Annotated in this window: 48 protein-coding genes and 1 riboswitch; of the genes, 23 read left to right on the top strand and 25 right to left on the bottom strand. The window is 39.9% G+C overall.

What is annotated here, in order from left to right:
- Window positions 1-69 precede the first annotated feature (69 nt).
- Together cpxA and cpxR are read right to left on the bottom strand one after the other, a co-directional pair.
- Entirely contained in the window at window positions 70-1461 is a 1392-nt protein-coding gene (gene cpxA, locus ACNART_RS14565; RefSeq protein ID WP_198620338.1) for an envelope stress sensor histidine kinase CpxA, read from the bottom strand.
- A gap of 12 nt (window positions 1462-1473) precedes the next feature.
- On the bottom strand, window positions 1474-2172 hold the full coding sequence (gene cpxR, locus ACNART_RS14560; protein ID WP_023583423.1) for an envelope stress response regulator transcription factor CpxR: 699 nt from the start codon (window positions 2170-2172) through the stop codon (window positions 1474-1476).
- A 198-nt stretch (window positions 2173-2370) separates the two neighbouring features.
- Here cpxR and cpxP point away from each other — a divergent pair, with 198 nt between their 5' ends.
- Window positions 2371-2934, top strand: coding sequence for a cell-envelope stress modulator CpxP (gene cpxP, locus ACNART_RS14555; protein ID WP_109373406.1), 564 nt, complete (start codon window positions 2371-2373; stop codon window positions 2932-2934).
- Between the two features lie 128 nt (window positions 2935-3062).
- Window positions 3063-3518: an IS200/IS605 family transposase gene (gene tnpA / locus ACNART_RS14550; protein WP_198620339.1), complete on the top strand. Its 456-nt coding sequence runs from the start codon at window positions 3063-3065 to the stop codon at window positions 3516-3518.
- 99 nt (window positions 3519-3617) lie between these two features.
- Here tnpA and ACNART_RS14545 read toward each other — a convergent pair whose 3' ends face one another.
- Window positions 3618-4781 (bottom strand): glycosyltransferase, encoded by a 1164-nt coding sequence (locus ACNART_RS14545; RefSeq protein WP_368927746.1) that lies wholly within the window; start codon window positions 4779-4781, stop codon window positions 3618-3620.
- A 126-nt stretch (window positions 4782-4907) separates the two neighbouring features.
- Window positions 4908-5663 carry a 3-oxoacyl-ACP reductase FabG gene (gene fabG / locus ACNART_RS14540; protein WP_006534171.1) on the bottom strand — a complete coding sequence of 252 codons (756 nt, stop codon included), beginning with the start codon at window positions 5661-5663 and terminating at the stop codon, window positions 4908-4910.
- Window positions 5664-6194: 531 nt separating this feature from the next.
- Here fabG and pfkA point away from each other — a divergent pair.
- Window positions 6195-7172, top strand: coding sequence for a 6-phosphofructokinase (pfkA, locus tag ACNART_RS14535; RefSeq protein ID WP_075673000.1), 978 nt, complete (start codon window positions 6195-6197; stop codon window positions 7170-7172).
- Between the two features lie 257 nt (window positions 7173-7429).
- Window positions 7430-8431 carry a sulfate ABC transporter substrate-binding protein gene (locus ACNART_RS14530; protein WP_198620342.1) on the top strand — a complete coding sequence of 334 codons (1002 nt, stop codon included), beginning with the start codon at window positions 7430-7432 and terminating at the stop codon, window positions 8429-8431.
- Window positions 8432-8532: 101 nt separating this feature from the next.
- On the opposite strand, the gene tpiA is transcribed toward ACNART_RS14530, so the two are convergent.
- A complete protein-coding gene (tpiA, locus tag ACNART_RS14525) occupies window positions 8533-9303 on the bottom strand; it encodes a triose-phosphate isomerase (RefSeq protein WP_069366847.1) in 771 nt (256 codons plus the stop codon).
- 106 nt (window positions 9304-9409) lie between these two features.
- The gene (locus ACNART_RS14520) at window positions 9410-10045 is read right to left on the bottom strand and encodes a DUF1454 family protein (RefSeq protein WP_198620343.1); all 636 of its coding nucleotides are present in this window, start codon (window positions 10043-10045) and stop codon (window positions 9410-9412) included.
- 97 nt (window positions 10046-10142) lie between these two features.
- Between ACNART_RS14520 and ACNART_RS14515 the strand changes: the two genes are divergently transcribed.
- Window positions 10143-10574: a DUF805 domain-containing protein gene (locus tag ACNART_RS14515; RefSeq protein ID WP_198620344.1), complete on the top strand. Its 432-nt coding sequence runs from the start codon at window positions 10143-10145 to the stop codon at window positions 10572-10574.
- A gap of 73 nt (window positions 10575-10647) precedes the next feature.
- Here the strand turns inward: ACNART_RS14515 and fpr are convergent, their stop codons facing one another.
- A complete protein-coding gene (fpr, locus tag ACNART_RS14510; RefSeq protein WP_198620345.1) occupies window positions 10648-11394 on the bottom strand; it encodes a ferredoxin--NADP(+) reductase in 747 nt (248 codons plus the stop codon).
- A gap of 337 nt (window positions 11395-11731) precedes the next feature.
- Between fpr and emrD the strand changes: the two genes are divergently transcribed.
- Window positions 11732-12916, top strand: a complete 1185-nt coding sequence (gene emrD / locus ACNART_RS14505) for a multidrug efflux MFS transporter EmrD (RefSeq protein ID WP_198620346.1) — start codon at window positions 11732-11734, stop codon at window positions 12914-12916.
- A 116-nt stretch (window positions 12917-13032) separates the two neighbouring features.
- Here the strand turns inward: emrD and glpK are convergent, their stop codons facing one another.
- Window positions 13033-14565 (bottom strand): glycerol kinase GlpK, encoded by a 1533-nt coding sequence (gene glpK, locus ACNART_RS14500; RefSeq protein ID WP_151436595.1) that lies wholly within the window; start codon window positions 14563-14565, stop codon window positions 13033-13035.
- Between the two features lie 42 nt (window positions 14566-14607).
- Complete coding sequence (locus ACNART_RS14495; protein ID WP_198620347.1) at window positions 14608-15423, bottom strand: MIP/aquaporin family protein; 816 nt, start codon at window positions 15421-15423, stop codon at window positions 14608-14610.
- A gap of 294 nt (window positions 15424-15717) precedes the next feature.
- On the opposite strand from ACNART_RS14495, the gene zapB reads away from it, so the two are divergent.
- Complete coding sequence (zapB, locus tag ACNART_RS14490) at window positions 15718-15960, top strand: septal ring assembly protein ZapB (RefSeq protein WP_109373414.1); 243 nt, start codon at window positions 15718-15720, stop codon at window positions 15958-15960.
- A 93-nt stretch (window positions 15961-16053) separates the two neighbouring features.
- Here the strand turns inward: zapB and rraA are convergent, their stop codons facing one another.
- The 7 genes from rraA to priA form a co-directional block, all read right to left on the bottom strand.
- A complete protein-coding gene (gene rraA / locus ACNART_RS14485) occupies window positions 16054-16557 on the bottom strand; it encodes a ribonuclease E activity regulator RraA (protein ID WP_100157725.1) in 504 nt (167 codons plus the stop codon).
- A 109-nt stretch (window positions 16558-16666) separates the two neighbouring features.
- Window positions 16667-17584: a 1,4-dihydroxy-2-naphthoate polyprenyltransferase gene (locus ACNART_RS14480; RefSeq protein ID WP_109373415.1), complete on the bottom strand. Its 918-nt coding sequence runs from the start codon at window positions 17582-17584 to the stop codon at window positions 16667-16669.
- A 97-nt stretch (window positions 17585-17681) separates the two neighbouring features.
- The gene (gene hslU / locus ACNART_RS14475) at window positions 17682-19016 is read right to left on the bottom strand and encodes an HslU--HslV peptidase ATPase subunit (RefSeq protein ID WP_099073971.1); all 1335 of its coding nucleotides are present in this window, start codon (window positions 19014-19016) and stop codon (window positions 17682-17684) included.
- Between the two features lie 12 nt (window positions 19017-19028).
- A complete protein-coding gene (gene hslV / locus ACNART_RS14470; RefSeq protein ID WP_006534149.1) occupies window positions 19029-19559 on the bottom strand; it encodes an ATP-dependent protease subunit HslV in 531 nt (176 codons plus the stop codon).
- A 112-nt stretch (window positions 19560-19671) separates the two neighbouring features.
- A complete protein-coding gene (locus ACNART_RS14465; RefSeq protein ID WP_198630433.1) occupies window positions 19672-20463 on the bottom strand; it encodes an SPOR domain-containing protein in 792 nt (263 codons plus the stop codon).
- 70 nt (window positions 20464-20533) lie between these two features.
- A complete protein-coding gene (gene cytR / locus ACNART_RS14460) occupies window positions 20534-21565 on the bottom strand; it encodes a DNA-binding transcriptional regulator CytR (protein WP_198632497.1) in 1032 nt (343 codons plus the stop codon).
- Window positions 21566-21870: 305 nt separating this feature from the next.
- Complete coding sequence (gene priA, locus ACNART_RS14455) at window positions 21871-24072, bottom strand: primosomal protein N' (protein WP_198632498.1); 2202 nt, start codon at window positions 24070-24072, stop codon at window positions 21871-21873.
- A gap of 203 nt (window positions 24073-24275) precedes the next feature.
- Here priA and rpmE point away from each other — a divergent pair, with 203 nt between their 5' ends.
- Together rpmE and yjjJ are read left to right on the top strand one after the other, a co-directional pair.
- Complete coding sequence (gene rpmE, locus ACNART_RS14450) at window positions 24276-24488, top strand: 50S ribosomal protein L31 (protein ID WP_006534140.1); 213 nt, start codon at window positions 24276-24278, stop codon at window positions 24486-24488.
- A 212-nt stretch (window positions 24489-24700) separates the two neighbouring features.
- On the top strand, window positions 24701-26005 hold the full coding sequence (yjjJ, locus tag ACNART_RS14445) for a type II toxin-antitoxin system HipA family toxin YjjJ (protein WP_198620365.1): 1305 nt from the start codon (window positions 24701-24703) through the stop codon (window positions 26003-26005).
- Window positions 26006-26205: 200 nt separating this feature from the next.
- Here the strand turns inward: yjjJ and metJ are convergent, their stop codons facing one another.
- Complete coding sequence (gene metJ / locus ACNART_RS14440; protein WP_006534139.1) at window positions 26206-26523, bottom strand: met regulon transcriptional regulator MetJ; 318 nt, start codon at window positions 26521-26523, stop codon at window positions 26206-26208.
- Between the two features lie 283 nt (window positions 26524-26806).
- On the opposite strand from metJ, the gene metB reads away from it, so the two are divergent.
- From metB to ppc, 3 genes are all read left to right on the top strand, one after another.
- Complete coding sequence (metB, locus tag ACNART_RS14435; protein ID WP_198620349.1) at window positions 26807-27967, top strand: cystathionine gamma-synthase; 1161 nt, start codon at window positions 26807-26809, stop codon at window positions 27965-27967.
- Window positions 27968-27976: 9 nt separating this feature from the next.
- Window positions 27977-30415, top strand: a complete 2439-nt coding sequence (locus ACNART_RS14430; RefSeq protein ID WP_198630431.1) for a bifunctional aspartate kinase/homoserine dehydrogenase II — start codon at window positions 27977-27979, stop codon at window positions 30413-30415.
- 926 nt (window positions 30416-31341) lie between these two features.
- Complete coding sequence (gene ppc / locus ACNART_RS14425) at window positions 31342-33978, top strand: phosphoenolpyruvate carboxylase (RefSeq protein WP_198620351.1); 2637 nt, start codon at window positions 31342-31344, stop codon at window positions 33976-33978.
- Window positions 33979-34060: 82 nt separating this feature from the next.
- Here ppc and phrB read toward each other — a convergent pair whose 3' ends face one another.
- Both phrB and proP read right to left on the bottom strand, forming a co-directional pair.
- On the bottom strand, window positions 34061-35488 hold the full coding sequence (phrB, locus tag ACNART_RS14420) for a deoxyribodipyrimidine photo-lyase (RefSeq protein ID WP_368927739.1): 1428 nt from the start codon (window positions 35486-35488) through the stop codon (window positions 34061-34063).
- Window positions 35489-35498: 10 nt separating this feature from the next.
- The gene (proP, locus tag ACNART_RS14415) at window positions 35499-37001 is read right to left on the bottom strand and encodes a glycine betaine/L-proline transporter ProP (protein ID WP_198620353.1); all 1503 of its coding nucleotides are present in this window, start codon (window positions 36999-37001) and stop codon (window positions 35499-35501) included.
- A gap of 709 nt (window positions 37002-37710) precedes the next feature.
- Here proP and ACNART_RS14410 point away from each other — a divergent pair.
- Window positions 37711-38724: a LysR substrate-binding domain-containing protein gene (locus ACNART_RS14410; RefSeq protein ID WP_109373424.1), complete on the top strand. Its 1014-nt coding sequence runs from the start codon at window positions 37711-37713 to the stop codon at window positions 38722-38724.
- 61 nt (window positions 38725-38785) lie between these two features.
- Here the strand turns inward: ACNART_RS14410 and ACNART_RS14405 are convergent, their stop codons facing one another.
- The 3 genes from ACNART_RS14405 to ACNART_RS14395 are packed head-to-tail and all read right to left on the bottom strand — an operon-like array spanning window position 38786 to window position 41231.
- Window positions 38786-39964, bottom strand: coding sequence for a M20 metallopeptidase family protein (locus ACNART_RS14405; RefSeq protein WP_109373425.1), 1179 nt, complete (start codon window positions 39962-39964; stop codon window positions 38786-38788).
- Window positions 39964-40413: a hypothetical protein gene (locus ACNART_RS14400; protein ID WP_109373426.1), complete on the bottom strand. Its 450-nt coding sequence runs from the start codon at window positions 40411-40413 to the stop codon at window positions 39964-39966. The genes ACNART_RS14405 and ACNART_RS14400 overlap by 1 nt, the downstream gene beginning before the upstream one ends.
- Window positions 40410-41231, bottom strand: coding sequence for a DUF3100 domain-containing protein (locus tag ACNART_RS14395; RefSeq protein ID WP_023583450.1), 822 nt, complete (start codon window positions 41229-41231; stop codon window positions 40410-40412). Before ACNART_RS14395 ends, ACNART_RS14400 begins: the two co-directional genes overlap by 4 nt.
- Window positions 41232-41798: 567 nt before the next feature.
- Between ACNART_RS14395 and poxB the strand changes: the two genes are divergently transcribed.
- Window positions 41799-43523: a ubiquinone-dependent pyruvate dehydrogenase gene (poxB, locus tag ACNART_RS14390; RefSeq protein WP_198620354.1), complete on the top strand. Its 1725-nt coding sequence runs from the start codon at window positions 41799-41801 to the stop codon at window positions 43521-43523.
- A 62-nt stretch (window positions 43524-43585) separates the two neighbouring features.
- Here poxB and argE read toward each other — a convergent pair whose 3' ends face one another.
- The gene (argE, locus tag ACNART_RS14385; RefSeq protein ID WP_165121916.1) at window positions 43586-44749 is read right to left on the bottom strand and encodes an acetylornithine deacetylase; all 1164 of its coding nucleotides are present in this window, start codon (window positions 44747-44749) and stop codon (window positions 43586-43588) included.
- Window positions 44750-44849: 100 nt separating this feature from the next.
- On the opposite strand from argE, the gene argC reads away from it, so the two are divergent.
- The 5 genes from argC (at window position 44850) to oxyR (ending at window position 50508) form a co-directional block, all read left to right on the top strand.
- Complete coding sequence (argC, locus tag ACNART_RS14380) at window positions 44850-45854, top strand: N-acetyl-gamma-glutamyl-phosphate reductase (RefSeq protein ID WP_198620356.1); 1005 nt, start codon at window positions 44850-44852, stop codon at window positions 45852-45854.
- A 20-nt stretch (window positions 45855-45874) separates the two neighbouring features.
- Window positions 45875-46648 (top strand): acetylglutamate kinase, encoded by a 774-nt coding sequence (gene argB / locus ACNART_RS14375; RefSeq protein WP_198620357.1) that lies wholly within the window; start codon window positions 45875-45877, stop codon window positions 46646-46648.
- Between the two features lie 75 nt (window positions 46649-46723).
- Window positions 46724-47932 (top strand): argininosuccinate synthase, encoded by a 1209-nt coding sequence (locus ACNART_RS14370; protein ID WP_198620358.1) that lies wholly within the window; start codon window positions 46724-46726, stop codon window positions 47930-47932.
- Between the two features lie 85 nt (window positions 47933-48017).
- Window positions 48018-49400: an argininosuccinate lyase gene (argH, locus tag ACNART_RS14365; protein ID WP_368927734.1), complete on the top strand. Its 1383-nt coding sequence runs from the start codon at window positions 48018-48020 to the stop codon at window positions 49398-49400.
- A gap of 190 nt (window positions 49401-49590) precedes the next feature.
- Window positions 49591-50508, top strand: coding sequence for a DNA-binding transcriptional regulator OxyR (gene oxyR / locus ACNART_RS14360; RefSeq protein WP_368927732.1), 918 nt, complete (start codon window positions 49591-49593; stop codon window positions 50506-50508).
- Here oxyR and sthA read toward each other — a convergent pair.
- Window positions 50500-51897, bottom strand: coding sequence for a Si-specific NAD(P)(+) transhydrogenase (gene sthA / locus ACNART_RS14355; protein ID WP_109373435.1), 1398 nt, complete (start codon window positions 51895-51897; stop codon window positions 50500-50502). The two genes, oxyR and sthA, sit on opposite strands and share 9 nt — an antisense overlap.
- Window positions 51898-52096: 199 nt before the next feature.
- Here sthA and fabR point away from each other — a divergent pair, with 199 nt between their 5' ends.
- Both fabR and ACNART_RS14345 read left to right on the top strand, forming a co-directional pair.
- The gene (fabR, locus tag ACNART_RS14350) at window positions 52097-52783 is read left to right on the top strand and encodes an HTH-type transcriptional repressor FabR (RefSeq protein WP_069366914.1); all 687 of its coding nucleotides are present in this window, start codon (window positions 52097-52099) and stop codon (window positions 52781-52783) included.
- Window positions 52783-53184, top strand: a complete 402-nt coding sequence (locus ACNART_RS14345) for a YijD family membrane protein (RefSeq protein WP_198632504.1) — start codon at window positions 52783-52785, stop codon at window positions 53182-53184. The genes fabR and ACNART_RS14345 overlap by 1 nt, the downstream gene beginning before the upstream one ends.
- A 123-nt stretch (window positions 53185-53307) precedes the next feature.
- On the opposite strand, the gene trmA is transcribed toward ACNART_RS14345, so the two are convergent.
- Window positions 53308-54405 (bottom strand): tRNA (uridine(54)-C5)-methyltransferase TrmA, encoded by a 1098-nt coding sequence (gene trmA / locus ACNART_RS14340; RefSeq protein ID WP_198632503.1) that lies wholly within the window; start codon window positions 54403-54405, stop codon window positions 53308-53310.
- A gap of 112 nt (window positions 54406-54517) precedes the next feature.
- Window positions 54518-54726: riboswitch (cobalamin riboswitch) on the top strand.
- Window positions 54727-54794: 68 nt separating this feature from the next.
- Here trmA and btuB point away from each other — a divergent pair.
- Together btuB and murI are read left to right on the top strand one after the other, a co-directional pair.
- On the top strand, window positions 54795-56651 hold the full coding sequence (gene btuB, locus ACNART_RS14335) for a TonB-dependent vitamin B12 receptor BtuB (RefSeq protein ID WP_109373438.1): 1857 nt from the start codon (window positions 54795-54797) through the stop codon (window positions 56649-56651).
- The gene (murI, locus tag ACNART_RS14330) at window positions 56596-57462 is read left to right on the top strand and encodes a glutamate racemase (protein ID WP_109373439.1); all 867 of its coding nucleotides are present in this window, start codon (window positions 56596-56598) and stop codon (window positions 57460-57462) included. Before btuB ends, murI begins: the two co-directional genes overlap by 56 nt.
- Window positions 57463-57671 lie beyond the last annotated feature (209 nt).

Below are 57671 nucleotides of genomic sequence, written 5' to 3'. Positions count from 1 at the left end.
CTAAAAGAATATGCCACCTATTCTTCAATAGATGGCAGTATATTTTGATACAACAGTTTAATTACTCTATTAAGCAGTTGTTGATTTATTACTTGCCCCAGCTCTTGGTAACCAAATCTCAACTCTTAACCCGCCCAATGGACTATCGTCAGCTTTAACATGGCCTCTGTGTTGGCTAACTGCGGTTTCAACAATCGCTAAACCTAAGCCTGTGCCTCCAGATTCACGATCTCTTGCTTCATCAGTACGATAGAACGGTCGGAAGATATGCTCTCTATCTTCTGGGCTAACGCCTGGGCCATCATCATCAACAATAATGGTGATACCTTGGTTCTGCTCAGTAAAGGCAACTTCAATGCGAGAGTTGGAATAACGTAAGGCATTACGAACGATATTTTCAAATGCACTAGCCAGAGAATATGGATTACAGTAAATAGGCCATGCCCCCGGCGGTGTTGTCACTTGTAGTGTTTTATTACTTTGTTCGGCCTCAAATTTAGCGTTATCTAAAATATCATCCCACAATTCATTGGCTTTTACTGTTTCACGTAATAACTCGTTTTTATGTTGATTACGAGAAAGAACCAGCAAGTCATTAATCATGCCATCAAGACGCTGAGTTTCAGTTTCAATACGCTCTAGCTCTTTACTTTCTCCACTACGACGACGTAACAATGCGCTAGCTAATTGTAAGCGTGTTAATGGTGTACGTAACTCGTGAGAAATATCAGAAATTAAACGTTGTTGAGCCTCAACCATACGTTCAAGAGCACTTATCATCTGATTAAAGCTGGTGCCTGCTGCTAAAAACTCTTGAGGGCCAGTCTCTAGCTCTGGGTGAGGGCGGAGGTTACCTTTAGCAACATCATCAGCCGCATTTTTAAGTTGTCTTGCAGGTTTTGCTAAGCTCCAAGAAAGCCATACTAATAATGGTGTGCTGATAAGCATGGTGAATATGAGTAGCAATAGCGGTTTATCAAATAATAAGTTGATAAAGTCAGATTGAGGGCTACTTGAAGGGCGTACGAGATAAAGTTGGTAATGATCTTCACCATCTCTTACAGAAAAGGGCCCTAACATCTCAGAACGGCCATACTTTTTCTTTTTAGGGTGATCGGCGTTATCAGATTGGCCAATAAAGTTTCTGACAACCTGCATCTCATTACGTTGAGCGCCGATGATACGGCCTTCACTGGTAACGATGATTAAGCGTTGACCAGGTGGTGCCCATTTATCAATAGCACGAATTAATCGACGCCACCAAAGGAGATCGTTAGCGGGATCTTGAGCTAATTCTGCTTCTATATGTTGTTCTAGCATAACGCCTTGACGGTATTCACTCTCTAAAAGAGGGGTAAGCTGGCGCGAGTCCAGCTTTGGAACCATCATAACTAGCACGAGAACTAATGCTAGCGTCAGCCAGAATATTGCGAAAATGCGCGCTGACAGACTATTTATCATAAAGAATATTTATCAAGTTATTGAAACCATCAGATAACCACGGCCACGTAACGTTTTAAACCAAGGTTGTCCATCTGTTCTTTCTGGTAATTTACGGCGTAAATTAGAAATATGCATATCAATCGCTCTATCAAACGGTGTTAAGCGCTTGCCAAGTACTTCTTGGCTTAGATGTTCACGTGATACGACTTGTCCTAAATGCTGAGCAAGTAAATAAAGCAAAGTAAACTCAGTTCCTGTTAACTCTAGCGGTTCATTATCAAAACTTGCTTCTTGTCGACCAGGATTAAGTTGTAACTTATCGACCTGTAATGTTGGAGATGTATTGCTGTCAGTCTGTTTTTGTTCGCTCCAATTAGAACGACGCAAAATAGCTCTGATACGTGCAACAAGCTCTCTATCATTAAAAGGTTTTGGTAAATAGTCATCAGCACCTAGCTCTAAGCCAAGTACTCGGTCAAGATCACTGCCTCTTGCCGTTAACATAATGACAGGGGTCTGGAAATTTTGGCGTAATTCTTTGAGTGTCTCAATCCCGTTTTTACGTGGCATCATGATATCCAGTAATAACAAGTCGATAGAAGCATCCAAAAGTTTAAGTGCTTGTTCGCCATCAGAGGCGATTACAACATTAAAGCCTTCCATTTCAAGCAGTTCTTTCAATAGCGATGTTAATTCGCGATCGTCATCCACTAATAAGATTTTATGCATTCGTCAATTCCTCCAAGAGAAAAATACGATAATAAATAGCGCGAATCTATGACTTTACGTTCTTTTACACGCTCTGACGCTAGTTTGCAGCCGCAACGGTATAGTAATCCACATAGCAAAGAATTACACATATGAATTATACACATTGAAGTCATATTAATTAGGTCGGTATTAATTTACCGAATTAGGAGTGAAGCAATGCGTAAAGTAGCAGTAGTTGCACTAGCATCAATGTTTTTGGCAGCTCCGACGATGGTATTAGCTGAAACTACAAATACCAATCCGCCTACTGAGCAACAGTATAATGGTAATTACCACTGCGGTTATGGCAATGGAATGCATGGCGACCGTGATTATAGAGGTCACCGTGGACAACGTGGCCATATGATGAATAACGGTGGACATATGATGGGGAATGGCTACGGCGACTCCTATATGTTTAACGGAATTACATTAACTGAGCAACAACGTACACAAATGCGCGATTTAATGCGCCAGCATCATCAAGACAGATATAACGGAGATTTCCGTCAGCGTCATGAGAATATGCATAAATTAGTCACAGCTGAGAAATTTGATGAAGCGGCTGTAAGAGCACAGATGCAAGATATGGATAAACAAGCAATTGAGCGCCATGTTGAAATGGCAAAAGTCCATAACCAAATGTATCAGCTGTTAACCCCAGAACAGAAAGCGCAGTTGGAAAAGAATTACCAACAGCAAATGTCATCTGTTGACCAACAAGGTCAACAGAATCAGTAGTGAAGTAAGAGTGTAGTGTAGTAAAGTAGTACCTAGTTAGAGAGTAAGTAGCAACAACGAAGTTTTTTCCTTGCCATAGACACCATCCCTGTCTTTTGCAGCCCCTCTGGAGAGGGGCTTTTTTTTTGATGGGTATTAAAGCACAAAGTTCAGCACATACAACGTGGCTGTGTAAATACCATATCGCCTTTTCGCCGAAATATAGACGGAAAGTGATTTTTAATAATATTCGTGCAAGTATAGGAGAGATCCTTAGAGACCTTTGTAAGTATAAAGATGTGGAAATAATTGAAGGGCGCCTCATGCCAGACCATGTCCATATGTTAGTGAGTATTCCACCGAAGATAGGTGTTTCAAGTTTCATGGGATATTTGAAGGGTAAAAGTTCGCTAATGATCTTTGATAGACATGCCAATCTAAAATATAAATTTGGCAACAGAAAGTTTTGGGTAGAAGGGGTCTATGTCACGACAGTTGGACTAAACGAAGCCACAATTCAGAATTATATCAGAGAGCAAGAAAAGTCGGGTTTAATCTCGGATAAATTGAGTAGTAAAGAATATATAGACCCCGTCAAGGGGTAAGCTAAAGTAGCAAAGACACTTAGCTTGAACGAAGAGAAAGCAGCGTCATTTAGGCGCGATCGGTAACAAGCCTTATAGGGTAAGAGCAAACCACCCGTTTTACGAGTGGTTTATGATTTGGTTTTCTCTTATGGCATGCTCAAATTCTCTAATAAATAAGTTATAATTTGTTGTTTCTTTTGACCAATCAATAGCATTTTGGCTAAAAATATCGTAATTATTAATAACTTCTATTATGGATGAAGCACAATCTTGAGGTGATATTAATTTGGGAGCGGTTAATGTATCAGATATCGGATCATAAACTTTATAAGGAAAATTAATATCTAAATTTGTTAATTTATGATATTCGGGAATAGGTAATGTCGGTTTAATACCTATACCACAATATTTATCTTTTATTGCTTCAGGTTGTCCATCAATATTAGGATAGATAACAGGAATACCTCGAGCTAAAGCTTCAATGCAAGATAAACCAAAAGGTTCTGTTACTGGAGTACTTAGATAAATGTCTATATCTGAATAAAATGTATCCATATCTGATTGATATCCAATAAAACTGATATAGTCTTTTACATTGTTGTGTATCGCCAATTCTTCTAATTCATTCCTTTGTTCACCATCACCCGCAATAATTAAGTTTGCTTTTATATTTAATTTTATTAATTCTGATAGACAGAGAATACTAATTCCTATCCCTTTTAATCCTACTAAGCGAGAGGCTGTACCCAGAGTAATTTGATTACCATCATGAAGTGTTTTTGCTATTTCACTAGGCTTTAATGGCAAGCGGTTAATGACTTTTTTAGGTTCATATGTTGTATTGAATCTCAATTCCATGACTCGTTTGGATGCTGTGGATATAGCTATAGCATTATTGAGCATACCAAAAAAATCTAGTGTTTTGTTGGTAAGAGGATAGCGCCAAGAACAACCATGATCATAATAAACTAAGCTGGTGTTTTTAGGCTTTCTGGATAACCTTGGAACGAAGTCCCATACTAAAGTGACATCGGCTTTGCTTGCTTCAATTTTTTTTATTAAGACGTATTTTCTTAAAAAAGAAGGATATTTTATTTTAGTAGACGCAATTTTATTGGCGTATTTTATATTAAAATTCTTAAGCTCAGGGATCAGGTTTTTATTTAAAGAGTTACTAGTGCACAAGATCTCATTTTGAAATGAGCTATTTTTTAAATATTCAATAAACAAACGTTCGGCACCACCAAACCCTTGTAAATTAATCAAATGAAGTATTTTCATGATACTAAACCTGTTCCATTCTTTATTAAATAGCCTAATAACACGACTAATCAGTTATAACTCAAAAATCTTATATAAATTATAATTAAAAAATAAGGGCAGATTATTATTCTACCCTTAAATATACTACAACAACGCCTCTGGAGATTCAGGTAAAATCTGCCCGCCATCCACGATAATTGTTTGACCTGTAATATACTTGGCTTCATTCGACGCAAAGAATGCGGCGGCATAGCCGATATCTTCTGGTTCACCTAAAGTATGTGTTGGAATAGACGCTTTCATCTGATTTAAATAAGCTTCACCTTGCGCCTGTAAGCCTTCGGTGAGGATATTTCCTGGCATCACAGCATTGATGGTAATACCATGACGTGCATATTCTAGTGCTGCGCTACGCATAAAACCCAATTGTCCTGCTTTACTTGCACCATAGTGGCTCCAACCCGGGTAACCCGTAATAGCGCCTGTAATAGAAGAAGTGATAATTACACGACCTTGTTTTTGTTTTTCCATTACGCGAAGGGCTGCTTTTACTAAGAAAAACATCCCCTTGAGGTTAACGGTATGCATTTTATCCCAATCGGCTTCCGTCATCTCTTTAATAGTGGCTTGAGGGAAAATACCAGTATTGGAACAAAGAATATCGAGTTTACCGTACTCTTTCACTACATCATCAACCACTTTTTCGCAGGCAGATTGATGAGTGACATCAAGGTGCATAAACTCAACATTCAATTCTTGTTTTGTTTTATTGCCTGCAACATCATCAATATCGGCAATAATCACTTTCGCACCACTATTTTTTAGGGCGATAACGATACCTTTACCAATGCCTTTTGCACCACCTGAAACCAAAGCGATTTTACCCGTTAAATCAAACATAAAACCTCCTATTAAGTGTGAGTTCCACTGTATCAGTCTAGATTGAAAAGCGGTAAATCAACCAGAGAACTTTGTTGCTGGTCACAAATGTACCCTAGATCATCTTTTTCGTTGAAAGGATGACATCACAAAATAGAGAGATAAACGGTAGATAGAACATCACACCAGAGAAAACTGAATATTTATCAAAAGATGCCGATGCTATTTTTAGCATAAATAGCGTTTTTTTGAGATGAATGCAAAAAGGCAGTAAAGTGTCTGTATAAAAAGTGTTAACTTATTGGCGAAATGCGTTTGAGATAGACTAGTATAATATTTATACAGGCTACTTGATTAGTTTAATGCGCATCAAGTTTATGAAAAAAAATGTACGATAATGATGAACTGGTAAAAAATATGCGTACAATGGTATTGTTGAATCAATTCAGCATTTACGATATCGGAAAATTACACCAGATAAGCCGGTATTGAAATAAAAAGTTATTCCAACAATTTTGCAATAATTACATCGAATAAGAATCAGAGGTAATCATGGTCAATGGGATCAAAAGAATTGGGGTTTTAACAAGTGGTGGTGATGCACCAGGTATGAATGCCGCGATCCGTGGTGTTGTCCGTGCCGCACTAAGTGAAGGTTTAGAGGTTTATGGGATTATGGATGGCTACATGGGGCTATACGAAAATCGCATGAAAAAACTCGACCGTTTTAGCGTGTCAGACATGATCAACCGTGGTGGTACATTCCTTGGTTCTGCTCGTTTCCCTGAGTTCCGTGAAGACAATGTACGTGCTGTTGCTATCGAAAACATGAAACAAAATGAGCTTGATGCCTTAGTTGTTATTGGTGGTGATGGTTCTTATTTAGGTGCAAAAAAATTAACGGAAGCAGGTTTTCCATGTATCGGTTTACCAGGCACAATCGATAATGATGTTGCTGGTACTGACTACACTATCGGCTATTTCACTGCATTAGAAACGGCTGTTGAAGCCATTGACCGCTTACGTGATACTTCAACTTCTCACAAACGTATCTCTATCGTAGAAGTGATGGGACGTTACTGTGGTGACTTAACACTGTCTGCGGCAATCGCAGGGGGCTGTGAATTTGTTGTTCTGCCTGAATCTGAATTACCTTTTAATCGTGATGAGTTATTGGCAGAAATCAAAGCGGGTATTGAACGTGGTAAACGTCACGCCATCGTTGCAATCACTGAACACGTTTGTGATGTGCATGAATTAGCGCGTTTTATTGAAGCTGAAACTAAACATGAAACGCGTGCAACGGTATTAGGTCATATCCAACGTGGTGGTTCTCCAGTTGCTTACGACCGTATTCTTGCTTCTCGCATGGGTGCTTACTCTGTACAACTGCTATTAGAAGGCTATGGCGGTCGTTGTGTCGGTATTCAAAACGAAAAACTGGTTCACCATGATATTATTGATGCGGTTATGAATATGAAACGTGTCTTTAAGGCTGATTGGTATGAAACAGCGAAAAAATTGTACTAAGCAATAGCCTCACCGTAATACCAAAGCCTTTCTGAGTTCTATCCTTATTCGTGAACTGCTCTGATACTTTTTTGTGTCAGAGTAGTTTCTCGAGTGAAAACATTTCATTTAGCGATCTCTATCCTCCTTTATTTCTTCTGCTCCCCTTTATATTGATAGATATATTCCTGTTGTGTATATCCATCGGCTTTTTGTTATTTCATCGTTATAAAACTTTCTGTCAGCCTAGTTAAATACTTAACGATAGGGGGATAGATATGTTTAAACAATGGGGTGTGTTATCAACCGTTTTAATGGCATTACTTTTTTCCAATATTTTATGGGCTAAAGATATTCAATTATTGAATGTCTCTTATGATCCAACGAGAGAACTTTATCAGCAGTATAATCAAGTGTTTAGCCAGTATTGGGAGCAGAAAACGGGAGATAAAGTGACTATTCGTCAATCACATGGTGGCTCAGGAAAGCAAGCAACATCGGTAATAAATGGTATTGAAGCGGATGTTGTTACCTTAGCACTAGCTTATGACATAGATGCAATCGCTCAAAGAGGGAGTATTGATAAACGGTGGCTAAAACGACTTCCTGATAATTCAGCCCCTTACACGTCAACAATCGTTTTTCTGGTCAGAAAAGGAAACCCTAAACAAATAGTCGATTGGGATTCATTAATTAAACCAGGTGTTTCAATTATTACCCCTAATCCAAAAACCTCAGGCGGTGCGAGATGGAACTATCTTGCAGCGTGGGGATATGGATTAAAAGCCAATCATCAAGACAGTGAAAAAGCCAAAGCCTTCGTCAAAGCACTTTATCAGCAAGTTGAGGTGTTAGATTCAGGTGCAAGAGGAGCCACAAACACCTTTGTTGAACGGGGCATTGGTGATGTATTGATTGCATGGGAAAACGAAGCTTTATTAGCGATTAATGAATTAGGGGCTGATAAATTTGAAATTGTTACTCCATCAGTTTCTATTCTTGCAGAGCCTACCGTTTCTGTCGTTGATAAAGTGGTTGATAAGCGAGGCACACGAGAAATCGCTACCGCTTATTTAGAGTATCTTTATTCACCACAAGGACAAGAAATCGCTGCGAAAAACTATTATCGCCCTAGAGATAAAGCGATAGCGGAAAAATATCAAAGTAGTTTTCCAAAACTAGAGTTATTTACGCTTAATAACGTTTTTGGCGATTGGCAATCTGCACAGAAAACACATTTTGCAACAGGCGGTGTGTTTGATGAAATAAGTCGTCGCTGATCACACGGCTAGAAACAAAAAAATCACCTTCTGCTTTATCTTCAGTAAGGTGATTTTCTCTATTTTTTATCGATTAATGGCATAGGCCAGAAAGATAAAAATTATTTTTTCGCTTTAGCTTGTGCTGCTGCTTTAACGATAACGGCAAATGCGTCCGCTTTCAGTGAAGCGCCACCAACTAATGCGCCATCGATGTCTGGTTGACCAAACAGTTCGGCTGCATTTTTATCATTAACAGAGCCACCGTATTGAATGATCACTTGTTCAGCGATAGCAGCATCTTTTTTCGCGATATGATCACGAATAAATTTATGAACCGCTTGAGCTTGTGCTGGAGTTGCAGATTTACCTGTACCGATAGCCCAAATTGGCTCATAAGCAATAACGGCATCTTTAAATGCTGCTGCACCATGTGCATTTAAAACAGCATCAATTTGGCGAGCACACACTTCTTGTGTTTTGCCTGCTTCATTTTCTGCTTCAGTTTCACCGATACATAATACAGGTGTTAAACCTAACTCTTTTAACACGCCGAATTTTTGAGCGATAAACTCGTCAGATTCTTTATGATAAGTACGACGCTCAGAGTGACCAATGATAACGTATTTAACATCAACGTTTTTCAGCATTTCTGCTGAAGTTTCACCAGTGAAAGCACCTGATAAGTTAACACCTGTATCTTGAGCACCTAATGCAATACGGCTTCCACCAATTTCATGGCGTGCTTGGCATAGGTAAACTGCTGGTGGTGCGATAGCAACATCACAACCCGCAACACCGCTAACTTCTTTACGTAATGCAGCAATTAATTCATGAACCATATGAATGCTGCCGTTGAGTTTCCAGTTACCCATGACTAATGGATGGCGCATAACTTTTCCTCCAACCGAGTGGTTTAAATTTAGTTTGCTAATAAACACGAATTCTGTTGATGCACAACAGTATAGAGAACAATGAATAGAATAGCTTTGTTTTTTATCACGGAATAGCTGAAACGATCTTGCTGTTTAAAGAAAGCTTAATCGGTTCAATGGCAAAGGTGGTTAATTGGTCATCTTCATGGGCAATAATATAGCGAATAGCACCCACATCATGGCTAATGTAATCAGAATTTTGATTTTTAAATGCGAATAAATTGAGAGCTTCTTGAATTTGCTCTTGGGTTATTGATGAGTCAAATTGGGCGATCAAAGTGATAATATATTGTGTTGTTAGCTCGCGATTTATTTTTTCTAATTCAGGTGAATCTGGGGAGTGGATCAGCGTGAGTTGTAAACTTTTTATTTTTTCACTCCCGCGCTCTAATATTGCAGATGAATAGAGATAAGGCGTAATACGCGTTGCAGCTCTAACAAGAGGGATCGCAATATCGTGATTAGTAATAATTTTATATTCGTTAAGCGATAACAACGGATTTTGTTGATTGAACTTAGCTCTTAGCTCTGGAATGGTTATCTCAAAAACAGGTGCATCTTGTTTAAGATAGGCAATATCATCTTTAGTGGGCTGTTTTTGTGTGACAGACATTTCTGTTGCAAAAACAGAAGTTGGCAAACAAAGAGCAATACTTATGATTATCAGGTATAACGTAGAAAGTGTGTTTGCTTTTATCATCTGTCCTCCGCTTATCTGTGCTGTTATTGGCTAGTCTGTATTATTTGATACCAAATGGACAGTGTAATTCACAAATTAAGTAAATTATTGAGAATTTATGACCTTACAACATTGGGCATTTTCATTCAAAGGACGAATTGGACGTCGTGATTTCTGGGCTGGTTTAGGGGCTTGTTTTGCTCTTTTTTTAGGCTTATTTATTATTAATGATATGATTTATCCATTACCAGCTATTGTTACGTGGATACTCATCTTTTTTATTCTTTATCCTTTATGCGCGATTTTTACAAAAAGACTGCATGATAGAAATAAAAGAGGAATATGGCTCTTATTACTCTTACTTGCCGTGATGTTAGGATTAGCCGATACCAGTAGTTTAGAACCTTTTTGGCAATGGGCGATTGGACGTTTTCTTCCTTCTTTTATTGGGATGATTATGTTGCTTGATTGTGGTGTATTTATTGGTAATGACGGTGAAAACTATTTTGGTAAACAAACTGAGCAAGTGGATTACCGACGCTTACGCTAATACTTTTTATTAAAATAAATTAATAAGGGCGAAAGAGAAGAATTCGCCCCTATTATTATTTCTCTTTTTCATATTACCAATATTGCTCACTGGTGATATGCCCGGGTTTTCGTCGTAAATGCTTACGCATTTCCCGCTGCTCTTTCAAGAGTTGTTGAGTGTCTCTGACCATTTGTGGATTACCACACAACATAATATGGCTCTCTTCTGGGCTGATGGTTAGGCCAACTGTTTTTTCTAAAGCCCCACTTTCAATGAGTGCAGGAATACGTCCTGTTAATGAGCCAATATGATTTTCACGGCTGACAACGGTTTGAATGCGTAATTTGCCTTGATAACGTTCAACGAGTTTTTCCATTAAAGGTAAATAGCTTAAGTCATTAGCATATCGAACAGCGTGGACAAGAACGATATTTTCAAATCGAGAAAGATCTTCACCTAATTGTAAAATAGAGAGGAAAGGGCCGATAGCGGTACCTGTCGAAAGCATCCAAAGTGTATTCGCGGTGGGTACTTCTTCTAATACAAAAAAGCCACTGGCTTGTTCGGTCACAAGAACTTCATCACCTATTTTTAGTGCGCACAATTTAGGGCTTAATTTTCCATCAGGCACAGTCACCAGATAGAACTCTAAATTGGGATCATTAGGTGCATTCACATAAGAGTAGGCTCGTTGTACTCGCTCGCCATCAATATCTAGCGCTAATTTTGCAAATTGCCCAGCTGTAAACTTATCAATAGGAGCATTGACGACAAGACTCATTAACGCATCAGTCCAGTGATGAACTTGAGTAACTTTTCCATTCACCCAATTAGCCATAGAGATTATCTCCTTTTGATAAATATGCTTATGTTGATTATTTATTCTAAATAGGAAGCGATTTTTTATTTATCAAGATGGTGTGGTGATGTTATTTATCTGAGATTTTGTCAATCAATGACACAATATGTACATTTATATTGACAGCTATGGTGTTTTTCTCTGACATTAGGTGTCATACAAAAATTGCTGGCTATCTCGCAAATTTCTCCAAATTTGTTAACTTAGTCTCATTTTGAAAAGGCATGCATTTTGCGGAGTTTATTTTTATAAATTCTCTGTGGTGTGTGCCTGTCCGTTAATTTATTTATCTGAAATTCTTGAGCAAAGAAAAGAAATGAGAAAGTTAGAGCATGCAAATCTATTATTATTGATAATTGCACTGGTTGCTGTGGGTCAAATGACTCAAACTATTTATGTTCCTGTTATTGCTGATATGGCCGTTTACTTTGGTGAGCCAACCGGAGCGGTACAGCAAGTTATGGGCGCCTATCTTTTTTCTTATGGTTTTTCACAGCTAATTTATGGACCTATTTCCGACAAAGTAGGGCGCCGTCCTGTTATTTTAGTTGGTATGACTATTTTTTGTTTATCAACACTCGTAGCGATTTTCTCGCAAAATTTAACCACACTGGTGATTGCAAGTACCTTACAAGGGATGGGAACCGGTGTTGCAGGTGTAATGACACGTACCCAACCTCGTGATTTATATACAGGAACTGCATTACGTTACGCCAATAGTTTGTTAAATATGGGCGTTTTAGTTAGCCCATTATTAGCGCCGATGATTGGTGGTGTTGTCGCTCACTTCTTTGGCTGGCATGCGTGTTATATCTTCTTATTATTATTGGGAAGTAGCGTTCTTTTCTGTATGTATCGTTGGATGCCTGAAACACGTCCTGTACAAGTTGAAAAGCGTAAAATGTTATCATCATTTTACTTACTGCTTTCAAACAGTACCTTTAGTGCTTTTTTAATTATGCTGATTTGTGCGTTATCAGGTATTGCGGTCTTTGAGGCATCAAGCGGTGTATTGATGGGCGGCGTGTTGGGATTAAATAGTATTACTATCAGTATATTATTTATTTTGCCTATTCCCGCTGCATTTTTTGGTGCTTGGTATGCAGGCCGTGAAGGCAAAACCTTTGTACAGCTGATGTGGCATTCTGTGTTTTGTTGTTTATCCGCAGGGATTTTAATGTGGATCCCCGGTTGGCTAAATATTATTAATATTTGGACTTTATTAGTACCCGCAGCACTATTTTTCTTTGGTGCAGGTATGCTATTCCCATTAGCAACAACAGGGGCGATGGAGCCATTCCCTTATTTAGCGGGTTCAGCAGGTGCACTGGTGGGTGGTTTACAAAATGTAGGTTCCGGTGTAGCAACATGGTTTTCTGCTTTACTGCCACAACATAATCAATTCAGTTTAGGTATGATTATGTTTGCTATGTCAGTAGTGATTATGCTTTGTTGGCTTCCTTTGGCTCATCGTTTTAGCCATGAAGAACATACTATTTAGTTGATTGATGTAGTGACTGAAATAAAAAATGCCGAGATAAAAATCTCGGCATTTTGGTTTTGTAGCCTAGGCTACTTCTCTCTCAAACAGTTTTACTGCAATTAACCTTTACTGAATTAACCGCGATCTTCCCATTCTTGAGCGCGAGCGACGGCTTTTTTCCAGCCGTTATAGCGATAGTTACGCTCAGTGGTTTCGATGCCAGGGCGGAATTCCTTATCAATAGCGGCTTTGTTTTTCACTTCTTCTAAATCACTCCAAAAACCGATAGCAAGACCAGCAAGGAATGCAGCACCTAATGCGGTACTTTCACGAACAACAGGGCGTTCTACACGCGTACCTAAAATATCGGATTGGAACTGCATTAAGAAGTTGTTGGCAACAGCACCACCATCAACACGCAGTGATTGTAAACGTGCGCCTGAATCAGCTTGCATTGCATCAAGCACATCGCGTGTTTGATAAGCGATAGACTCTAAGGTTGCACGAATAATGTGATTACGGTTAGCGCCACGGGTTAAACCAAAAATAGCACCACGAGCATACGGATCCCAATATGGTGCGCCTAAACCTGTAAATGCAGGAACAACATAGACGCCATTAGTATCATTAACTTTAGTTGCGAAGTATTCAGAGTCAGTAGCTTCATCAATGAGTTTTAGCTCATCACGTAGCCATTGAATAGAAGCACCACCAACGAATACCGCACCTTCTAGGGCATAGTTCACTTCACCGCGAGGACCACAACAAATTGTTGTTAACAAACCATGATTAGAACGAACTGCTTCTTTACCTGTATTCATCAGTAAGAAGCAACCCGTACCATAGGTATTTTTTGCCATGCCGCTTTGTACGCAAAGCTGACCATAAAGTGCAGCTTGTTGGTCACCCGCCATACCGGCGATAGGAATACGTGTCCCCCCTTTACCACCAATGTTTGTTTGGCCATAAACTTCTGAAGATGGCACTACTTTTGGTAGCATATTGCGAGGAATATCCAGCAGATCGAGGATTTTTTGATCCCAATCTAAAGAGTGGATATTAAATAACATGGTACGTGAGGCGTTAGTGAAATCTGTAACGTGAACGCGACCTTGTGTCATTTTCCAAACTAACCAAGTATCAACAGTACCGAATAACAATTCGCCTTTTTCTGCTTTTTCACGAGCGCCTTCGACGTTGTCGAGGATCCATTTTAATTTTGTACCAGAGAAATAAGGGTCAACCATTAAACCCGTGTTTTGACGGATATATTCTTCAACACCTTCTTTATCTTTTAAGCGAGTACAGAAATCCGCAGTACGACGGCATTGCCATACAATTGCATTATAAACAGGTTTACCCGTTTCTTTATCCCATACAATGGTGGTTTCACGTTGGTTTGTGATACCAATACCTGCAACGTGGTCGGATGGAATATCTGCTTTTGCTAATACTTCAACTAAGGTTGCACTTTGTGTCGCCCAAATTTCCATTGGATCGTGTTCAACCCAGCCTGGCTTAGGATAGATTTGGGTGAATTCACGTTGTGAAATACTGACGATATTGGCATCGTGGTCAATGACTACGGCGCGTGAACTGGTTGTACCCTGATCCAGTGCAACAATGTATTTTTTCTCGGTATTCGATGTATTTGTTTCTGTCGTCATGTTAGTAACCTGTTCTGATAATCAACAATATTGCTCTTAATTTTATTTATCGTCTTCAATTTTGCAGGTATCGCAAGGTAAGTGACGGCCAATTAATTTACGGTAAGCCAATGCACCTAAGATACCACCGATAAATGGAGCAATCATTGGAACTAAGAAATAAGGGATATCACGTCCACCAGTCAGCGCAATATCACCCCAGCCAGCAAAGTACGCAACCAGTTTTGGACCAAAGTCACGAGCTGGGTTTAAGGCGAATCCAGTTAATGGGCCAAATGCACCACCGATTACGGCAATTAAGATACCAATTAATAAAGGTGCTAATGGACCTTTAGGTACACCGTTGCCATCATCAGTTAAGGCTAAAATTAAGCCAACTAATATAACGGCAATGATAACTTCAACAAAAAAGGCATGTACAACGGAAATTTGAGCTGCAGGATAAGTTGAAAATACACCAGCAGTGAAGAGACTTTCTTGTGAGCCTCTGACAATGCCATTAACTTGTTCGTAGTCGAGGAAAACACTGTAGTACATAAAATACACAATAGCAGCGGCAAAGAAGCCACCTAACATTTGTGCAATAATATAAGGGATAACTTTTCTGCGTTCAAAGCAAGCAAATAACCAAAATGCAACGGTAACTGCCGGGTTTAAGTGAGCACCAGATGTGCCCGCGGTAAGATAAACGGCTAAGGCAACACCCAGCCCCCAGATAATACTTATCTCCCACAGTCCTAGCTCTGCGCCTGCAATACGTACCGCAGCAACACAACCAAGACCAAAGAAGACTAGTAACGCAGTTCCGATAAATTCAGAAATGCATTGACCCATAAGAGAGGTTTTCGTCTGGCTCATATATTCTATCCTGAAAGAGGGTTATTTATTGTTAGTATTCTTTTCGAATTGAAAAGATAACTGTGAATTTATCGTTAATGAGCGTAAACGAGAATAAGCGAAATTGAAATTTGTGTGTCTCATCAAGAAAATGAGTGAAAACGCTCTTAATTAGTGACTTGTTCGACATTTGTAATGTGATCTGACCAGTATTTTTGATAAATTGAAAAAAGAATGTAATTCCTCGGAAGATGCTAGACAGTTGTTGATAGGCTACTTACAATCGGAAGTATCGATTATATGGGGGATTACAGTATGTCATTTGAAGTTTTCGAGAAGTTAGAATCAAAAGTACAACAAGCAATTGATACCATCACGTTATTACAGATGGAAATCGAAGAGTTAAAAGAAAAAAATAACGCGCTGAGCCAAGAAGTTCAAGAAGCAGCAGGATCACGCGAAGCCCTTGTTCGTGAAAATGAAGAACTGAAACAAGAGCAATCAACTTGGCAAGAGCGTTTACGCGCGCTGTTAGGCAAAATGGAAGACGTGCAATAATTGTCTTTATTTGCTTAAAGCCTAAAAAACAAAAGCCACCGTTAGGTGGCTTTTGAGTATTGAAATCGTAAGAACGCAGATAAAAAGTAACAATTACTCTTCAATCAAATCTTCATCTAAGCCTAATGGCTCTTCAGATAAAATGATCCCTGTGTTATCAGCATAAAGATAATCACCAGAGAAGAAGGTAACACCACCGAAGTTAACACGGATATCACTTTCACCAATGCCTTCACTTTGGCAACCCGCAGGAATAGCAGCCATTGCTTGAATACCTAAATCAAGCTCTGATAATGCATCAACTTGACGTACGGCGCCGTAAACGACAATGCCTTCCCATTCATTAGAAACAGCAAGTCGCGCTAGTTCAGCATCAACTAAGGCTTTACGTACAGAGCCACCGCCATCGACCAAAAGAATACGACCCTTGCCATTTTCTTCGAGTAAGTCATAAAGCAGGCCATTATCTTCAAAACATTTAACGGTGATGATTTGCCCGTTAAAGGCACTTTGACCACCAAAGTTTGAGAAAAGCGGTTCTACGACATTGATATCTTCTTGATAGATATCACAGAGTTCAGAAGTATCATATTTCATAGGAGATTACGTCAGGTTGCCACAGGAAAGTCCAGTATATCCCTTAACAGGGGCGGTTGGCAAAAGACTCACTGAAAATTCAGTGAGTCAAATCAACAATCGAGTGAAATTATTCTAAAACTAAACCTAAAGAGAAAAGAACGTTAGTTAACAGTGCTGCTTTTACCATATGTTCGAGTAGTGGACGCATCGCCTCACCTGAATGATCGGCATTCACACGTTTGATATGCAGTAAAAGCATAGGGGTGGCGAGTAAAAATAACCACGCGGTCCAGCGATGCATATAAAGTAGAGTGAAGATAATTAAGCAGGCAATAGAGAGAAAAATAACACACGTATGGTAAGTTCGTGAGCCAGCAGGGCCTAAACGAACAGCTAATGTATGTTTACCTGCCTGAATATCACTTTCTAAATCTCGCATATTATTAATGTTTAGAACAGCGACAGAAAGTAAACCACAGGCTGTGGCAGGAAGTAGGGTAACAATATCAAAAGTGTTGGATTGTAAGTAATAAGTTCCGATGACACTTAACCAGCCAAAGAAAATTAAAACAGAGATATCACCCAGCCCCATATAACCATAAGGGCGCTTACCCACGGTATAAGTAATCGCAGCAACAATAGCGAGTAAACCCATCACTAAGAAGCCAATAGCATCTTCTGGCTTTTTACAGGCGACAATAATCAGTGCAATACCACAGATACAGGAAATAATAACATTTAGGATCAGCGCTTTTTTCATTTGAGCCGCTGTTATTATGCCTTTTTGCATTCCACGAAGTGGCCCTAAACGCTCTTCAGTATCTGTTCCTTTTACGGCATCACCATAGTCATTGGCAAGGTTTGATAAGATCTGTAACGTTCCTGCTGTCAATATAGCAAGCAGTGCAATAGGTAGCTCAAAATGACCCATCCAATACGCTAATGCGGAACCAGTCACAATGGCAATTAACCCTAAAGGTAGAGTTTTGGGTCGTAAACTTTCAAGCCAGGCTTGGGTCCGGCTAGTGGAATTTAGAGAGCTCATGCTGAAATTCGATACTCATGTTCGTTGTTATTATAAAAATAAGAATGGGAGGCAAGCCTCCCACGTAAATATTGCTGATAAGGATCGCACAAGTTGATTATAAAATAAATCGACTCAGATCTTCATCTGCGACAAGCTCATCCAGATGCTGTTTCACATATTCTGCATCAATCAATACTGATTGACCTTGACGTTCACTTGCATCGTAGGAAATTTCTTCCATCAAACGCTCTAAAACAGTATGCAAACGACGAGCACCGATATTTTCAGTGGTTTCGTTTACGCGCCATGCTGATTCAGCAATTTTGCGAATACCGTCTTCGGTGAAGCTAATAGACACACCTTCGGTTGCCATTAATGCTTCATACTGTTTTGTTAACGATGCATTAGGTTCAGTTAGAATACGCTCAAAATCTTCTGCTGTCAGCGCTTGAAGTTCAACACGAATTGGCAGACGTCCTTGTAATTCAGGAATTAAATCAGAAGGACTTGAAACTTGGAAAGCGCCTGATGCAATAAACAGAATATGGTCTGTTTTTACCATACCGTGTTTTGTTGAAACTGTACAACCTTCAACCAGTGGTAAGAGGTCACGCTGTACACCTTCACGAGAAACGTCAGGGCCAGAACTTTGTCCACCACGTTTACAGATTTTATCTACTTCATCAATAAAGACGATACCGTGTTGTTCTACCGCATCAATAGCTTGCTGTTTAAGCTCTTCAGGGTTAACTAATTTAGCAGCTTCTTCTTCAACAATAAGCTTAAACGCATCTTTGATTTTCATCTTGCGCGCTTTTTGCTTTTGTCCCGCTAAATTTTGGAACATAGATTGTAATTGGTTCGTCATCTCTTCCATTCCTGGAGGAGCCATAATTTCAACACCCATTGGTGTTGCAGATAACTCAATTTCAATCTCTTTATCGTCTAATTGGCCTTCACGTAATTTTTTACGGAAAGATTGACGTGCAGCTGAAGGTTCTGATGCTTGTTCTGTTACGCCCCAGTTATTTTTTGCTGGTGGAATAAGTACATCAAGGATACGTTCTTCAGCCATTTCCTCAGCGCGGAAGCGATTTTTTTCAATTGCTTGGCTACGTACCATTTTTACCGCAGAGTCGGTTAAGTCACGGATAATAGAATCGACTTCTTTACCCACATAACCCACTTCGGTGAATTTAGTTGCTTCGACTTTGATGAAAGGTGCATTTGCCAATTTTGCTAAACGGCGTGCAATTTCAGTTTTACCGACACCGGTAGGTCCAATCATCAGAATATTTTTAGGTGTGACTTCATGGCGTAGCGCTTCATCAAGCTGCATACGACGCCAGCGGTTACGTAGGGCAATCGCCACAGCACGTTTCGCTTTATCTTGACCAATAATAAATCTATCAAGTTCACTGGCAATTTCGCGAGGAGTCATTTCAGACATGCTCTCTAATCCTTACTCTTTTGAAGAGAGTTCTTCAAAGTTGACATTATGGTTAGTGTAAATACAGATATCTCCAGCGATGCTAAGTGCTTTCTCAGCAATTTCTCGTGCAGAAAGTTCAGTATTTTCTAGCATAGCTCTAGCCGCTGCTTGTGCATAAGGGCCACCGGAACCGATAGCAATTAAATCGTTTTCTGGTTGAACCACATCACCATTACCTGTGATGATAAGAGATGTATTTTCATCTGCAACAGCAAGCAACGCTTCTAATTTGCGTAGCATTCTGTCTGTGCGCCAATCTTTAGCAAGTTCTACCGCAGCTTTAGTTAAATGCCCTTGGTGAAGTTCTAATTTGCGCTCAAACAGTTCAAAAAGAGTAAAAGCATCAGCAGTGCCGCCAGCAAATCCCGCAATGACTTTGTCGTTATAAAGACGGCGTACTTTGCGAACATTGCCTTTCATGACGGTATTACCCATCGTCGCCTGTCCATCACCACCGATTACAACTTGGCCCTTACGGCGAACACTTACGATTGTAGTCATGAGTCAGCCCCTGGTTTAATCAATAAAAATGAGACGGGAAGTGTCTTTATTTAAGATAAAGCACTGCCCGTTGTGTGAATTAGAATTATAGGTGGGGGAGAAAATTTATTTTTCAACCCCCAGAAGAGCGAAGAATACAACCTGATACGCCAGCTCCAGCTGCTTGTCTACTCACAGAGTTGGCTTGTTCTTTACTGTAAGGACCTGATAAGACGCGGATCCAACCATCATTTCCTTTCGTTACTCGGCTTTCAACACCAGAAAAAGCCAGAGTTGCTCTCACTGATTCAGCTTGTTCGGTATTTTTAAATGAGCCGCATTGCACTAAAAAGTTTGCTTCAGTAACAGCAGGTTTAGGCGGTGTAACAATTGCAGGTACTTGCGGTGGTTGAGTTTGTACAGGCTGTTGTGCAACAGAAGGTGTTGTTGTTGCAGGTGGTGTTACAACCACTTGTGAGCGCGGTACTTCACCATTGTAAGGCACTTCTGGCAGTTGAACAGCAGGTTGACGCTTATCCGCTTCAATTTGTTGTAAAAAACGTAACTGCTCAGGCGAAAGTGTTGCTTTCGGATTAATCTGGCTACCCGATGAAGGATATTCAGGCTGTAAAGGCGTACCGACCTGACGATTTTCCAATTCTTTAATATATTGCCAACGCTCTTGCGGTTTTGGCGGTAGGCTATTCGCTGGATGTTGCCCAGTGATGGTTGGCGTTGTTTCTACGGCTTCTTTTTTATCATGTGTAATAAAATAGAGGCCGCCGATAAACAGCGCCACAATAGCGATTGCCGCAATAAGCGTCGTTAAAGGCAGCCCTTTAGCAGCCTTTTTGCTTTTACTTTTCGTTGTCTTTTTACGACGAGCAGATGTCTGCCCTCGTCCCACATAGTCTCGTTGTGCCACAGTTCGATTCGCTGATAATTAAAGGAATAGGTATCACAAACGATATGTTACTTAACATAGTGTGTTTTGCCTAGCTTTTAAGCCGACAGACACTCTCTCTTATAATTAGCTCACAATCTAATAAGCGAGAACCAGGTGCAACAGGTCTACCTTGTAGTTGATCGAGTAATAACAACATAGATTCACGACCAATTTGATAACGAGGTTGCTCCATTGTTGTTAGGGCTGGTTCGCTATAACGTGTGATATCAAGATTATCAAAACCAATCACAGAGAGATCTTTAGGGAGCTCTAATCCTAATTTTTTCGCCTGCCACATAACGCCAATTGCCATAATATCACTATGACAGAACACGGCTGTTGGTGGCTCAGGTAAAGAAATCAGCTTTTTCAGACTTTCTGCACCGCTTTCATGGGTAAAATCACCACGGATAATATAATCTTCACGCAAAGGTACGCCTGTTCTACGCATAGCTTGAATATAGCCTTGTAAGCGATAACGACATAAAGGCATATCTTCAGGGCCTGTAATACATGCAATACGCTTATGACCCATTTGCTGTAAATAGTGTGTTGCTCTAAAAGATGCCGTGAGATTATCAATATGCACGGTAGGTAATTCGAGTTCAGGCGCAAACTCATTTGCCATGATCATCGGTGGTAAATTTTTCTGTTCTTCTTTGGAAACATCAAAAGGGATATGTGAGCCAAGAAGTAACATACCGTCAATTTGTTTGGTGATAATGAGATTAATAAAGGCATTTTCATGTTTTTGCTGATGTTTACAATCACCAATTAACACGAGATAACCATGTTGAGCAGCGGTTTCTTCGATGCCACACACAACATCAGTAAAAAATGGATCGCTGATGTTAGGTACGATCACAAGGATCGTTTTTGACTCGTTACGCTTAAGGTTTTTTGACAGGTTATGTGGGTAATAGCCCACATCAAGAACAGCCTGTTCAACTTTCTGACGGGTTTGTGAGGATACTTTTTCCGGATTCATTAAAGTACGTGACACAGTTGCTGTGGACACGCCGGCTGCAAAGGCAACATCTTTCATTGTTGCTTGCGTATTATCTTTATTATTCTGTTGCAAACCCCATACCTCCCTTCTGGATGGTTTAGTTAAACGATTGCTTTTTTGTTGCAAAAAAACCGCCAATATTCAAAAAAGGATTTTATCGACGGTTTTTAATTCAAGAAATATTCTAAATTGTTATTCTACCCACTTTTTAAATAGATACTGTTACCTAGTTTGCATAAAAAATGTGATACCAATCGTTTTTATGAGGTAGTTCGCAAAATTGATAAATAATCTCGGGCTGTAACGAGTATTCAAGCGAAATTGTATCCGCAACATAAGTCTGACTAAAATATTCCCAATTTGAGCAGGAAAGATCCTTAACAGTCTGTTGGGTCAACATCAATATTCCATTTCACTTTTTTACTCTCAGGTAAGGCGACAATCTGAGGATAAGTGACAGACATCAATTTTTGTAAATAACCCCGTGAAGGATGCTGGAGCAATAATTGCCAACGATAATTTCCACCTCGTTTAGCTTGAATTGCTGGAACGGGTCCCATTACCCATAAATTCGCGTCTCGCATTGGGTGTTGTTCAAAAAACTGTTTGAGCTGTCGTAAGAACTGAGGCGCACGCTGATTATTGTGATCTTCAGAGCGGATCATAATATGGCTAGAATAAGGCGGTAAAAAAGTCGCTTGTCGCTCTTGCAAAGCTTCTTTAGTGAAAGCGTCATAACCTTTTTCTAATAGTGTCAGCAAAAGAGGGTGATCAGGCTGGTGAGTTTGTAAATACACCGCGCCTTGTTTACCCGCACGACCCGCACGACCTGATACTTGTATATAAAGCTGAGCAAAGCGTTCGGCTGCACGAAAATCACTGGAGAACAGAGCGCCATCCACATCAAGTAAAGCCACTAAGGTGACATCAGGAAAGTGATGCCCTTTGGCTAACATCTGTGTACCAATAAGAATGCGTGAGCCACCCTGATAAATATCTTCCAGTTGTTGCTCTAAAGCACCTTTGCGACTTGTTGTATCTTTATCAATTCGCGTCACTGGTGTATCAGGAAATAATTCACCAATCCCTTGCTCAAGTTGTTCGGTTCCTAATCCTACGGGGATTAAATTAGTTGAACCACATTGTGGGCATTGTGCTGGAATTCGTCGCTGACTATCACATTGATGGCAACGTAGCATGCCATGTTTTTGGTGGATAGTATAATAGTGATCGCAGCGAGGGCATTCTGCTATCCAACCACATTCATGGCATAACAATGCAGGTGAAAATCCTCGGCGATTTAAAAAGAGCATTACTTGGTTACCTGCATTAAGGTGCTCTTTTATTGCTTTAATCAGAATTGGAGACAACCCTGTTGTCAGCGGTTGCCCTTTTAAATCAATTAAATGCTCTGTTGCGGGTTTTGCATTGCCTGCACGTTGAGTCAGCGTGAGTTGTTGATATTTCTTTTGCTCAACATTAAAACTAGTTTCAATTGATGGGGTTGCGGTTCCCATCACGATAGGAATGTTTTCTTGCTTTGCTCGGAAAACGGCGAGATCACGAGCATGGTAACGCCAACCATCTTGTTGTTTATAAGAGCCATCATGCTCTTCATCGATAATAATAATGCCAAGATGCTGAAAAGGGGTTAGAAGTGCCGATCGTGTGCCAATAATAATGGCGTTATCACCTCGTTTTGCTCGTAACCAAACGGCTAAGCGTTCAGTATCATTTAATCCTGAATGAAGCACATCAACAGGGGCATTAAAGCGTGCTTTAAAACGGCGGATTGTTTGGGGTGTTAAACCAATTTCAGGCACCAGTACCAGTGCTTGTTTACCTTGCGCGAGAATTTTTTCTAATACACTTAAATAAACTTCCGTTTTTCCTGAACCTGTAATACCCAATAATAACCAAGGTGAGAACTGGTCAGCCTGCGCGGTGATTGCACCTACTGCAATAGCTTGTTCTGTGTTTAACTTAAAACGTTCGCCTTGAACCGCAAGATCATTGTGCCAGTGTATAGGAGCTGGTTGAATAGGGCGAAGGTCTGCAAACTCTTTCTTTTTTAAGTTATTAAGTGTTGCAGTTGTGATTTCAAATTCATCAAGTTGATGGCGATATAAAGGTGTACGGCGAAGGGCAGCTAATGCTTGTTGCTGTTTTTTTGCACCTTTTAAACTATTGAGATCGAGATTAATCCCCTCTTCAGTAGCATACCATTGCCATAATGGTGTGAATTCTGCGGGTTTTCCTTGTCGTAATAAAATCGGCATAGCATGAAATAGCACTTCCCCTAAAGGATAGTGATAATAAGCCGATGCCCAATTTAACATATCCCACAAAACACCCGGAAAGAGTGTTTCGCTATCAAGGATCTCATCAATTGGCTTTAGCTTTTCGATAGGAAACTCACTGTGTGTACTGAGTCCTTTGACAATACCAAGAGAGCGGCGTTTATTACCAAAAGGCACGATCACCCGACTGCCGATAACAGGCGCATCAATCCCTTCTGGTAACAGGTAATCAAAAGAGGAGAATAGTGGTACAGGTAAAATTACCTGAACTATAGTCATATCAGGGTTTCCGAGAGTTTTAGCGAAAAGATGACACTAAGAATATCACAAAAAGTGTGCAGATTTCATTGCGCGTTTAGCGGATATTCTGTATGATCCGCCCCCTTTGGTAGATAAATTACCAAACACTTAATTTCAATCAACACGACGTGTGGTGTTCGGCTGTGGGCTGAATGGCGACACGGCCTTAGTAGAGGTTTTCCATGCAAAAAGATATCCATCCTAAATACGAAGAAATTACTGCATCTTGTTCTTGCGGTAACGTTATGAAAATCAACTCCACTGCAGGTCATAACCTGAATCTGGACGTTTGTGACAAATGCCACCCATTCTATACTGGTAAACAACGTGATGTTGCAACTGGTGGTCGTGTTGATCTGTTCAACAAACGCTTCAAAATTCCAGGCAGCAAATAAGATATTTGTTGTCACAAGATGTCAGCTTAGTCTAGCATCTTGCAGACAGTTCGGAATTGAAGAAAAGCCCAAAGTTTTTGCTTTGGGCTTTTTTTATGGGCAAAGTCCTCCCTTTTTAGATAACGTTTTTGGTAGTGACAAGCCAGATCACAACTGATAAATTATCTATTCATCCATCTATTCACTTACCTATTCATAAAGCAATTAATATCATGACAATACGCTCTGAATTGATACGGCAAATACTACGTAATGAACCTAGGTCAGCAAGACAACTTACTGATATTATGAATATTAGCCAGCCAACATTGTCACGGGCATTAAACGCGCTAAGTGATGATATTGTGCGAATTGGTTCAGGATCTTCTATTCAATATGCTTTACGCGATAGTTCCCGTGGGTTTAATTCAGTTCCTATTTATCGCATAAATGAAGAAGGTAAGGTCAAGCCGCTAGGTAAATTGACGCCAGTTTTCCCAGAAGGTTTCGTCATGGAGCGGATAGACAATGTGAACCGACATAGTGAAGGTTTGCCATGGTGGTTATTGGATATGCGCCCCCAAGGATATCTTGGGAGAGCTTATGCTTCAGCCTATTCGGCTGAGCTTGGTTTGCCCCAAAACCCAGATCGTTGGTCTGATACCGATATAATCAGAGCATTACTGACTCATGGACATGATGCAGTGGGAAATCTGCTAATAGGAGAGCAGGCAAGAGATCAATTTTTGGGTATGCAGACACCAGAAATTGTTGAGCGTGATAAAACTTATCCCACATTAGCACGAGCTGTTAGTTCGGGAGAGGATCCTGGTTCATCCGCTGGTGGGGAGCAACCCAAATTCTGCACCTATACAGAAAAAGGTCATGTTATCGTAAAATTTACGGCGCCTGACGATAATGCTGTTAGTGAGCGTTGGCGTGATCTGCTTCAAGCTGAGCATCTGGCATTAAAAGTTCTTGGAGTTGAAACAGAGGTATTTGATTTTGAAGGGCAACGCTTCCTCGAAATCCCACGATTTGATCGTGTAGGCCCACTAGGTCGTATAGGTCTTTTTTCTTTACAAGCACTAGATGCTGAGTTTATAGGACGGGCAAGGGAGCCTTGGCCAGTATTAGTTAATGAGCTAATTAAGCAAAAACGAGTTCATTCAGAGGCTGCGATTAGCACGGCACGCCGTTGGGCATTTGGTATGTTGATTGGAAATACTGATATGCATCATGGCAATTTGTCGTTTATCAGTAGACATGGCCGCCCATATGAGCTTTCACCTGCCTACGATATTTTACCAATGGGATTTGCGCCTAAGTCTGGTGGTGAAATAGTCAATACACTTCGTCCAGTGACATTACTTGATGGGATCAGCTGTGAAATCTGGCAGGAATGTTTAGAGTTGGCCGAGCAGTTTTATACTTTAGCTGAGAGCTGTAATTGTTTTTCTGACAATTTTTCTCCATGCCTTAAAGCGTTACGTAGTCATCTTGATGAAGCAAGTTCGCGTATATCTCGTCTAGGGTGATGACAAATAGACCTAAAAAATTAATTTAAGATGATGTGTTGCTGGATTTTGTGCATGCGGTTGATGAGAACAATCTTCGATACATACCGAAAGAACCCCCTCTCGCTAAAAGCTAGGGGGGCATAATCTGAAGCCCAAAGTTTTTGCTTTGGGCTTTTTTGTTCGTGTTAATCAAGCAATAAGTCAAAAACTGACGCTGATTAATACTCCCAAGTATCGGGATCAACCCCGCGCTGGCGCATTATTTCTTTTGCCTCTTCAGGGATTTCATCGTTACGTTCTTTACGTAAGTCTTCATCATTTGGGAGAGGCTGTCCGGTAAATGCGTGCAAAAATGCTTCACACAATAATTCACTATTGGTTGCATGTTTTAGGTTATTAACCTGACGGCGAGTGCGTTCATCGGTCAAAATTTTTAGCACTTTCAATGGAATTGAAACTGTAATTTTTTTAACTTGCTCACTCTTTTTGCCATGCTCAGCGTAAGGGCTGATATATTCACCGTTCCATTCAGCCATGGATTACCTTAATTAATATCATTTAGTTGAAGTCAGAATAGGGTTAACCCACATTCTGATGGGCAATACCAGTTTATCATGACTTTTCTAAAACCACCGACTCTTCTGGCTGAAGGTGAGAGAAAAAGTAACAGTCACTGGCGATATTCTTAATCTGTGTATTATTCCATTACTTAATCTATCCGTAAAGTAGTTTAGATGGCTAGATGTGTTGACGTCTTGGTGTCTAATTGGATATGCTGTCATTCGACGTTTCCACTTATCGCTGTGACAAGGTGCCTGTATGACGAAGAAAACAGCAACAATTGCTATCCATAATGGGCTAAATGAAGACACTCAATTTGGTTGTGTCGTACCGCCTATCTATCTTTCTAGTACCTATAATTTTTTAGAGTTTAATCAGCCTCGTGCTCATGATTATTCTCGTCGAGGTAATCCAACACGCGATATGGTGCAAAAGGCATTAGCCGAGCTAGAAGGTGGAGTGGGGGCAGTTGTCACTAGCAGTGGAATGTCAGCTATTCATTTAATTTGTACGGTTTTTCTAAAACCTGGCGATGTGATTGTTGCGCCTCATGATTGTTATGGAGGAAGCTATCGCCTTTTTAACAGCCAACAAGAGCGTGGTGCTTACCGTGTGATTTTCGTTGATCAAAATGATGATATTGCACTTAAGCAAGCTTTAGCGCATCAGCCTAAAATTGTTTTTATCGAAACACCAAGTAATCCTCTTTTAAGAATAACGGATATTCAAAAAATCAGTGAACTTGCTCATCAACAAGGTGCTTTAGTGGTTGCTGATAACACCTTTATGAGCCCTGTCTTGCAAAAGCCGTTAGCATTAGGCGCTGATATTGTTGTGCACTCATGCACAAAATATCTTAATGGACACTCAGATATTGTCGCTGGTGTTGTTATCTGTCAGTGTCAGAAACAGCTTGAGGAGCTAAGCTGGTGGGCGAATAATATTGGCGTCACATCTGGCGCATTTGATAGCTATTTATTATTACGAGGCATAAGAACATTAGTACCTCGAATTCGACTTCAGCAAGAAAATGCACAGGCATTAGTGGCGTTTTTACAAGCACAGCCATTAGTCGAAAAAATGTATTACCCCGCACTGGAAAATCATGTTGGTCATCAAATAGCAAAAAAACAGCAACAAGGTTTCGGTGCAATGTTAAGTTTTGAGTTAAAAGGGGGATTGGATGTGATTAAACTCTTTTTATCTCAATTAACACTCTTTACACTGGCAGAATCTTTAGGTGGGGTAGAAACCTTAATTTGTCACCCTGCCACCATGACACATGCAGGTATGTCAGAAGAAGCGAAAAAAACAGCAGGGATCAGCCCCTCATTACTTCGTATCTCGGTGGGTATTGAAGATAGCCAGGATTTAATCAATGATTTGCAAAGTGCGTTTGATGCAGCAACTAAAAGGTAACCATGGATCATGAGCGTAGTGGCGATTAAACAACAGGCGGAGCCGATTTGCCGTCAGTTACATAAATTCGGTGGTAGCAGTCTTGCGGACATAAAATGTTATCAACGTGTCGTGAATATCATGACGAACTATAGCCAACCTAATGACCTAATGGTGGTTTCTGCGGCGGGCTCCACGACGAATCAGTTGATTAGCTGGCTGAAACTTAGCCAAAGTGATCGTATTTCTGCCCATCAAGTTCAGCAAACGTTGCGCCGTTACCAGTTATCTTTAATTGAAGGGTTACTTTCAAAAGAGAATGCAGAATTACTTTCTCAAGCCTTTATTGCTGATCTTGAACGCTTAAGTTATTTGTTAGATAAACCTATTACAGACGCAACTTATGCGGAAGTTGTCGGCCACGGTGAAATTTGGTCTGCAAGATTAATGGCGAATTTGCTTACAGAGCAAGGTTTACCTAGTGTGTGGTTAGATGCGCGTGAGTTCTTGTGTGCTGAAAGAGCGGCTCAGCCACAAGTCAACGAAACGTTATCTCGCCCATTACTTCAAGCACTCTTAGCTAAACATCCTGAAAGCCGTTTTGTTGTAACGGGTTTTATTAGTCGCAATCAACAAGGTGAAACGGTCTTATTAGGTCGTAACGGTAGTGACTACTCTGCAACACAAGTTGGGGCTTTAGCCGATGTTGGTAAAGTTACAATTTGGAGTGATGTTGCGGGTGTTTATAGTGCAGATCCTCGCAAAGTAAAAGATGCTTGTTTATTACCCTTGTTGCGTTTAGATGAAGCGAGTGAATTGGCTCGATTAGCCGCCCCAGTTTTACATACGCGTACACTTCAACCCGTTTCAGGCAGTAATATTGATTTACAACTTCGTTGTAGCTATCAACCAGAGCAAGGATCAACACGTATAGAACGTGTGTTGGCATCAGGAACGGGCGCTAAAATAGTGACTAGCCATGATGATGTTTGTTTGATTGAGCTCCAACTTCCATCTCATCAAAATTTCGAACAAGTGGCGAAAGAGGTTGATGAATTACTTAAGCGTGCACAAATTCGCCCTTTAGCTACTGGTGTGGATAAAGACAGTCAACTTTTACAACTTTGCTATACCAGTGAAGTAGCTAATAGCGCATTGGACGTGCTACAAGATGCAGTTTTACCAGGTAAATTACATTTACGAGAAGGTTTCTCATTAGTGGCTTTAGTGGGGGCGGGTGTTTGTAAAAATCCTCTGCATTGTCATCGTTTTTATCAACAACTTAAAGACCAACCAGTTGAATTTATTTGGCATGCGGAAGATAACATCAGTTTAGTTGCGGTATTACGTAATTATACTGAGCACTTGCTGCAAGGTTTGCATCAAACGTTATTTAGAGCTGAAAAACAAATTGGCTTAGTACTGTTTGGTAAAGGGAATATTGGTTCACGTTGGTTAGAATTGTTTGCTCGCGAACAAGAGCCTTTATCAGCACGCAGTGATTTTGAATTTATCCTTGCGGGCGTGGTCGATAGCCGTCGCAGTTTGCTGGACTACCAAGGGATTAATCCTAGTCGTGCTTTGGCATTCTTTGATGACGAAGCAACTGAACATACGGAAGAGTCACTCTATCTTTGGATGAGAGCACATCCTTATGATGATTTAGTGGTAGTTGATATTACTGCCAATGAGTCTCTTGCCGCTTCTTATGAAGATTTTGCTAGCTACGGTTTTCATGTTATCAGTGCAAATAAGATTGCTGGCTCGGCTTCAGGTGTGCGCTATCGTGCCACACGAGATGCGTTTTCTAAAACAGGTCGTCATTGGTTATATAACGCTACAGTGGGTGCGGGTTTACCCATTAATCATACGGTGCGTGATCTGCGTGAAAGTGGTGACACTATTTTATCCATTAGCGGTATTTTCTCTGGCACACTTTCTTGGTTATTTTTGCAATTTGATGGCACAGTTCCTTTCAGTGAGCTGGTGGAACAAGCTTGGCAACAAGGATTAACAGAGCCTGATCCACGAATTGATTTATCAGGGCAAGATGTGATGCGTAAACTGGTTATTCTTGCTCGTGAAGCGGGTTATGACATCGAGCCAGAGCAGGTACGTGTTGAATCTTTAGTACCTGTGCAAGCTGAAATTGGTTCGCTAGAAGAATTTTTTGATAACAGTGCGCTGATTAATGAACAAATGGCACAACGATTAGCTGCTGCAAATGAAATGGACATGGTATTACGTTATATCGCCCGTTTTGATGCTAATGGTAAAGCTAAAGTCGGTGTTGAAGCCGTGAGAAAAGATCATCCCCTCGCTTCGCTATTACCAGGGGATAATTTATTTGCGATTGAAAGTCGTTGGTATCGTGATAATCCGCTTGTGATCAGAGGGCCGGGAGCTGGCAGAGATGTGACCGCAGGCGCAATTCAGTCAGATTTAAACCGTCTTTCTCAATTACTGTAATTTAATTATTTCTTTTTTATAAAGGTTATCAGCGGGTTATTTTCTGCTGATAACCTTTTGTCATTTTTGTGTCATATCACCCAATTTTTTTAATTTCTTTGGCTATACTTAATTTATCTCTAGTCACAAAGGAGCGATTGATGTCAAAGGTAGTAAGACAGATTGTCCCACTAAGAAATGAAATGACGGAGGTGAACCATCAAGCTAAAGAGAACTTTTGTCAGTAGCTCATGATGTGAAATTTAAGCATCTTGAGTGGAAGTTGAAGTGGAAGTATGGTTACAACGTGTTAGAACGTTATTTAAAGTACAATTCGATTAACCACATGTTTTACAACAGACAACTTAACTTACTGAAAGAACAATTCGTTATTCTTAATTTAAAGCGCTGATATTCAGCGCTTTATTCGTTTTTATCTTATGAAAATTTTAATCGGAAAATTTAATCGAGTAAAAATGTAAAAGAGAAGAAAAATAAGGAATAAAATAGAGACATGAGTTATAGCCCATCGGTGAAATAAGCTAAGAATCAAAAAATAGACCAGACAATTTATCAATATTAAAAAAAATCATCTAAATTTACCGCCAGATAAACCCTCACGTATCTTGCCCTTTCTAGTAAAAAACGCTTCTTAGTCGATAAGAAACAAAAATATGTCCTTATTTTTGGCAAAATTGAGCCAAAACAACATGAATATTAGCCATTCTTATAACACTAAAGCCGTAATTAAATTTCAGAAAAATCCCCCAAACCGATTATTTTCTGATATGAATAGTAGGCTAAGTAAAAAAAGCAGTGTGGCTTATCACAAAAATCAAAATAAAGTCACATCAGAAATGAAAGTTAATTACACAACTGGGAGGACATGACTTTTCTAATAGGAAGAAGCATGTTGTTACCGCCACAAAGACAAGGTCAGGAGTCTTATGAATCAACAATATTCTGCTATGCGTAGCAATGTCAGTATGCTTGGCAAGCTACTTGGAGATACGATAAAAGAAGCACTCGGTGAAGAAATTTTAGATAAGGTTGAATCTATTCGAAAATTATCTAAATCGTCACGAGCAGGTAATGAAGTTCAGCGACAAAAACTGTTGTTGACGTTACAAAATCTCTCTAATGATGAATTATTGCCTGTTGCTAGAGCATTTAATCAATTCTTAAACCTGACGAACGTGGCAGAACAATACCATAGCATTTCGCCTCATGGCGAAGCGGCTAGCAATCCTGTGGCATTGGCAAAACTGATCACCCGACTAAAAGATAAGAATTTTACCGACGAGCAATTAAAAGAAGCCGTAGAGCAAATCTCTATTGAGCTGGTATTAACGGCACACCCAACCGAAATTGCACGTCGCACACTTATTCATAAATTAGTTGAAGTAAATACCTGCTTATCTCAACTCGACCACGATGATTTAGCGGATTACGAGCGTACTAATATTATGCGCCGTCTGCGTCAGTTAGTGGCTCAATCATGGCATACTGACGAAATTAGAAAAATTCGCCCAACACCAATTGATGAAGCAAAATGGGGCTTTGCGGTTGTTGAAAATAGCTTATGGGAAGGTGTTCCTGCTTTTTTACGTGAATTTAATGAGCAGCTTAGAGAGTCCATTGATTACAACTTACCAGTAGAAGCTTCTCCTATTCGTTTTACCTCATGGATGGGTGGAGATCGTGATGGTAACCCAAATGTGACGGCTGAAATCACACGCCATGCTTTACTATTAAGCCGTTGGAAAGCCGCTGATTTATTCTTAAATGATATTCAAGTCCTTGTTTCAGAACTTTCAATGACAGAAAGTACACCTGAACTGCGTGAATTAGCGGGTGGTGCTGAAGTTGCAGAGCCTTATCGTGAAATTGCTAAACAATTGCGTACACGCTTACAAGTGACTCGCGATTATCTAGAGCAACGCATTAAAGGGCTACAATCGTTACCGCCAGAAGGCTTATTGATTGATAATGAAGAACTTTGGGAGCCGTTATACGCGTGTTATCAATCATTAACTCAATGTGGTATGCGTATTATTGCCAATGGGCAACTGTTAGATACATTACGCCGTATTCGTTGTTTTGGCTTACAACTGGTGAAACTGGATATTCGCCAAGAAAGCACCAATCACACTGAAGCACTCTCTGAATTAACACAATATTTAGAGCTTGGTGATTATGCAAATTGGTCTGAAGAGCAAAAACAAACTTTCTTACTTGAAGAATTAAATTCTAAACGCCCATTGATCCCGACAAATTGGCAACCAAGCGCAGCGACTCAAGAAGTATTTGAGACTTGTCGTGTCATTGCACAATCACCTAAAGATTCTATTGCCTCTTATGTGATTTCAATGGCAAAAGTGCCTTCTGATGTATTAGCGGTAAAACTATTACTGAAAGAAGCTGGTGCGAATATTCGTTTACCTGTTGCTCCTTTATTTGAAACGCTTGAAGACTTAAATAACGCTGAAAGCGTAATGACCCGTTTGTTTAATATCCCTTGGTATCGTGATCTAATTGATGACAAACAAATGGTGATGATTGGCTATTCAGACTCAGCAAAAGATGCGGGTGTGATGGCGGCATCATGGGCGCAATATCGTGCTCAAGATGCATTAATCAAACTCTGTGAAAAATCAGGCGTAACATTAACACTATTCCATGGACGTGGCGGTACGATTGGTCGTGGTGGCGCGCCAGCACATGCAGCTTTACTTTCTCAACCACCAGGAAGTTTAAAAGGCGGTCTGCGTGTGACAGAACAAGGTGAAATGATCCGCTTTAAGTTCGGATTACCACAAGTCACAATCAGCAGTCTTGCTCACTATGCTGGTGCAATTTTAGAAGCCAATTTATTGCCACCACCAGAGCCAAAAGCACCTTGGATTGAGGTCATGGATTCTTTGTCTGACGTTTCTTGTGCAATGTATCGTGACTATGTGCGAGGGCAAGAAGACTTTGTTCCTTACTTTAGAGCGGCAACTCCAGAAGGCGAGTTGGGTAAACTACCATTAGGCTCTCGTCCTGCAAAACGTCGTCCTACTGGTGGTGTCGAAACCTTGCGTGCTATTCCGTGGATCTTCGCATGGACTCAAAACCGCTTAATGTTACCTGCTTGGTTGGGCGCTGGTGCTGCATTACAGCATGAAATTGATGGCGGGAAACAAGCGGTATTAGACGATATGTGTGAGAACTGGCCGTTCTTTAATACACGTATTGCGATGTTGGAAATGGTCTATGCTAAAGCGGATTTATGGTTAGCGGAATATTACGATCAACGTTTAGTTGAAGAGCGTTTATGGCCACTAGGAGCTAAATTACGTCAGCAACTTTCTGATGATATTAAGAGTGTTTTGGCGATTTCAAAAGATGAGCACTTAATGGCAGATTTACCTTGGGTTGCAGAATCTATCGCACTACGTAATGTCTATACTGATCCATTAAACGTACTTCAGGCCGAGTTATTACAGCGTTCTCGTACACATAGTGAGTCGGATCCTCGTATTGAACAGGCACTAATGGTCACTATTGCAGGTATTGCGGCAGGTATGCGTAATACAGGCTAGAGGCATCAGTATTTAGAAATAAAAACAGCGCGTAATGATAGCGCTGTTTTTTGTTTTTTATTTCTTATCTCTGATATTGGTTTTATTTTTTTGCTTCTTCATAAGACTCAATAGCTCTTATTCGTGCTTTTGCGTGATCAACTATGGGTAATGGGTAATCGAGAGAATTATTGGTTTTTGCTGCCCATTCGTGAGGTGTATGAATATATCGACTCGGCACATTGGCGAGTTCAGGAAGCCAATGGCGGATAAATTCACCATCAGGATCGAACTTACGACCTTGAGTGGTAGGATTAAAAATTCGAAAATAAGGTACGGCATCAGTTCCTGTTGATGCGGCCCACTGCCAACCCCCATTATTTGATGCGAAATCACCATCAATCAGTTGTGACATAAAATAACGCTCACCCCAACGCCAATCAATTAACAAGTCTTTGATAAGAAAGCTCGCCGTGAGCATACGTAAGCGGTTATGCATCCAACCTGTTTGGTTAAGCTGTCGCATCGCAGCATCAATAATAGGGAAACCCGTTGAGCCTTGAGTCCAAGCATTAAATTCATCTTGATTATTACGCCAATTGATTTTTTCTGTCCAAAGCTGAAAAGCAATGTGTTTGCATAAATTGGGATTTGCCACAATTAAGTGTTGGTAAAACTCTCGCCAAACAAGTTCATTAAACCAAACAAATGCACCTGATGTGCTGTTTTCTAAGAAATCAGGTTCAGTTTGATAAAGGCGATTAAAACATTGTCGAATAGACAGTAATCCAATCGAAAGATAGGGGGATAATCGACTTGTACCATCAACTGCGGGAATGTCTCGCCATTTTGCATAATGTGGGACGCTTTCATAACAGAATTGCTTTAAGCGTTTAAGTGCCTCTTCTTCAGTAGAGATAAAAGAGGACAAGCTTGTATTTTCAAGTGAAAATAGCGGAGCTTTTAAAGGTGATACCGCTTTTTGATGTGTCCTGATCTCTGGGATAGGTAACGAAGCGTTATTTTGTGAAAAAAAGAGCCGAAGGAATGCATTTCTAAAGGGAGTAAAAACCTTATACATCTCCCCTTGTTGGGTGACTACATTACCTGGTGGAATAAACACATTGTCATGATAAGCATAAACGGTTGTCTTATTCTTCAGTAACTCAGTGACCTTTTCATCACGACGTTGTTCATTAAGGGCATATTGGTGATTGAAAAAAAGGGCGGTGGCTTGATGCTGTTGGCAATACTCAGCCACTTTATCGGCTGCATTTGAATAAGTATCGCTAATCACGATTGTCAGTGGAATATTGAGTTTTGCCAGTGATATTGAAAGATCCAGCAAAGCATTATGAATGAACGCCTGACATGACAAAGCCATATTGTGGGCTTTCCATTGTTCAGGCGTTACGGTGAAAAGAGCATGCACCTGTGCTTGTTTATCTTGGCAAGCGTTAAAGAGTGCTTTGTTATCCGTCACTCTTAAATCATTACGAAACCAGACCAAATGAACAGAAGACGGGTGCATGTGACCTCTCTTAATCTAATTTAGGATGTTGATCGATAAGCGCTTGGCGTTTTTTCTGTAATGCCTCAATTTCAGCTTCAATATCTTCAACACGTTGCTCGATATTATCATAATGCTCAGACAGAATTTCTTTTGCCTCTGATCTATCTGATGCCGCAGGTGTTGCACCTCGTAAAGGTTTATTTGCGGTTTCAATCATCTTAATCCCTGTGATCAAACCGACAACGGCAACAATCATCAGATAATAAGCAGGCATATATAAGTCACCAGTTGCTTCAACTAACCATGCCGCTGCCGTTGGTGTTGCACCTGCCACTAATACAGAAATATTAAATGCAATAGCTAATGCACTATAACGAATATGCGTTGGGAATATGGCAGGTAAAATAGACGCCATTACCCCAGTAAAACAGTTGAGTAGAACCGCAAGAATTAATAATCCTAAGAAAATTAAACCGATTTCATCACTGTTAATCATCATAAACGCAGGGTAAGCAAGAATAAACAACCCAATACTACCACCGATAACAAACGGTTTACGGCCAATTTTATCACTGAGTAAGCCGATCACAGGCTGTACAAATAACATCCCTATCATAATCGCGATAATAATCAAAACACCGTGATCTGCCGAATAGTTTAAGTTATGGGATAAATAACTCGGCATATACGTTAATAACATATAGTAGGTGACGTTAGTGGCAATCACTAAACCCACGCAGACGGTCAAACTTTTCCAATATTTTGAGGCGATTTCACGTAATGAAACACGCGGTGGATTTTCGATAGATTTACGGTCATCGCTGTTCATTTCATCAACATGCTGTTGGAATGCAGGTGTTTCTTCTAAAGCATGACGTAAATATAAGCCAATAAGACCTAATGGTAATGCTAAGAAGAACGGGATACGCCATCCCCACTCATGGAATGCTGTTTCTCCAAGGATAGTTGAAATAAGTACAACAACACCTGCACCCATAACAAAACCAGCAATAGAACCAAAGTCTAACCAGCTTCCCATAAATCCACGTTTACGGTCTGGTGAGTATTCAGCAACGAAAATCGCCGCTCCTGAATATTCACCACCAATGGAGAAACCTTGTGCTAATTTAGCGAGTAATAATAAAACGGGAGCCCAGATCCCAATAGTTTCATAAGCAGGGATCAGACCAATGGCAAACGTACTGAGCGCCATAATAATGATGGTGACAGATAACACTTTCTGACGACCAAATTTATCCCCTAGCATCCCAAACACAATGCCACCTAATGGTCTTACAAGGAAAGGTACAGAGAATGTGGCAAGGGCTGCAATCATCTGCACACCTGGAGATGCGCCAGGGAAAAACACTTGACCTAAAACATAAGCGAGAAAGCCGTAGACACCGAAGTCGAACCATTCCATGGCATTACCTAACGCCGCGGCGGTAATGGCTTTTTTCAGCTTACTATCATCAATAATTGTTATGTCATTGATTTGTAATGGTTTGTTTCTTTTCTTCTTCATTTTCATATTAAGTGACCTTTTATTAAGGTATTCGTAATTTCTTGTTATTCAATTAATTAAAAGAAATGAAGTGACTATTTGATAGCGAGAAGAGTGAGTAATAAAAATTCACTAAAAAACAGCTTACTTCTACCTATTTTAAATAGTGGTATTAAGCTAATAGATAAGAGAATATTTATTAAGTATAGATGAGATTAAATAAGATTTTAGGAAGTTTTCTTTGTCGTTTTGATATAACAAAACATAGCCTCTAGTATTAAAATGTGATCGTTATCATAACGTAATTCTGCTTTTGTGTAAAATTTGTAGTGTGAGAGGTTTTAAATTTACGTTAAGTAAACTTAAAATATCGAAAAGAAAAATCAAAAAATAAGATCAATTTTTATCATAAATAACAATTGGTTAATCTAATTTGTTGTGTTTTTTGATACAAGCTAACGCATTTATATGAGCATTATGCATAATACAAATACCGAAAGGTAAATAGAAAATAATAACGCCTTATTTTACTTTATTATTCTTTCGAATAGTGAAGATGAAAATGTGGATAATAGAATAGATCTCGCTATTCTTATTATTGATTACATCAAGATAGTATGACGGGATATCATGACAGAGATATTAAAGATAGCCTCGTCATTCCCCATATTTAGAATAACAACTTATAAATTTAATAATTAACCGCGCATTTGTGCAAATTAACCCAGGTACCTCTATGAACATTAATCAACTGAAAAGCTTTGTTGAAGTCGTGAAAAATAATTTCAACATTACTAATGCGGCTGAAAAACTTTATACCTCACAACCGACAATCAGCAAGCAACTAAAGATATTAGAAGATGAATTAAGTGTATCGCTGTTTGTTCGTAAAAATAATAACTTATTAGCATTAAGCCCGATGGGTAAAGAAGTCCATAAAATTGCTTGTGATATTCTTGGGCAAGTTGACCGAATCAAAAGCATTGTGGCGGAAGAAGATCGTAATAAAAAAGTCGATTTACATATTGCGACAACGCATACGCAAATTCGTTATTCATTGCCGAATGTGATTGATCACTTTCGTCGCTATTACCCTAATATTTCTTTACATTTTCATCAAGGCGCACCAGCTCAATTAGCGGAAATGGTTAAAAATGGTGATGTGGATTTTGCGATTGCCACAGAATCTATGCACCTTTATGAAGATCTAATTACACTGCCTTGTTACCGCTGGACTCGTAGCTTATTAGTCCCTTATGACCACCCTCTTGCTTTATTGAAAGACGATGAACTGGTTACCATCGAGCAGATGGCGGAGTATCCACTGATTACTTATGTTTTTGGTTTTACAAGAGGATCTAAATTAGACAAGGTATTTTATAAAAATAATCTTAAGCCTAATGTGGCGTTAACTGCGACGGATACAGAGATTATTAAATACTATGTTAAGCGACATTTAGGTATCGGCGTTATTGCAGCTGCTTCATATGATGAGACAGAAGATGGTGGCGCACTAAAATGTATTAATATCGATCATTTAGTGCAACCGAGTTATACCCATATTTGTGTCAGTAAACATACCCATATGAAAGATTATATGCATGAGTTTATTTCTCTCTATGCCCCCCATATTGATAGAAATATTATTCAGATGCCAGAGCAGTGGGAAACACAATGGCACAGTAAAGAGGTCTATCAGGGATTGCCTGATTTGCGTTCTGTGAATATTAATAATATCGCGACAGAATAAAAGTAATAATAAAGCCCGTTTTGCGGGGGCAATAACGGGCTTAGGCAGAACAAGAGAAAGATTAGCGAGTCAGAATATTCACAAAAATCTGAGCACCCACTAATAAACAATCATCATCGACAAAATAAGGATTGGCGTGAAGGTAATTATTAATCCCTTTCGCTTGGTTACCACTTCCTAAGAAGAACATGGCACCGACCTTACCTTTTGTGGCGTTAACCATATAGCTAAAGTCTTCACTGCCTGTCATTGGCTTACCGTTTGATTCAATATTCTCTTCTGGTAAGAATTTACGCATCGCATCTAATAAACGCTGATGTGCAGTTGGATGATTCACAACAGCTGGGTATCCGCTATAGCTTAATGTGGTTTTAAATCCACCAGCCGTACTGCGGGCAACAATTTCGTCAAAGCTGGCTTTCAGTATTTGATCGGTATTTTCATCCATAGAACGGATAGTACCGCGCGCTTGTACGTGATCAGCTAATGCATTAGGGATTGTTCCCCCATTGATCATGCCACAACCAAATACCGCAGGGCTAAATGGATCTGTCTTTTTCGCAACAACATAATCCATATAGTCAATTAAGCGCGTTGCTTCACGAATGGCATCTAACCCTTTGTGTGGTGTTGAACCATGTGCAGAAACACCATAAACATCTAATGTCCATGCTGAACCATAAGACGACATCACACCATCATTAAAGCGAACACAACCTGTTTCGATAGCGGCATCATTATGAAGTGCGTATGTTTCATCAACGCCTTCCATACAACCCATTTCCACCATTTTTTCAGCGCCAGGTACACGCATATCTTCTTCCGCCATTTGGAAAATAAAGCGGACATTTGACGTCATCTCTTCTTTATTTTCGGCAAGATACTTAGCACTGGTTAATGCCATGGTCATATGGGTATCGTGGCCACAGTTATGTGCACAACCTTGGTGAACTGAACTGTGTTCATTATTGGTTAAGTCTGGCATTTCTAGTCCGTCCATATCAGCACGGATAGCAATTAATGGAAATTCAGAATTAACAATTAAGTCTGCTGTGAAACCAGTATATCCATCAAAAGTTTTAATTTTATAACCAAAACTTTCCATTAATTCACGACAGTATTTAGATGTTTTATATTCTTCACCTGATAGCTCAGGTATTTTGTGCAGGTCTTGTCGTGTTTTTTTACTAAAGTCATTTAATTGAAAGAGTTTTTCACTGACATTATAAATATTATTCATTAGATAACTCCCTGGATACTAAATCCAATTTGCGCGACGATTGATGCTCCAAAGAAACAACAAGTTGAAACAATCATGAAAATAAGAATAACTTTCCATGACATTTTCTTAAGTTCTTCTAATTGACCACCAACAGATAAACCCGCAAATGCTAATAAAGGAACACAACAAGATAAGAAAGAAACTTTACCAATAGAACTAATAAAGAAATCTCTTACCGGAGTTTCGGGTAAACAAATAAGGATCCCGATAATTGTTGCATAAGCAAATGTGGGTAAAGATGAAGGTAAATAATGTTTTGCAACGAGTGAAATAAATACCACTAATGACATAGCAATAAAGCTATCCCACATTGCATAAAGAGCGATCCCTGATGTTAATGTTTGAGTAAACATTGCCAGTAAAATAGCAACGAATACAAACTTCATATCAATAATTATATTTTTCATGCAGTTTTGCCTCTGGTGAAAATTTTATAAATTTTTTCTGAAAGAGGTAAACCTAAATAGGTTAATGACAGTGCGCCTAATGCGGAAGATAATAAATTAGATGCAGCGGCAACACTTAATACTTGCTGTGCTAATGCTTCATCAAGACCATTAATTAATGCACCTGATGCTGCACTTAACATTGAACCAGAACCCACACCAGAGCCTGCTGCAAGAGCAAGTGGATGTAATCCAGTTAGTGGAGCAATACTACCTAATACGCTAAACCATAAAGTACCGATAACAGAACCACATAAATAAATGGCTAATACACCAATATATTCTTGAGAGCCTGTACCAAATTTACCTTGGATAACAGCGATAGACGGTTCACGGCTAATAGATGAACAAGCACCAATTGCACGACGACCAAATCCAAATTTAATGGCTAATGGTACCGCAATTAATACTGGTAATAAGTTACCGAGTTCCTGAACAAATAAAGGAATACCGACACTTAAAATCATTTTAATATTAGGAACAATCATTCCCGCATATTGCGTACCTAAAATAAGTAGGCTGAAACCTACCATTTTACCGCAGAAGCCTTCTTCTTTTTCTGTGAATAATTTACCCCATACTTTAATTTTTTTACGGGTAAATCCAGCAGATATACACATACCAATAATTACAGCAAATAGCATTGGTAAAATAGGTATTACCGCAATGCCAATCTTAATTTCTTTTTTACCAATGACATATTGTGAAATAAAAATTAAGAAAAGGACTGCAAGAATACTAATAAAGAAAACCTTTATCGGACTTCTACTTTTGTCCATCCGTTAATCTCCGTTGAAAAATAATCAGGCTTTATTCTAGAGGACAAAAAGCAAAAGGTAGCGTGACCAATGTCATGTTTATTTCATACCTCTTTTTCATGGTGCATGAAATAATACAATGGTGATAAATTTATTAACAAATAGGAGAAAGTTAAATTTTTTAATAAAGACAGTGAGTAAGGCTGAAATGAGTCAGCTTAATTGTTAATAAAAATGTGAAGAGAAAAATCATAATTAAAAATAATTTTAATTATTAAAATAATACTATAAGAAAGTATTGTCTATAATTTAATAAAGAATAATATGTTATTAATGAGATGTATTCTTATTTGATGCGGTTATTATAAATTTAATGAATGTATTTGGAAGTGATATTTTATTTTTTGTATTTTTGAGGGCTGATTTTATCCCCACAGTGACATTATAGTGATTGGTGTTATTCTTTATATTTGAGTTAGTAAGATAATTTTCTCTGCAAGCTGATGAGGAAGAGAAACAGAATATGGGAAAGAGATAAGTGTAGCTCGCAGAGGCGTAATTCACCCAAAACTGAGGAAAGACATCACCATGAGTAAGCAAACAGTTGCAACTTATATTGCTAAAGTACTCCATAATGCAGGTGTGAAACGTATTTGGGGCGTGACAGGCGATTCTCTCAATGGATTAAGTGATAGCTTGCGAAAGATGGGAACGATTGAATGGATGGGAACCCGTCATGAAGAAGTCGCGGCTTTTGCCGCAGGAGCAGAAGCAGCAGTTAATGGTCAATTAGCGGTTTGCGCTGGCTCTTGTGGACCAGGAAATTTACATCTTATCAATGGGCTTTTTGATTGCCATCGTAATCATGTTCCAGTGTTAGCCATTGCTGCGCATATTCCTTCTGCTGAAATTGGTAGTAATTACTTTCAAGAAACACATCCTCAAGAACTTTTTCGCGAATGTAGCCATTATTGTGAATTAGTCTCAAACCCAGAGCAGATCCCTCAAGTGCTTGCCATTGCAATGCGAACCGCTATTTTGAAAAAAGGAGTCGCTGTTGTTGTTTTACCGGGAGATGTTGCACTAAAACCAGCCCCAGAAGATGCGCATGAAAACTGGTATCCGTTGCAATCTCCACTCATCATGCCAAATCGTTTCGAAATTGAAAAATTATCCGATGCGCTAAATAATGCAAAAAATATCACTTTAATGTGCGGTGCTGGATGTGCTCAAGCTCGCGACGAAGTGATTAAACTAGCTCAAACATTAAAAGCCCCTGTTGTACACGCATTGCGAGGGAAAGAGTACATTGAGTGGAAAAATCCCTATAGTGTAGGAATGACAGGATTAATTGGTTTTTCATCGGGTTATCATGCGATGGAAAATGCCGATACGTTAGTGTTGTTAGGTACGCAATTCCCTTATCGTGCATTTTATCCATCAAAAGCCAATATTATTCAAATTGATATTAATCCAAGTAGCCTTGGTTCGCATTGCCATGTCGATATGGCGATGATTGGCGATATTAAAGCCACACTCAATGCGATACAGCCTCGTTTAAAAGAGAAAACAGATACCACTCATCTTGATGCTTCATTGAAACATTATGCTAAAGCACGAGAAGATCTGGATGCACTTGCACAACCGAGTGAACGTGAGCTTATTCATCCACAATATCTGGCTCGTCGATTAAGTGAACTGGCAAATGATGATGCTATTTTTACTTGTGACGTAGGGACACCAACGGTATGGGCGGCACGTTATGTGGGTATGAATGGCAAACGTCGTTTACTGGGCTCGTTTAATCACGGCTCTATGGCAAATGCGATGGCTCAAGCCATTGGTGCACAGGCGTTAGATAGAAAGCGTCAAGTTGTGGCAATGTGTGGTGATGGTGGATTTACCATGCTAATGGGGGATTTTATCTCATTAGCTCAAATGAATTTGCCTGTAAAAGTGATTATTTTTAATAACAGTGTATTAGGTTTTGTCGCGATGGAGATGAAAGCGGGTGGCTATTTGACGGATGGTACGGATTTGCATAATCCAGATTTCGCGGCTATTGCTAATGCATCTGGTATCAAAGGCATTCGAGTAGAAAAAGGTGAAGATCTGGATAATGCACTGAAAGAAGCTTTTGAACATGATGGCCCTGTGATTGTGGATGTGGTAACCGCAAAACAAGAGCTTTCAATGCCCCCTGAAATTAAATTCGAACAGGCGAAAGGGTTTAGCTTGTATATGATGAAAGCGATTATTAATGGTCGCGGTGATGAGATTGTTCAACTCGCGAAAACTAATTGGTTACGCTAGTTATTAAGTCAGATTGAAGATAAATAACCCTATCAAAATAAATCGATAGGGTTATTTTATTATTATTGGGCTTTCTCTGTTAAACAGAAGTTTTCAATTAATTGCCCCATTAATTCACGCGTCGGCTCAATAAATGCCATATCAATAAATTCATCAGGTTGATGTGCTTGCTCAATAGAACCTGGGCCTAAAACTAAGGTAGGGCAGAGATCTTGAATAAACGGCGCTTCAGTACAGTAATTTACAGTTTGCGCTTTCTCACCCAATAGTTTTTCGATCACGGCAACCATTTTATGATCGGTTGGGCACTCATAACCCGGAATAGGATCGTGTAATGCCTCAACACTTAAACGACCCGGCCAACGTGCTTTGACTGGCGCTAATGTTTCGTGAAGTAAATCATCCAAGTCTTGCAGTGTTAATCCCGGTAATGGGCGAATATCCATATGTAATTCACAGCAAGCACAAATTCTATTTGCTGCATCACCGCCATTAATATAACCAAAGTTCATTGTTGGATAAGGGATAACAAACGCAGGGTTGTTATAGCGAGTTTTTAACGTATCGCGCAGTGTACTAAGGTGAGTAATAGACTCATGCATCAGTTCTATCGCGTTCACCCCTTTTTCTGGATCACTAGAGTGTCCTGATTGCCCAGTAATGCGTATTGCATTTGATAAATGCCCTTTATGAGCACGAATAGGTTTTAACGATGTAGGTTCGCCAATAATGGCAAAATCAGGGCGGATTGCTGTATTAGCAGCAAAATAACGCGCCCCTGCCATAGAGGTTTCTTCATCAGCGGTAGCAAGTATATAAAGTGGATGCGTTAGTGTTTTAGTATCCACGTCACGTAATGCGTCAAGAATAAAGGCAAAAAAGCCTTTCATATCCGCTGTACCTAAGCCGTATAACTTATTTTCTTTTTCTGTCAGCGTAAAAGGATCTTGCGTCCAACGGCCTTCATCAAACGGCACAGTGTCAGTATGACCACAGAGTAATAATCCGCCTTTCCCCGTCCCTAATGTTGCGAGAAGGTTAAATTTTCCTCGCGTTTCGGGTACAGGTTGAATTTCAATTGAAAAACCTAATGTTTCCAACCAATTAGCAAGCAGGTTAATCAATGCTTCGTTGCTTTGATCGTTTTTAGCATCTGTTGCACTGATAGAGGGAGTTGCAATTAATTGACGATAAATCTCAATAAATGTAGGTAATTTAATATTCACTGTTGACAGCCTTTCTTCATAATAGTATCAATATTCATGCACTTTTTTTGAATAAAAATACATTAATCGGTTTGTGTTCATAGTACAAGGTAAGAATGACATGTTAAATACTCTGATTGTAGGAGCAAGTGGTTACACTGGCGCTGAATTAGCCGCCTATCTTCAGCAGCATCCTCATGTGAATTTGAGCAGACTGATGGTATCAGCTCAAAGTGCAGATGCAGGAAAGTGCTTTTCTGAACTTCATCCACAATATCGTGGTTTAGTAGATCTCCCACTAGAGCCGATGGTTGATGTGGCTAAAGCCGTTGAAAATATTGATATCGTTTTTTTAGCAACAGCACATGAAGTCAGCCATGACATTGCCCCTATTTTTCTAGAGCAAGGTTGCGTGGTGTTCGACTTATCTGGCGCCTATCGAGTACAAAACAAGCATTTTTATCAACAATACTATGGATTCGAGCATAAGAATACTGATTGGTTATCACAGGCAGTTTATGGGTTAGCCGAATGGAATGCCGACATTATTAGTCAGGCTCAATTAATTGCAGTGCCGGGTTGTTATCCAACGGTGTCTCAGTTGTCTTTAAAACCGCTTGTGGAAGCGGGACTTTTAGATACAGCACAGTGGCCAGTGATTAATGCTACCAGCGGTGTGAGTGGTGCTGGTAGAAAAGCCTCTTTAACCAGTAGCTTTTGCGAAGTGAGCTTGCAACCTTATGGCGTGTTTACGCATCGCCATCAACCTGAAATTGCAACACATCTGGGTATTGATGTCATTTTTACACCTCATCTGGGTAATTTTGCCAGAGGGATCTTAGCCACTATCACCTGTAAGTTAAAAGTGGGTGTGACACAAGAGGATGTAAGACAAGTCTTTGAAGATGCTTATCAAGATAAACCATTAGTGCGTGTTTATGAAAAAGGGTTACCTGCATTAAAAGCCGTTGTAGGAACCGCATTCTGTGATATCGGATTTGCTCAACAAGGTGAACATCTGATTGTGGTCGGTGTTGAAGATAACTTGTTGAAAGGGGCTGCTGCACAAGCGGTGCAATGTATGAACATTCGGTTTGGTTTCGCTGAAACCGAATCACTTATTTAAATAATGAGTAGGGAAGTTTCATGGAACCATTAATTATCAAACTGGGTGGTGTGCTCCTTGATAATGAAGAAGCGTTAACGCGGTTTTTCACTGCATTACAACAGTATCGTTCAACACATTCTCGCCCCTTAGTCATCGTACATGGTGGTGGCTGTTTGGTGGATGAGTTGATGGGTAAATTGCAATTGCCTGTGGTGAAAAAGCAGGGGCTTCGTGTCACACCGGCTGATCAGATAGACATCATCACAGGGGCACTTGCCGGAAGTGCCAATAAAACCTTGTTATCGTGGGCAACTCAGTTTGGGCTTAATGGTGTGGGGCTTTCTTTGGGTGATGGACAATTAGCTAAAGTCACTCAAATCAATGAAGAGCTAGGCCATGTAGGAAATGCAAATCCCGGCTCTCCTGATTTACTCAATTTATTATTGGGTGCTGGCTATCTACCTATTATCAGTTCTATCGGTATGACTGAAAAAGGTGAACTGATGAATGTGAATGCTGACCAAGCGGCAACCGCTATCGCTGAAACGTTAGGTGCTGATTTAGTGTTGCTTTCAGATGTCAGTGGCATTTTAGATGGTAAAGGCCAGAAGATAGCCGAGATGTCAGCAGAAAAAGCACAGACATTAATCGACCAAGGCATTATCACTGACGGCATGATAGTGAAAGTAAACGCAGCATTGGAAGCGGCTAAAACGTTAGGACGACCAGTTGAAATTGCAAGTTGGCGCCATGCTGAAAAACTAACGGCTCTGTTTAATGGTGTTGCAGTCGGAACCCGTATTTTAGCTTAAAAATCTTTCTAGAAACCTTATCGCTATTTGATAGTTGGCAGAATTTAAACAAATTAGGAATTGAAGGTTATCACTATGACTAAAGGTATAAAAAAAATCGTACTGGCGTACTCTGGCGGATTGGATACTTCGGCAATCATTCCTTGGCTAAAAGAACATTATGATAACTGTGAAGTTGTCGCTTTTGTCGCGGATGTGGGTCAAAGTCGTGATGATTTAGTGGGTGTGGAACAAAAGGCCTTAGCATCAGGTGCTTCTGAGTGTCATATTGTCGATTTACGCGAAGAATTTATCAAAGACTATGTTTACCCAGTATTAAAAACGGGCGCGTTATATGAAGGTAGCTACTTATTAGGTACTTCAATGGCTCGTCCTGTTATCGCTAAAGCGCAAGTTGAACTAGCCTTAAAACTCGGTGCCGATGCAGTCGCTCATGGTGCAACAGGTAAAGGTAACGATCAGGTTCGTTTCGAAAGTACTTATGCGGCACTTGCTCCACAACTTAAAGTGGTCGCGCCTTGGAGAGAGTGGGATTTACGTTCTCGTGAAGCATTACTGGATTATCTGAAAGTTCGTAATATCCCAACCACAGCAACGCTTGAGAAAATTTATAGCCGTGACGAAAACGCATGGCATATCTCAACAGAAGGTGGTGTATTAGAAAGTCCGTGGAATGCCTCAAACGAAGACTGTTGGGCATGGACGGTTGATCCGAAGAAAGCACCAGAAACACCAGAACTCGTTACTGTCACCGTAAAAGCGGGGGAAGTCGTTGCCGTAAATGGTAAAACACAATCACCTTTTGAATGTTTAGATACCTTAAATGCATTAGGCGTTAAACATGGTATCGGTCGTATTGATATTGTTGAAAACCGTTTAGTGGGAATGAAATCTCGTGGCTGCTATGAAACTCCGGGGGGCACTATCATGATGGCGGCTCTGCGTGGTGTTGAGCAACTTGTACTCGATAGAGATGCTTTTAAATGGCGTCAACAGCTGGGCTTAGAGATGTCTTATGTGGCTTATGATGGTCGTTGGTTCACGCCAATTCGCGCTTCACTGCAAGCGGCGGCAGAGTCACTGGCAAAAGATGTGAATGGTGAAGTGGTATTAGAGCTGTATAAAGGTCATGTTAATGCTATTCAGAAGAAATCAGATAACAGTCTGTATTCTGAAGAGTTTGCAACCTTTGGTGAAGATGAAGTTTACGATCACAGCCATGCTGAAGGGTTTATCCGTTTATATTCCTTACCATCACGTATCCGTGCATTGAGTAAGAAATAAGGTTAAACAATAGAGTGATGCTATATATCTATATAAGGCATCACTCTCACTCTTTTATTACACAGAATAAATACAGGAAGCGATTATGGCACTCTGGGGTGGACGTTTTAGTCAGGAAGCTGATCAACGGTTTAAACAATTCAATGATTCACTGCGGTTTGATTTTCGACTGGCACAACAGGATATCTTTGGCTCAGTAGCTTGGTCTAAAGCGTTAGTCACAGTTGGCGTATTGTCGCAAGATGAACAAGCTCAACTTGAGCAAGCTTTAAATGAATTATCAGAAGAAGTAACAGCAAACCCGCAGTCTATTTTGCAGAGTGATGCAGAAGATATTCATAGCTGGGTTGAAAGTAAGCTTATTGCCAAAGTGGGTGATTTAGGTAAAAAATTACATACGGGTCGTAGCCGTAATGATCAGGTCGCAACAGACTTAAAATTATGGTGTAAAGAAGAAGTTATTCATCTTCGCCAAGCAATTGTTGAGCTACAAAAAGCCTTAGTTATCACCGCAGAACAAAATCAAAATGCAGTGATGCCGGGTTACACCCATTTACAGCGCGCTCAGCCTGTCACTTTTGCACATTGGTGTTTAGCATACAATGAAATGCTAGCCAGAGATGAAAGCCGCCTAGCAGATGCATTAAAACGTTTGGATGTCAGCCCGTTGGGATGTGGTGCGCTGGCAGGTACGGCTTATGATATCGATCGTGAACAATTAGCCGAATGGCTGGGGTTTGCGAGTGCAACCAATAATAGTTTAGATAGCGTATCCGATCGTGATCATGTCTTAGAATTATTATCCTCTGCGGCTATTGGTATGGTTCACTTATCTCGTTTTGCAGAAGATCTTATTTTCTTTAATAGTGGCGAAGCGGGTTTTATTGAATTATCAGACAAGGTAACTTCTGGCTCATCATTAATGCCACAAAAGAAAAACCCAGATGCACTTGAGCTTATCCGTGGAAAATGTGGACGAGTGCAAGGTGCGTTAACGGGCATGATGATGACCTTAAAAGGTCTGCCTCTTGCTTACAATAAAGATATGCAAGAAGACAAAGAAGGGCTATTTGACGCTATCGATACATGGTCTGATTGTTTGCATATGGCAACGCTTGTTCTTGATGGGATCCAAATCCGTCGCCCTCGTTGTGAAGAAGCCGCGAAGCAAGGTTATGCTAATGCCACTGAATTGGCCGATTATCTTGTTGCGAAAGGTGTGCCATTTCGTGAAGCTCACCATATTGTAGGTGAAGTGGTGGTTTGCGCCATTGAGCAAGGTAAAGCGATTGAAGAGCTCCCTCTTTCTGAATTACAGATGTTTAATAGTAAAATTATGATTGATGTGTACGATATTTTATCGCTTCAATCTTGTTTAGATAAACGTCTTGCAAAAGGGGGCGTTTCTCAAAAACAGGTCGCTTATGCGATAGTAAAAGCCAAAGAAGTCTTAAATATGGATAAATAAGCAAAGCGTTTACCTAAGACAACTTACTGTTATTCAAAAAGAACAGGGTGGATCTCACTCTGTTCTTTTATTTTAAATTGCCGATAATATCGAAAAAGAGAGGCAGAATAACATTCGACTGATAGAAAAATTTATCAGTTACTATATTATCTATAGACATTAACTATCAGCAATAAATGTGGGATCTGCAATGAATATCCGTGACTTGGAATATCTGGTGGCTCTAGCTGAGCATAAACATTTTCGTCGTGCGGCAGATTCTTGCCATGTGAGTCAGCCAACATTAAGTGGTCAAATTCGTAAACTTGAAGATGAACTTGGTGTGATGTTGCTTGAAAGAACTAGCCGTAAGGTTCTGTTTACTCAACAAGGTTTGTTGCTGGTGGATCAAGCGAAAACCGTTTTACGTGAAGTCAAAGTGCTACAAGAAATGGCTTCATTGCAAGGCGAAAGTATGGCAGGGCCTTTACATATTGGGCTTATCCCTACTGTTGGCCCTTATTTATTGCCTCATATCATTCCTGAATTACATAAAAACTACCCTAAGTTAGAGATGTATATTCATGAAGCACAAACTCATAGCTTATTAGCTCAATTAGATAGCGGAAAACTCGATTGTGCTATTTTAGCAATGGTAAAAGAGAGTGCGCCGTTTATTGAAGTGCCCCTATTTGAAGAGCCAATGAAATTAGCAATTTATGAAGGACACCCGTGGAATGAGCGTGGATCTGTGCCGATGGGCGACTTAGCGGGTCAACGCTTATTAATGTTAGAAGATGGGCACTGTTTACGCGATCAAGCGTTAGGGTTCTGCTTCCAAGCAGGTGCAAAAGAAGATACTCATTTTAGAGCAACGAGTTTAGAGACTCTGCGTAATATGGTCGCTGCTGGTAGTGGAATAACCTTATTACCTGATTTATCGGTACCTCAAGAACAAAAACGTGATGGGGTTTGTTATCTAGAATGTACTGATCCCAATCCATCACGTTCTATTATTTTGGTTTATCGTCCCGGATCGCCTTTGCGTAATCGTTATGAACAGTTAGCAGAGACAATCCGTGAACATATGACCGCATTTTATGCAGAAAAACAGAGTGCATTAAAATAAGCGGTTTAAACCATTAAGTGCGGCAACACGATAGGCTTCTGCCATTGTTGGATAGTTGAAGGTAGTATTAACGAAATACTCGATAGTATTGCCTTCACCTTTTTGCTCCATAATCGCTTGACCGATATGAATAATTTCAGCAGCACGCTCACCGAAGCAGTGAATACCTAAAATTTGCTTGGTTTCACGGTGGAAGAGAATTTTCAAACTCCCTACATTCATACCTGCAATTTGTGCTCTTGCCAGATGTTTAAATTGAGAACGTCCCACCTCATAAGGAATTTTCATTGCAGTGAGTTGTTGCTCTGTTTTACCAACAGAACTAATTTCAGGAATGGTATAGATCCCAGTTGGAATATCTTCGATTAAATGTGTTTCTGATTTTCCAGTGGTAATTGCCAAAGCAGCAATTCGACCTTGATCATAGGCGGCAGAAGCTAGACTTGGATAACCAATTACATCACCGACGGCATAAATATGTTCACAACTGGTTTGGTAATGAGCATTAACAGAAACTTGTCCACGACTATCTGTTTTAATACCCACGTTTTCTAAGCCCAGTGTGTCAGTATTTCCTGTTCGACCATTCGCATAAAGTAGGCAATCTGCTTTGACTTTTTTACCTGATTTTAGATGAACAATAACACCATCATCGACACCTTCAATGCTTTCATATTCTTCATTATGACGAATAACAATACCGTTATTCCAGAAGTGATAAGAAAGTGCATCAGACATCTCTTGATCAAGGAAAGACAATAGGTGATCACGAGTATTAATTAGGTCTACTTTTACTCTTAATCCTCTAAAAATAGAGGCATATTCACAACCAATGACACCAGCACCATAAATAATGACATGGTGAGGCTCATGCTCTAAATCGAGAATAGTGTCACTGTTATAAATACGAGAATGAGAGAAATCGACATCTGGCGGGCAATAAGGACGTGAGCCTGTTGCAATAATAAAACTATCAGCTGAAAGAATATCGCACGTACCATCAGGATAACGCACGCTGATCCTGTGCTCGTCAATAAATGCAGCTTCACCCGAATACATCGTACAATTATTACGCTCGTAAAAACCTTGACGCATTTTAGTCTGCTGACTAATTACGGTACTGGCTTGACGAAGTATTTGAGAGAAAGAGGAGTTAATAAGGCGAGATTGGTCACTGTAAAGCGGATTTTGATTAAATTCTATGATACGACTTACTGCGTGACGTAGGGCTTTTGAAGGAATGGTTCCCCAGTGAGTACAGCCCCCACCGACTTTGTTATAACGTTCTATAACTGCGACGCGCTTTCCTTGTTTAACAAGCCCCATGGCCGCGCCTTCACCACCAGGACCTGAACCGATCACAATTGCATCGAAATGAGAATGTTGCATAGGAAAAGACCTGTTTTATACAAACCGACAACGCTATATTAACATTAGAATGAATAATAGCCCAACTGACATTAAGGGCATTAGTCACACTTTGTTGAGTTTTTATGAGAATGTGTCTTGAGAGATGATTGTACGCACTGCTTTTTTAACAAAGTTTGATATATTGGGTATAAACCAAATTAGGATTATCAGGATTTCTGTGAGTAATAATATTGGCATCAGAGCTAAACAAAAAGAAAAAACCCGTCGCTCTTTAATTGAAGCTGCTTTTAGCCAACTCAGTGCCGAGCGTAGCTTTACAAGTCTAAGTTTACGAGAAGTGGCTAGAGAAGCTGGTATTGCACCCACCTCATTTTATCGTCATTTTAAAGATGTGGATGAACTTGGGCTCACCATGGTTGATGAAAGTGGATTGATGTTACGTCAACTAATGCGCCAAGCACGTCAACGCATTGCGAAAGGTGGCAGTGTTATCAGAACATCAGTAGCAACTTTTATGGAATTCATTGGTAATAATCCTAATGCGTTTCGATTATTACTTCGTGAACGTTCTGGGACTTCAGCTGAGTTTCGTGCGGCTGTCGCACGAGAGATCCAACATTTTATTGCAGAACTGGCAGACTATCTTGAGCAAGAAAGCCATATGCCACGTTATTTTACAGAAATGCAATCTGAAGCAATGGTCACTATTGTATTTAGTGCAGGCGCAGAAGCACTGGATATCGATATTGAAAAGCGTCAACAATTAGAAGAAAGATTAGTTATACAACTGCGAATGATTGCTAAAGGTGCCTATTATTGGTATCGACGTGAGCAAGAAACGCAAATACCTCTACAAGATAACCCAGAGATAAAGAAAAAAACGCATCAGAAAGGAGACAAATGATGGAACAAAATCGCTGTGAAAAAAGCACGCTATTACTTGCCACAGTCATTGGTGTCGCTTTACATGGTACTTATTCAAGCCTTTTTAACCCGTTTATTGAGACGTGGTCAGTTTTCCCACTCATCAGCTTAATTTTGGCAGTTTACTGTTTATATCAGCGCTACTTAAATCAACCCATGACCGATGGTATGCCTAAGCTGATTTTTTCATTCTTTTTATTAGGCTTATTCGGTTATAACGCTTACACCAGAACCGTTAACCCTGAATGGGGTTCAAATTTCTTCTCTTCAGTTTGTATCGTTATCGTTGCATTGTGGATTTATCGTCAATTCAAACAGCGTCAACGCTTACGTATACAGGCAGAAGAAGCTGAAAAAGCATCACGAGCAGAACAGTACTAGCCTGTACTCCTCTCTTTGTTGTAAACACAGCGAAATTTTGACACCAGCAAGCTATCTTGCTGGTGTTTTTGTTTTTATTGGCGTTATTGAAAGATTTTCTATTCTAACGTGAGAAATAAGCTGTTATCTTTTTTCTAATAATACGCCACATTCCATATGGTGGGTGTAGGGGAATTGGTCGAATAATGCTAATTTACTGATTTTATGTGTTTTAATTAGAGTTTCTAGATTTTCGCACAGTGTTTCTGGATTACAAGAAATGTATAAAATGCTAGGGTAAGTTTTAACCAATTCTACAGTTTTCTCATCTAAACCACTACGAGGAGGGTCAACAAAAATGGTTTCACATTGGTAATCTTTTAAATTAATCCCTTCTAAGCGTTTAAATTCTCTTACACCATTCATTGCTTGCGTAAAATCTTCTGCGGACATGCGAATAATTTTCACATTATCAATGTGATTCATTGCAATATTGTATTGGGCTGCATGAACAGACGGTTTTGCAATTTCTGTTGCCAGTACTCGCTCAAAATTACGTGCAAGCGCTAATGAAAAGTTACCGTTGCCGCAATACAGTTCAAGCAGATCGCCTTTTGCATTTTCTGTTGCTTTTAATGCCCATTCCAACATTTTAATATTGACCTGTGCATTAGGTTGCGTGAAGCTATTTTCAACTTGGCGATAAATCATCTCTTTACCTGCCACTGGTAACACTTCATCAATAAAATCATTATCGAGCATAATTTTTGTTTTATAAGCTCGACCAATTAATTGAACATCAAAGCCTTGAGCAATTAATGATTGGCGTAATGCTATTGCTTCTTGCTGCCAAGTTTCATCAATTTTCTTGTGATAAAGCAGGGAAACAATAATTTTATTACTCAACGTAGAAAGATAATCAATCTGAAACAGTTTCTTTCTGAGTGTTGGTTTATCTTTTATTTCTGCCAACAAGGCAACCATCATTTTATTAATAAGCTGGCTGGCAACCGGAAATTGGTCAACACGAATACGCTGCTTAGTCTCTTGGTCAAACATAATATGATAGAGAGAATCTTCTTCATGCCAGATACGGAATTCCGCACGCATACGATAATACTGTTCTGGTGATGAAAAAACCTCTGCTTCAGGCGCATTAAAAGGAGCCATCATTGTTTGTAGACGTTGTGTTTTTTCATTCAGTTGAGACTGATATGTTTGCGTTGGTAATGAATTCTGCATGGTATCTCGCCTTTTTTTGGCAGTAATAAAGTTAAGCGAGCGAAATTGTAGAGATCCTCATGAAGATGTCCAGTATTCTTCATGTTCAATTTCTGGACTCAGTGGATTTGAAATCGTAGCATAGTTATTCGGTCTCCTAATAGGAGTTAAAAGGGAATCTGGTGCAAAGCCAGAACTGACGCGCAGCGGTAATAGGATCAAGGATAATAAAAGACACTGCAAAGCACTTATATAAGTGCAGTGGGAAGTCATTATCTTAAAGATATAAATTTGTTTCTTTAACCTAAAGTCCGAAGACCTGCCGAAGACCTGTCGCATCTTAAATTAAATACGCGTTTTATTTAATTTTGGCGGCATCCTGCTACTTATTCTGTTGGATGCAGATTTTCATGAATAATAAAAAAGTTTTTTTCATTTCCAGTGTGGCTTTGAGTGTTATGGCGGGCAGTTTTGGTGCGTTTGCAAATAACAGTGATACGTTAAGCGTGACAGCAAACCGCTTTCAAGAGCCTAACTCTTCTATTTTAGCGCCGATAACAGTTGTTGAACGTGAACAAATCGAACGTTGGCAGAGTAATAGTGTTATTGATGTATTACGCAGAATGCCAGGGATTGATGTGGGGCAAAACGGTGGAATAGGGCAGATGAGCTCTATTTATGTACGTGGAGCTGAATCTCGTCATGTTCTTATTTTAGTGGATGGTGTGCGTTTAAATCAGGCGAATGTGTCTGGTAGTTCTGATATCAGCCAAATTCCTCTTTCTCTTGTTCAACGTATTGAATATATAAGAGGGCCTCGTTCTTCTGTTTATGGTTCTGATGCGATTGGTGGCGTGATTAATATCCTCACAGAAAGAAAAACGGAAGGAGGAACACTTAATGCCACAATGGGTTCTCATGGTTATCAAGAATATGATGGCTCGATAAAACAAAAAGTCGGTGATAAAACCACATTAACAGCCGCTGGCAGTTATCTCTATACCAAAGGTTATGATGTAGAAGCGAATGGAAATACTGGTGGACATCCACAACCCGATCGTGATGGCTTTATGAACAAGTCATTATGGCTAGGGGTTAATCACGATATTAACGATGATGTTTCTTTATATGCACGCGCTTATGGTTTTGATAATCGCACGGCTTATGATGCTTATTATGACAGTTATAACGATATGTTAACGGATACAAGAGCATTATTTAGTCGTACTTATGATGGTGGTGTGAAATTTAATCGTGATAACTACTCTTCTTCTTTAAATACCAGCTATAACTACACCAAAGATTATGACTATGATCCTCGTTATGGTCGCTATGGTAAAGGAAGCCGTTTTACCAACTCTGAACAATATAATGTGCAGTGGGGAAATCACCTTTTATTAGGGAATGGCAGTATCGGTGGTGGTGTCGATTGGCAACGTCAATCTATTAAAGCTGGCTCTAGTGGATTTCCTAATAAAGAACACTTCGACAATACAGGTTTGTATCTAACTGGACAGCAAAAGTTAGGCGATATTATTGCTGAAGCATCAGTACGCTCGGACAAACACTCTGAATATGGCTGGCATACGACTTGGCAAACTAACCTAGGTTGGGAATTTGTTGAGGGTTATCGTGTGATTGGTGGTTATGGTACGGCATTTAAAGCACCGACACTGATGCAACTTTATAGTGAGTGGGGAAGTAATCCAGACTTACAACCCGAAAAGAGTAAACAGTGGGAAGGGGGCTTTGAAGGATTAACGGGGCCTTTAGCGTGGCGATTAACTGCGTATCGTAATGATGTAAATTCTTTGATCCAAGGTGAATCGAGTTATCCATACCGTAACTACAATGTTGGTAAGGCCTTAATTAAAGGTGTGGAATTTACGGGTGAAATGGATACGTGGATTTTTCATCACACCTTTAACCTTCAATATATAGATGCAAGAAATAAAGAAACGCATCAACGTCTTGATCGTCGCGCTCGTCAACAACTGAAATATCAGCTTGATTGGCAAGTCGAGAAACTCGATATGGGGGTGACTTACCAATATATCGGTCAACGGACAGATAAAGATTATGGGACTTATGAGAATGTTTCTTTAGGTGGTGTGAGTATTTGGGATTTAACTGCTTCATATCCTATTACATCACATCTCTCAATTCGTGGTAGAATAGCCAACCTGTTTGATAAAGATTATGAGACAGCTTATGGCTATCGCACGCCAGGACGTGAATACTTCCTCACAGGAAGCTACAACTTCTGATGCACAACTTACCGCTAACCCTACTGTATTGGTTTTTGATTCAGGGGTTGGCGGTTTATCTGTTTATCGTGAGATCCGTGAAAAATTACCGGATGCTCACTATATCTATGTTTTCGATAATGAAGCTTTCCCCTATGGTGAGAAATCACAAGACTTCATTATTGACCGTGTTGTTCGAATAGTTAGCGCGGTTGCTGAAAAACATGATCTCGCGACCATCGTTATTGCTTGTAATACAGCAAGCACAGTGAGCCTCCCTGCTTTACGTGCCAAGTTTACTGATATTCCTATTGTGGGCGTTGTACCTGCTATTAAACCAGCAGCTAAATTAACATGTAATGGAGTAGTTGGATTATTAGCAACAAGAGCAACAGTTAAACGTCCTTATACCCATGAACTTATTGAACGCTTTGCGACTGATTGCAAAGTTCACTCTTTAGGTTCGGCAGAGCTGGTGGAATTGGCTGAGAGAAAACTTCATGGTGAAGCCGTGTCTTTAGACGAGCTACGTAAAATCCTTACACCTTGGCTAAAAATGAAAGAGCCACCGGATACTGTGGTATTAGGTTGTACTCATTTCCCTTTATTAGCTGATGAACTTCTTTCTGTTTTACCTGATGGTACCCGAATTATCGATTCTGGCGCTGCAATTGCACGAAGAACTGCGTGGTTAGTCGTAAATCAAGCGAAAATAAAGGGTTCAAATGAAATTAACTTCGCTTATTGCTTAAAAGAAGATGAGAATAGCGAATTATTAAAACCTGTTTTAGCGGGTTTTGGTTTTGAATCGCTTAGAAAACTGGCGCTTTAAGTGCAATTTGATTGAAAATTCAACGGTCAGTAAAAAAACTCAAAAAAAGTGTTGCCAGCTTCACAAAACTCCCTATAATGCGCCCTCGTTGTCACGGCAAACCACGCTAAGTGAGTTAGCCGAGAGAACGAAGAAAAAAAGTGAAAAGCCTTGAAAATAAACGCTTGACACTGAATGAGGAAGATGTAGAATGCACCTCCTCGCAACAG

The organism is Proteus sp. LHD240705 (assembly GCF_047921555.1).
Classification (GTDB): Bacteria; Pseudomonadota; Gammaproteobacteria; order Enterobacterales; family Enterobacteriaceae; genus Proteus.
Note: the sequence above shows the minus strand (reverse complement) of the source record. Positions and strands in the feature narration are given on the sequence as shown.

Excerpts from the sequence above, each read along its gene's own strand:
- ACNART_RS14480 (WP_109373415.1), bottom strand. The coding sequence starts at position 17,584 with ATGAGCTCTCTAAATTCCACTAGCCGGACCCAAGCCTGGCTTGAAAGT.
- emrD (WP_198620346.1), top strand. The coding sequence starts at position 11,732 with ATGAGAAAGTTAGAGCATGCAAATCTATTATTATTGATAATTGCACTG.
- argB (WP_198620357.1), top strand. The coding sequence starts at position 45,875 with ATGGAACCATTAATTATCAAACTGGGTGGTGTGCTCCTTGATAATGAA.
- ACNART_RS14545 (WP_368927746.1), bottom strand. The coding sequence starts at position 4,781 with ATGAAAATACTTCATTTGATTAATTTACAAGGGTTTGGTGGTGCCGAA.
- ACNART_RS14515 (WP_198620344.1), top strand. The coding sequence starts at position 10,143 with ATGACCTTACAACATTGGGCATTTTCATTCAAAGGACGAATTGGACGT.
- poxB (WP_198620354.1), top strand. The coding sequence starts at position 41,799 with ATGAGTAAGCAAACAGTTGCAACTTATATTGCTAAAGTACTCCATAAT.
- yjjJ (WP_198620365.1), top strand. The coding sequence starts at position 24,701 with ATGACAATACGCTCTGAATTGATACGGCAAATACTACGTAATGAACCT.
- hslV (WP_006534149.1), bottom strand. The coding sequence starts at position 19,559 with ATGACTACAATCGTAAGTGTTCGCCGTAAGGGCCAAGTTGTAATCGGT.
- metJ (WP_006534139.1), bottom strand. The coding sequence starts at position 26,523 with ATGGCTGAATGGAACGGTGAATATATCAGCCCTTACGCTGAGCATGGC.
- sthA (WP_109373435.1), bottom strand. The coding sequence starts at position 51,897 with ATGCAACATTCTCATTTCGATGCAATTGTGATCGGTTCAGGTCCTGGT.
- tnpA (WP_198620339.1), top strand. The coding sequence starts at position 3,063 with ATGGGTATTAAAGCACAAAGTTCAGCACATACAACGTGGCTGTGTAAA.
- btuB (WP_109373438.1), top strand. The coding sequence starts at position 54,795 with ATGAATAATAAAAAAGTTTTTTTCATTTCCAGTGTGGCTTTGAGTGTT.
- zapB (WP_109373414.1), top strand. The coding sequence starts at position 15,718 with ATGTCATTTGAAGTTTTCGAGAAGTTAGAATCAAAAGTACAACAAGCA.
- ACNART_RS14405 (WP_109373425.1), bottom strand. The coding sequence starts at position 39,964 with ATGAATAATATTTATAATGTCAGTGAAAAACTCTTTCAATTAAATGAC.
- trmA (WP_198632503.1), bottom strand. The coding sequence starts at position 54,405 with ATGCAGAATTCATTACCAACGCAAACATATCAGTCTCAACTGAATGAA.
- murI (WP_109373439.1), top strand. The coding sequence starts at position 56,596 with ATGGCTATCGCACGCCAGGACGTGAATACTTCCTCACAGGAAGCTACA.
- argH (WP_368927734.1), top strand. The coding sequence starts at position 48,018 with ATGGCACTCTGGGGTGGACGTTTTAGTCAGGAAGCTGATCAACGGTTT.
- ACNART_RS14520 (WP_198620343.1), bottom strand. The coding sequence starts at position 10,045 with ATGATAAAAGCAAACACACTTTCTACGTTATACCTGATAATCATAAGT.
- proP (WP_198620353.1), bottom strand. The coding sequence starts at position 37,001 with ATGAAAATGAAGAAGAAAAGAAACAAACCATTACAAATCAATGACATA.
- ACNART_RS14495 (WP_198620347.1), bottom strand. The coding sequence starts at position 15,423 with ATGAGCCAGACGAAAACCTCTCTTATGGGTCAATGCATTTCTGAATTT.
- fabG (WP_006534171.1), bottom strand. The coding sequence starts at position 5,663 with ATGTTTGATTTAACGGGTAAAATCGCTTTGGTTTCAGGTGGTGCAAAA.
- glpK (WP_151436595.1), bottom strand. The coding sequence starts at position 14,565 with ATGACGACAGAAACAAATACATCGAATACCGAGAAAAAATACATTGTT.
- priA (WP_198632498.1), bottom strand. The coding sequence starts at position 24,072 with ATGACTATAGTTCAGGTAATTTTACCTGTACCACTATTCTCCTCTTTT.
- rpmE (WP_006534140.1), top strand. The coding sequence starts at position 24,276 with ATGCAAAAAGATATCCATCCTAAATACGAAGAAATTACTGCATCTTGT.
- ACNART_RS14430 (WP_198630431.1), top strand. The coding sequence starts at position 27,977 with ATGAGCGTAGTGGCGATTAAACAACAGGCGGAGCCGATTTGCCGTCAG.
- phrB (WP_368927739.1), bottom strand. The coding sequence starts at position 35,488 with ATGCACCCGTCTTCTGTTCATTTGGTCTGGTTTCGTAATGATTTAAGA.
- hslU (WP_099073971.1), bottom strand. The coding sequence starts at position 19,016 with ATGTCTGAAATGACTCCTCGCGAAATTGCCAGTGAACTTGATAGATTT.
- ACNART_RS14345 (WP_198632504.1), top strand. The coding sequence starts at position 52,783 with ATGGAACAAAATCGCTGTGAAAAAAGCACGCTATTACTTGCCACAGTC.
- rraA (WP_100157725.1), bottom strand. The coding sequence starts at position 16,557 with ATGAAATATGATACTTCTGAACTCTGTGATATCTATCAAGAAGATATC.
- argC (WP_198620356.1), top strand. The coding sequence starts at position 44,850 with ATGTTAAATACTCTGATTGTAGGAGCAAGTGGTTACACTGGCGCTGAA.
- cpxP (WP_109373406.1), top strand. The coding sequence starts at position 2,371 with ATGCGTAAAGTAGCAGTAGTTGCACTAGCATCAATGTTTTTGGCAGCT.
- cpxR (WP_023583423.1), bottom strand. The coding sequence starts at position 2,172 with ATGCATAAAATCTTATTAGTGGATGACGATCGCGAATTAACATCGCTA.
- ACNART_RS14370 (WP_198620358.1), top strand. The coding sequence starts at position 46,724 with ATGACTAAAGGTATAAAAAAAATCGTACTGGCGTACTCTGGCGGATTG.
- ACNART_RS14530 (WP_198620342.1), top strand. The coding sequence starts at position 7,430 with ATGTTTAAACAATGGGGTGTGTTATCAACCGTTTTAATGGCATTACTT.
- metB (WP_198620349.1), top strand. The coding sequence starts at position 26,807 with ATGACGAAGAAAACAGCAACAATTGCTATCCATAATGGGCTAAATGAA.
- ACNART_RS14395 (WP_023583450.1), bottom strand. The coding sequence starts at position 41,231 with ATGGACAAAAGTAGAAGTCCGATAAAGGTTTTCTTTATTAGTATTCTT.
- cpxA (WP_198620338.1), bottom strand. The coding sequence starts at position 1,461 with ATGATAAATAGTCTGTCAGCGCGCATTTTCGCAATATTCTGGCTGACG.
- ppc (WP_198620351.1), top strand. The coding sequence starts at position 31,342 with ATGAATCAACAATATTCTGCTATGCGTAGCAATGTCAGTATGCTTGGC.
- oxyR (WP_368927732.1), top strand. The coding sequence starts at position 49,591 with ATGAATATCCGTGACTTGGAATATCTGGTGGCTCTAGCTGAGCATAAA.
- fpr (WP_198620345.1), bottom strand. The coding sequence starts at position 11,394 with ATGGCTAATTGGGTGAATGGAAAAGTTACTCAAGTTCATCACTGGACT.
- ACNART_RS14400 (WP_109373426.1), bottom strand. The coding sequence starts at position 40,413 with ATGAAAAATATAATTATTGATATGAAGTTTGTATTCGTTGCTATTTTA.
- tpiA (WP_069366847.1), bottom strand. The coding sequence starts at position 9,303 with ATGCGCCATCCATTAGTCATGGGTAACTGGAAACTCAACGGCAGCATT.
- ACNART_RS14410 (WP_109373424.1), top strand. The coding sequence starts at position 37,711 with ATGAACATTAATCAACTGAAAAGCTTTGTTGAAGTCGTGAAAAATAAT.
- pfkA (WP_075673000.1), top strand. The coding sequence starts at position 6,195 with ATGGTCAATGGGATCAAAAGAATTGGGGTTTTAACAAGTGGTGGTGAT.